At 32.7% G+C, this 57,671-nt stretch carries 37 protein-coding genes and 5 pseudogenes; 10 read left to right on the top strand and 32 right to left on the bottom strand.

Going from position 1 to position 57,671, the window contains the following annotated elements; genetic code table 11:
- Positions 1-181: 181 nt before the first annotated feature.
- The 5 genes from ACZ76X_RS26670 to ACZ76X_RS26690 all read right to left on the bottom strand — a co-directional run bounded on the left by ACZ76X_RS26670 (position 182) and on the right by ACZ76X_RS26690 (position 7,233).
- On the bottom strand, positions 182-1,879 hold the full coding sequence (locus tag ACZ76X_RS26670; RefSeq protein ID WP_479852222.1) for a M4 family metallopeptidase: 1,698 nt from the start codon (positions 1,877-1,879) through the stop codon (positions 182-184).
- A 169-nt stretch (positions 1,880-2,048) separates the two neighbouring features.
- On the bottom strand, positions 2,049-4,277 hold the full coding sequence (locus ACZ76X_RS26675; protein WP_479852223.1) for a putative mucin/carbohydrate-binding domain-containing protein: 2,229 nt from the start codon (positions 4,275-4,277) through the stop codon (positions 2,049-2,051).
- Positions 4,278-4,757: 480 nt separating this feature from the next.
- Entirely contained in the window at positions 4,758-5,339 is a 582-nt protein-coding gene (locus tag ACZ76X_RS26680) for a 5' nucleotidase, NT5C type (protein WP_479852224.1), read from the bottom strand.
- Between the two features lie 51 nt (positions 5,340-5,390).
- Positions 5,391-6,503, bottom strand: coding sequence for a bifunctional diaminohydroxyphosphoribosylaminopyrimidine deaminase/5-amino-6-(5-phosphoribosylamino)uracil reductase RibD (gene ribD, locus ACZ76X_RS26685; RefSeq protein WP_479852225.1), 1,113 nt, complete (start codon positions 6,501-6,503; stop codon positions 5,391-5,393).
- Positions 6,496-7,233, bottom strand: coding sequence for a GTP cyclohydrolase II (locus ACZ76X_RS26690; protein WP_479852226.1), 738 nt, complete (start codon positions 7,231-7,233; stop codon positions 6,496-6,498). Before ACZ76X_RS26690 ends, ribD begins: the two co-directional genes overlap by 8 nt.
- Positions 7,234-7,536: 303 nt before the next feature.
- Here ACZ76X_RS26690 and ACZ76X_RS26695 point away from each other — a divergent pair, with 303 nt between their 5' ends.
- Positions 7,537-7,854: a winged helix-turn-helix transcriptional regulator gene (locus tag ACZ76X_RS26695; RefSeq protein WP_132136361.1), complete on the top strand. Its 318-nt coding sequence runs from the start codon at positions 7,537-7,539 to the stop codon at positions 7,852-7,854.
- Positions 7,855-8,074: 220 nt separating this feature from the next.
- Here ACZ76X_RS26695 and colA read toward each other — a convergent pair whose 3' ends face one another.
- From colA to ACZ76X_RS26755, 12 genes are all read right to left on the bottom strand, one after another.
- Positions 8,075-10,957, bottom strand: a complete 2,883-nt coding sequence (gene colA / locus ACZ76X_RS26700; protein WP_479852227.1) for a collagenase ColA — start codon at positions 10,955-10,957, stop codon at positions 8,075-8,077.
- Between the two features lie 291 nt (positions 10,958-11,248).
- Positions 11,249-12,568, bottom strand: a complete 1,320-nt coding sequence (locus tag ACZ76X_RS26705) for an aromatic amino acid transport family protein (RefSeq protein ID WP_479852228.1) — start codon at positions 12,566-12,568, stop codon at positions 11,249-11,251.
- Positions 12,569-12,873: 305 nt separating this feature from the next.
- Complete coding sequence (gene sdaAA, locus ACZ76X_RS26710) at positions 12,874-13,764, bottom strand: L-serine ammonia-lyase, iron-sulfur-dependent, subunit alpha (RefSeq protein ID WP_479852229.1); 891 nt, start codon at positions 13,762-13,764, stop codon at positions 12,874-12,876.
- Between the two features lie 21 nt (positions 13,765-13,785).
- Positions 13,786-14,484 (bottom strand): L-serine ammonia-lyase, iron-sulfur-dependent subunit beta, encoded by a 699-nt coding sequence (sdaAB, locus tag ACZ76X_RS26715; protein WP_479852230.1) that lies wholly within the window; start codon positions 14,482-14,484, stop codon positions 13,786-13,788.
- Between the two features lie 808 nt (positions 14,485-15,292).
- A complete protein-coding gene (gene fic, locus ACZ76X_RS26720; RefSeq protein WP_479852231.1) occupies positions 15,293-15,901 on the bottom strand; it encodes a protein adenylyltransferase Fic in 609 nt (202 codons plus the stop codon).
- Complete coding sequence (locus tag ACZ76X_RS26725; RefSeq protein ID WP_479852232.1) at positions 15,882-16,070, bottom strand: hypothetical protein; 189 nt, start codon at positions 16,068-16,070, stop codon at positions 15,882-15,884. The genes fic and ACZ76X_RS26725 overlap by 20 nt, the downstream gene beginning before the upstream one ends.
- Positions 16,071-16,174: 104 nt before the next feature.
- On the bottom strand, positions 16,175-17,902 hold the full coding sequence (locus tag ACZ76X_RS26730; RefSeq protein ID WP_479852233.1) for a methyl-accepting chemotaxis protein: 1,728 nt from the start codon (positions 17,900-17,902) through the stop codon (positions 16,175-16,177).
- A 689-nt stretch (positions 17,903-18,591) separates the two neighbouring features.
- The gene (gene ectB, locus ACZ76X_RS26735; protein WP_479852234.1) at positions 18,592-19,866 is read right to left on the bottom strand and encodes a diaminobutyrate--2-oxoglutarate transaminase; all 1,275 of its coding nucleotides are present in this window, start codon (positions 19,864-19,866) and stop codon (positions 18,592-18,594) included.
- A 78-nt stretch (positions 19,867-19,944) separates the two neighbouring features.
- Positions 19,945-22,275: a carbamoyltransferase HypF gene (gene hypF / locus ACZ76X_RS26740; protein ID WP_479852235.1), complete on the bottom strand. Its 2,331-nt coding sequence runs from the start codon at positions 22,273-22,275 to the stop codon at positions 19,945-19,947.
- A gap of 10 nt (positions 22,276-22,285) precedes the next feature.
- On the bottom strand, positions 22,286-23,314 hold the full coding sequence (gene hypE / locus ACZ76X_RS26745; protein ID WP_479852236.1) for a hydrogenase expression/formation protein HypE: 1,029 nt from the start codon (positions 23,312-23,314) through the stop codon (positions 22,286-22,288).
- Positions 23,315-23,396: 82 nt separating this feature from the next.
- Complete coding sequence (locus ACZ76X_RS26750; protein WP_479852237.1) at positions 23,397-23,978, bottom strand: cysteine hydrolase family protein; 582 nt, start codon at positions 23,976-23,978, stop codon at positions 23,397-23,399.
- Positions 23,979-24,181: 203 nt separating this feature from the next.
- On the bottom strand, positions 24,182-24,622 hold the full coding sequence (locus tag ACZ76X_RS26755; RefSeq protein WP_479852238.1) for an Lrp/AsnC family transcriptional regulator: 441 nt from the start codon (positions 24,620-24,622) through the stop codon (positions 24,182-24,184).
- A gap of 150 nt (positions 24,623-24,772) precedes the next feature.
- On the opposite strand from ACZ76X_RS26755, the gene ACZ76X_RS26760 reads away from it, so the two are divergent.
- Positions 24,773-26,068 carry an APC family permease gene (locus ACZ76X_RS26760; RefSeq protein ID WP_479852239.1) on the top strand — a complete coding sequence of 432 codons (1,296 nt, stop codon included), beginning with the start codon at positions 24,773-24,775 and terminating at the stop codon, positions 26,066-26,068.
- A 407-nt stretch (positions 26,069-26,475) separates the two neighbouring features.
- On the opposite strand, the gene ACZ76X_RS26765 is transcribed toward ACZ76X_RS26760, so the two are convergent.
- Positions 26,476-27,648: a tyrosine-type recombinase/integrase gene (locus ACZ76X_RS26765; RefSeq protein ID WP_479852240.1), complete on the bottom strand. Its 1,173-nt coding sequence runs from the start codon at positions 27,646-27,648 to the stop codon at positions 26,476-26,478.
- Between the two features lie 401 nt (positions 27,649-28,049).
- Here ACZ76X_RS26765 and ACZ76X_RS26770 point away from each other — a divergent pair, with 401 nt between their 5' ends.
- Positions 28,050-29,042 carry a helix-turn-helix domain-containing protein gene (locus ACZ76X_RS26770; RefSeq protein ID WP_479852241.1) on the top strand — a complete coding sequence of 331 codons (993 nt, stop codon included), beginning with the start codon at positions 28,050-28,052 and terminating at the stop codon, positions 29,040-29,042.
- Positions 29,043-29,241: 199 nt separating this feature from the next.
- On the opposite strand, the pseudogene ACZ76X_RS26775 reads toward ACZ76X_RS26770, so the two are convergent.
- The 3 genes and pseudogenes from ACZ76X_RS26775 to ACZ76X_RS26785 all read right to left on the bottom strand — a co-directional run bounded on the left by ACZ76X_RS26775 (position 29,242) and on the right by ACZ76X_RS26785 (position 33,477).
- Positions 29,242-30,605: pseudogene (locus ACZ76X_RS26775) on the bottom strand (family 8 glycosyl hydrolase).
- A 516-nt stretch (positions 30,606-31,121) separates the two neighbouring features.
- Positions 31,122-31,346 (bottom strand): annotated as a pseudogene (locus ACZ76X_RS26780) (glucosaminidase domain-containing protein); the annotation flags it as partial.
- A gap of 1,249 nt (positions 31,347-32,595) precedes the next feature.
- Positions 32,596-33,477 (bottom strand): DMT family transporter, encoded by an 882-nt coding sequence (locus ACZ76X_RS26785; protein WP_479852242.1) that lies wholly within the window; start codon positions 33,475-33,477, stop codon positions 32,596-32,598.
- A gap of 109 nt (positions 33,478-33,586) precedes the next feature.
- Here ACZ76X_RS26785 and pdxR point away from each other — a divergent pair, with 109 nt between their 5' ends.
- Complete coding sequence (pdxR, locus tag ACZ76X_RS26790; protein WP_479852243.1) at positions 33,587-34,978, top strand: MocR-like pyridoxine biosynthesis transcription factor PdxR; 1,392 nt, start codon at positions 33,587-33,589, stop codon at positions 34,976-34,978.
- 202 nt (positions 34,979-35,180) lie between these two features.
- Here the strand turns inward: pdxR and ACZ76X_RS26795 are convergent, their stop codons facing one another.
- On the bottom strand, positions 35,181-36,167 hold the full coding sequence (locus ACZ76X_RS26795; RefSeq protein ID WP_479852244.1) for a DUF4046 domain-containing protein: 987 nt from the start codon (positions 36,165-36,167) through the stop codon (positions 35,181-35,183).
- Positions 36,168-36,393: 226 nt separating this feature from the next.
- Here ACZ76X_RS26795 and ACZ76X_RS26800 point away from each other — a divergent pair, with 226 nt between their 5' ends.
- Positions 36,394-37,887, top strand: coding sequence for a peptide MFS transporter (locus ACZ76X_RS26800; RefSeq protein ID WP_479852245.1), 1,494 nt, complete (start codon positions 36,394-36,396; stop codon positions 37,885-37,887).
- Positions 37,888-38,112: 225 nt separating this feature from the next.
- Here the strand turns inward: ACZ76X_RS26800 and tnpB are convergent.
- The 6 genes and pseudogenes from tnpB to ACZ76X_RS26830 form a co-directional block, all read right to left on the bottom strand.
- Positions 38,113-39,234, bottom strand: a pseudogene (gene tnpB, locus ACZ76X_RS26805) (IS200/IS605 family element RNA-guided endonuclease TnpB).
- 588 nt (positions 39,235-39,822) lie between these two features.
- On the bottom strand, positions 39,823-41,355 hold the full coding sequence (locus tag ACZ76X_RS26810; protein ID WP_479852246.1) for an alpha/beta hydrolase: 1,533 nt from the start codon (positions 41,353-41,355) through the stop codon (positions 39,823-39,825).
- 285 nt (positions 41,356-41,640) lie between these two features.
- Positions 41,641-42,060 carry a hypothetical protein gene (locus tag ACZ76X_RS26815; protein WP_479852247.1) on the bottom strand — a complete coding sequence of 140 codons (420 nt, stop codon included), beginning with the start codon at positions 42,058-42,060 and terminating at the stop codon, positions 41,641-41,643.
- A 340-nt stretch (positions 42,061-42,400) separates the two neighbouring features.
- Positions 42,401-44,476, bottom strand: a complete 2,076-nt coding sequence (locus ACZ76X_RS26820; protein WP_479852248.1) for a serine hydrolase domain-containing protein — start codon at positions 44,474-44,476, stop codon at positions 42,401-42,403.
- Between the two features lie 90 nt (positions 44,477-44,566).
- On the bottom strand, positions 44,567-45,736 hold the full coding sequence (locus ACZ76X_RS26825; protein ID WP_479852249.1) for a serine hydrolase domain-containing protein: 1,170 nt from the start codon (positions 45,734-45,736) through the stop codon (positions 44,567-44,569).
- Between the two features lie 1,464 nt (positions 45,737-47,200).
- Positions 47,201-47,337, bottom strand: a pseudogene (locus tag ACZ76X_RS26830) (DUF3954 domain-containing protein).
- A gap of 318 nt (positions 47,338-47,655) precedes the next feature.
- On the opposite strand from ACZ76X_RS26830, the gene ACZ76X_RS26835 reads away from it, so the two are divergent.
- The 3 genes and pseudogenes from ACZ76X_RS26835 to ACZ76X_RS26845 all read left to right on the top strand — a co-directional run bounded on the left by ACZ76X_RS26835 (position 47,656) and on the right by ACZ76X_RS26845 (position 49,829).
- The gene (locus tag ACZ76X_RS26835) at positions 47,656-48,483 is read left to right on the top strand and encodes a CPBP family glutamic-type intramembrane protease (protein WP_479852250.1); all 828 of its coding nucleotides are present in this window, start codon (positions 47,656-47,658) and stop codon (positions 48,481-48,483) included.
- A 600-nt stretch (positions 48,484-49,083) separates the two neighbouring features.
- Positions 49,084-49,209: pseudogene (locus ACZ76X_RS26840) on the top strand (HU family DNA-binding protein); the annotation flags it as partial.
- Between the two features lie 140 nt (positions 49,210-49,349).
- A complete protein-coding gene (locus ACZ76X_RS26845; protein ID WP_479852251.1) occupies positions 49,350-49,829 on the top strand; it encodes a CPBP family glutamic-type intramembrane protease in 480 nt (159 codons plus the stop codon).
- Between the two features lie 54 nt (positions 49,830-49,883).
- On the opposite strand, the gene ACZ76X_RS26850 is transcribed toward ACZ76X_RS26845, so the two are convergent.
- The 4 genes from ACZ76X_RS26850 to ACZ76X_RS26865 form a co-directional block, all read right to left on the bottom strand.
- Positions 49,884-50,507, bottom strand: a complete 624-nt coding sequence (locus tag ACZ76X_RS26850; RefSeq protein WP_479852252.1) for a GNAT family N-acetyltransferase — start codon at positions 50,505-50,507, stop codon at positions 49,884-49,886.
- A 62-nt stretch (positions 50,508-50,569) separates the two neighbouring features.
- Positions 50,570-51,154, bottom strand: a complete 585-nt coding sequence (locus ACZ76X_RS26855) for a TetR/AcrR family transcriptional regulator (RefSeq protein WP_479852253.1) — start codon at positions 51,152-51,154, stop codon at positions 50,570-50,572.
- A 439-nt stretch (positions 51,155-51,593) separates the two neighbouring features.
- Positions 51,594-52,967, bottom strand: a complete 1,374-nt coding sequence (locus ACZ76X_RS26860; protein ID WP_479852254.1) for an alpha/beta hydrolase family protein — start codon at positions 52,965-52,967, stop codon at positions 51,594-51,596.
- A gap of 141 nt (positions 52,968-53,108) precedes the next feature.
- A complete protein-coding gene (locus ACZ76X_RS26865; protein ID WP_479852255.1) occupies positions 53,109-54,338 on the bottom strand; it encodes an aminopeptidase in 1,230 nt (409 codons plus the stop codon).
- 969 nt (positions 54,339-55,307) lie between these two features.
- On the opposite strand from ACZ76X_RS26865, the gene ACZ76X_RS26870 reads away from it, so the two are divergent.
- Positions 55,308-55,901 (top strand): ArsR/SmtB family transcription factor, encoded by a 594-nt coding sequence (locus ACZ76X_RS26870; protein ID WP_479852256.1) that lies wholly within the window; start codon positions 55,308-55,310, stop codon positions 55,899-55,901.
- Positions 55,902-55,928: 27 nt separating this feature from the next.
- Complete coding sequence (locus tag ACZ76X_RS26875) at positions 55,929-57,179, top strand: MFS transporter (RefSeq protein ID WP_479852257.1); 1,251 nt, start codon at positions 55,929-55,931, stop codon at positions 57,177-57,179.
- Positions 57,180-57,671 lie beyond the last annotated feature (492 nt).

The raw sequence follows: 57,671 nt of genomic DNA on the forward strand, positions 1-57,671 counted from the left end.
GACCATTATACACCAAACATACATTCGATAAATAGTGAAGTAACACTTTATGTATGTCGAACAATTAGGATGGCTTCCTGCCATCCCTTGTTCGAAGCCAATTCATCTCCCACCTACTCACTTTGCGTTCCTTGAGGAAGGAGTCTTCTTGGCTAAAATGATAAAGTTCATTGTAATACTATTAAATATACGCCGCTTTAAAAGCTTGTTGAACAGCTTGTACTTCTGATGAGTTTTTACCATATAAGTTAGTCGCTACACGGATACAAGCTTCCTTTAATTCTTTAAAATCAGAAGTCATATTTAATTCATCCGTATTTGCATAATAAAAAATATCAAACATTTTATCTTCCCCAATGCCTTGTACATTTACTCCATTATGATTTCCACCACTAGCAATTAAATAAGCTACTTTATTAATAATGCTAGAGTTCGTGTGTACACCACCATGATCGTGGTCAGCATCAATAGGTAAGTTATTATAATGTCTATAATCCTCTGGATATCTAGAAGAGATTGATGATGGGTTTTTCATATCTCTAAATATACGACCAGATTGTTCGCCCATTGTCCAATTGAACTTTCCGTTATTGGCATACTTCTCAACTGCTACCCCTAAAATATCAGATAAAGCCTCATTAATCGCACCAGCTTCTCCTGCGTACTCAAGTCCAGACTCATTTCTTGTAACAGCATGTGTAAACTCATGTCCTGCCACATCAAATGCTCTAACAATTGGGTCTCCATATACCAGCATAGCCCCATTACTAAATGCATTAAACCATTGCTTTGGATTTCCTTTATTCGTACCATTTGTGTTCCAACCATGAACTACAGAAATTACTTTTTGTCCATTATTATCAAAGCTGTTACGGCCATATTTTTCTTGATAAAAATCATATACTTTAGTTGCTAAATAATGTGCACTAACTGCTTTAGGGTCTGTAAAATTTGTAGAATTACTTGTTACTAAATCATCCAGATATCCCCATACATTTCTTCTATAATTGTTATAATCTTTATAATTAGCAGTATACGTTTCAATTCCCTTACCACGAGAATAATCTGCAAGAATGTACGTTCCATCACTTCGTTGTGTAATTCCAAACGTACGATTAATACCTAAGTCATCTTTTCCTGTGCCTGTTAATTTTGAAGGATCTTGTAATTTATTTGATGTCGCGGATTGGACAATACTACTATCTACTTGTATACCCAATTTTTGAACAAGTTCTTTTAATAGATTCCCACCAAAAGCATCAATTAATACTGTACCAGATACATATTCAGGTGTAGATGCACTAAAAGTAATTTGATATGCGTTTGTAGCTTTACTTGTATTTTCATCTACATATACTACTTGTTTAATTTCTGGTTCTTCAACAAATGTGAGATTATTCCCATAGATGTTAAAGAGCTGTTTCTTCGCATCTTCTTCTGATAGAGTAATAGGTTGTTTCAAATCTTCCTGTTGTTGTAGATCTTGGGCGCTATCCCCTGAAACACTCGTAAGTACACCATCATCATTAATATGTGCTGTTAATTGATATCCGTATACATCCCGTCCTTCATATGTTTGTTGAAGACGTACCAAAGTAGTACCATCATAAGATTTACGACTTTGCGTAACATTATAATTAACTTTGGATTCAGTATTAACTTGCTTTGATGATAATGCTTGTTCTGTTTTTCCTTTTAGCGCATCCTTTGCTACATTTTCTGCCGAATTTTGAGAAGGTGCTGTTAAATTGCCTGTTCGGAACGTATCTTCCTTTGTTTCCACTTTTAACTCTTCTGTTGCCGCATGTACTCCTGCATAAGGCATAATCATCGATAACGCCACTCCTGTAGTTAAGCCTGCCTTTACGAAATGCTTCATATTCTTACTCCTTTATAATCTTATTATTAAGTTAAATAAATATTTTTTTTGGAATTGTAGTCATAGATATTTCAAACTATCTTTGCTTATCTACTGTGTATGAATTGTGATTCCTCATAATATAGATAGATTGCGTCGTTACTTTTATCTTCAATTCTTTTTTCAAAAATTACTGATTATATAAACTATCTTTATATTTATTCATATACTTTATTTTTTGTGGTTCTGATAACATATTTATTGCCATCCACACATTCTTTTTCATTTCTAATTTTTGCATTGGTATCTCTTTTAAAACAGAATTACTTATAATTGCTTCCATTTCTTCATCAATTCTTTGCATAAGATTTTCTTCCGGATTATTTTGCAAATGAGTATTTTTCAATCCCCATTTTGTCATTATAAATTCATTCGTTTTATTCATAGGATTAATAATAGTAGCTCTACTAGTTAATCGTTTTTTTATTTCATCATGATAGATTTTAATTCTATATCCTTCTTTTAGTGGAATAGTATCTTTTACAATCGTTACATTTGTTCCTTCTATTTCCTTCATATAAATATTTTCATCTTTATCATTAAACACCTCTATTGAGGCGTATTTTTCACCTGCATAATAGCTATGAGGTGTTTTAGTAGTAACCGTAAACACAGCTAGATTTCGCTCTAAATCCGTATTTAATTCAGCGAATTGGTCATCTCCTAACCCTAGGAATTGGATCGTTTGATTTACCAACTTGCTCACTTTCATTTCGTTAACATCAATAGTTAGACTATTATCTTTTTCTTTTACATAGGCATAATACGAACTGAAATGATACATACTATCCGTTCTTCCACCTGAAATCTCAACTGTATAAACCCCATTTGGTACGTCTTGTAAATTGATATCTGTTGTTTCGATTGTTTTCTCTTGAATAACTGTGTTCCCTTCTTTTAATTTAATTTTCCCTCCTTTCAATGTATCTATTTCATTTGTATTTAAATGGATATGCAAATTCCCTTTTAGCCCAAGTGAAGCAATTTGCTGATTTGTAACTATTTCAAAGTTAGAGTTTATAAGAATCTCAGGATCAACTAGTGCTCTTGCTTTGGCTAATTGTGATTCAGGCACTATATAAGCTAAAGAAGTAACAGCTGGATAACCTTTCGCCCTATTCATCTCTATTTGTTTATTCTTAAGTTTAAAGCCCCATCTTTCAAAGACAGGTGTAAAATCAACTTGTCCATTCTCACTATAATACTGATTCATTAAATCTGGTAAAGAATGGTCACCTTTTTTGAAAGTAGCATCGCTAGCTAGTTTTCGATAACCTTGATACATTTTCGCAAAAGCTTCATCGCCAGCTTTTTGTTTCGCCATCGTTAAAACAATAAGCTTTTGTCGTAAATCTAAGTCAGCATAATTTTTATTTTCTTTCATTAAAGCATTGTATAAATTCCGTTCTACCTGTTCCTTTTTCCCAAAATTAAACAACCAACCAATTCGATCTGCTTTTTTGCCATATTTACTATATTGATATTGAACACCAAATAGATTATTAGAAACTTCTCCTGTAAATATTCCCTGATTATCAAAACCAGCTTGATATCCATGGGCAATTTCATGTAAAGTTCCCCAACTTAGTTTATCTAACCACATCTTTGTACTATCTGTACTATTCGCTGTCCAATTTGCGCCATAATAAGCACCGCCAGCACCAGATATATCTGCTTTTAAGAAATAACGATTTTGACTTTTTTTATTTTTAACTGTCGAGTCATCTAAACCAATAATTGAATCATACATTGCAAAAATATCTTCATAATACGCAATTAACTCATCCACAGATTGAAAATCTTTTAAAAATCTTATTAACTCTTTATCTTTTTTAGGTACAAATAATTGAAAACTTTCCCCTTGAATTAATGCATACTCTCCATCAAATTGATCCCATGTACTAAAAAAATGAGATACACTTCCTTGTTGATTATAAATTGGAAGAGGTTTAGTAGCATTTTCATTCCCTACTTGGTACTCAAGTATAGCGCGCTCTTCACCATACGGAGTATCTATGAAAGGAACTAAAGAAGTATCACCCTGAATAGTAACCCATTCATTTCCTACTTGTATGGATTTTTCATTTTTTGAGTCATTAGACAATAATCGCAATGTTAATTTTGCTTTAAAATTAGGATTTGTTTGTCTTACCTTTAATGGCGTATTTCTCTGCAAAATAAACCCTAAATCTTGTCTATCATGATATTTCCCTTTACTTATGCCCGCCTGAAATATCCAAGTAGGCTCTTCTATACTAGTAATTTCTTTTATATTTGTTCGTTCATCAGCATGTAAGTTTATATTTCCTATTAAGAAAAACATTGTATACATTATGCCTATAACAAGTAACCTTTTCATTTGTATTTCTCCTTTTCTATTTTTTATATACAAAATACAATGAAATTTTCCTCCTTCTTCATTTATAACTATATTGACACTCCCACGGCTAAAGCCACAAGTCCTACAACTTACGGTGTAATGGATGCGATTCTTGAATGACTAAGCATTCGCAGTCCATTTCTGTTGTAAGTTACTTATCAGTGTAATTATTATAGTTACATTATTTGATGATTATCAATCATTAAATATATGTAATTTTGTATATATGAATATTTTATATAAATTACTTAAATATGACACAATTTCCTTCACACTTGTATTTCTTCTTTTCCAGACATTAATCAAAAAACCACGAAGGCTTAAAAGCCTCCGTGGTTTTTTAATTAAATTAATAACTAGAATCTTTTTACTCATGAAAAGGTCAATTTCCTTCTGGATAATGTACATACCTAAACTGTTATAATTTATGAGTTCTATGTCTTAGCTCTATTCAATTTTCTAGTTAAACCCTAACATATCTTTCTTTATAATTTCCCCTAATTCTGTCCAACTTGTAATACGTGGGATATTAAGATGTTGATTATAAGAAGTAGTTTTTGCATATACTTTTATCGATTTACCTATTAAAGTTTCTAATACAGCTGGCTTATCATCAAAGAAATAATCTAGCTGTATTTCCTGTATAAAGTGAATTTTCTCTTCATCTTTCATCCCATAGAAAAAGCGATCCTCATGTACTGGAAAATTCTTTTCCAGTAACCATCTTTTTGTTTGCTCTCCATGTTCTTTAGGTCGCGCAGTTATATAATATACTTCATGTCCCTGTCTTTCTAATTCTTGCAATGTCTCTACTGCATACGGAAATGGTAAACAAGAAGTATAATAAATTTCATCAAGCAAACTGTTCCACATCTGACCACCTTCTTCCGAAGTCATACCAAATGCTTCATGAATTTCAATTGTTTTTAATGAATGAAATACATCCAATCCTACTTCTTTGTTTAATTTTTTGTTATATAAATGAAAAGCATGCTGTCTTAAATCAATTAAAGTATCATCAATATCAAACCCAAACTTCACCCGTCATCGCCCCTTTCTGCACTTCATTTATTGTAAATTATAAGTGGTATTTTATTTTCCTTCTTCCTCATATTCACCACATTCAGGATAACCAACAAATTTATAATCCTTTCCAACTTGGATAAATGATATATCCTTAAATTCAATTGCATCTTGCATTTTAGTAATGCCTGTACCCTCTACAAAGCTAGGTGCCATTCTTCCCCCAATAATCTTAGGTGCGATATACAATACAAGTTTATCCATTAACTTATTTTCAATAAACGATGCATTCACCTCTCCTCCACCTTCAATAAGAAGAGAAGAAACCCCTTTTTGTCCTAGAATATCAAGCATTTCATGTAAATTTATATGTTTTTCTCCATTAGTAACAAACACTTTAACACCTGCATGTTCTAATGCTTGCTTTTTCACCACATCATGATTATTGGTTGTAAAGATCCAGGTAGCAGCTTCTCCATCTGTAACAACTTTTGATTTCATTGAGATCCGTAAGGTAGAATCTACTATCACCCGAATTGGATTTCTTCCATTTGGAATACGCGTTGTTAATGAAGGGTTATCTTTTTGTACTGTATTAGCCCCTACTAAAATAGCTGCATTTTCATTTCTTATCTGATGTACATCCTGTCTTGCTTCTTCAGATGTAATCCACTTACTATCCGATTCAGAAGTAGCAATTTTCCCATCTAATGTAACCCCAGATTTAACCGTTACAAATGGTCGTTTTGTCATAATATATTTGTTAAAGACTTCATTCATCTTTCTCGCTTCTTTTTCACAGATTCCTACAATTACTTCAATACCAGCATCTTGTAGAATTCTAATTCCACGTCCAGAAACAAGAGGATTAGGATCAAGTGTAGCAACTACTACTCTTTTAATTCCTGCTTGTACGATGGCTTCTGCACAAGGACCTGTTCTTCCATGATGAGAACAAGGCTCTAGGGTAACATAAATCGTACCACCACGGGCCTGTTCTCCCGCCATACGTATCGCGTGTATTTCGGCATGTGGTTCCCCTGCCTTCATATGTACTCCGATTCCTACAATTCGATTGTTATTTACAATTACAGATCCAACCAGTGGATTTGGAGTAGTTTGTCCCTTCATAGCCTTAGCATTTTCAAGGGCTAACCTCATATATTTCTCATGCTCACCCATGTAAATGACCTCCCTCAAAATGCCCAGAGCGATGAATTTTTGTTTGTAAATATTTCTCATTGAATTCTGAGACGTCCCCCCATAATGGTTCACGACTCGTAACATTTAATCCTGCTTTTTGCAACGCTGCTAGTTTTCTTGGATTATTTGTAATCAACTTTACAGGTTTTGAGCGTAATGCCTTTAATACCTCAATTGTATCATCGTAATTTCGAACATCATCAGCAAAACCTAAATTTAGATTAGCTTCAACTGTATCTAAGCCGTTTTCTTGCAGGATATACGTCATCGCTTTACTAAACAAACCGATTCCTCTCCCCTCATGATTTGCCAGGTAGAATAGAGCGCCTGCACCATGCTCTGTAATCATTTGTAAGGATTGCTTTAATTGAAATCCACAATCACAACGTTTACTACCAAAAATATCACCCGTATGACAAATACTATGCATACGAATCAGTGCATCTTCAGCATTCTCGAAATCACCGTACACAAGTACACTAGATTGTTGCATATCTGCTAAATTAAGAAATGATAGTTTTTCAATAATACCTTCTATACCATTCGTAACTTCATTAGTTTGTAACCAAGAATACCATTGGAAAATTTTCGTTTCCCCATATAAATTAATTGGTAATTTGATAGGGCCAACAAGATAAATCTCTTTTCCATCTTGATGTATGAATTGAATTTTATCTTCTAACATATGAATTGTATCTGCTGTAACCATTAGGTACCTCCTAGTATAGAGAATCTCTAAAAAGTTCTCTTCCATTTTATATTTTTTATTATTTAACTTACACACCGTAAGTATTTTTACAAATGATATTCTTGTTCTCTTACCTTAGATTCAATTTGTATTATCATATCTTTAGCAAATTAGAGAAAAGAATTGTCAGTTATATAAAATAACTTAGTTACTTTATATAAGTGAGTATACATTTACAATCAATTTACGTCAAGTAATTAATTATAAAAAAATTTGTTACTAATTGTAAGATGTTATATAATTTCTTTTAGGAGGTGAAGTAAAATGAATGATTCTACATTATGCCCTCGCTTTGAAAAAGGAATGAGATTTTTTAGTCAAAGATGGACAGCACTAATTATTTACCAACTTTTCTCTGGATCTCAGCGTTTTTGTACGCTTGAATCTTCTCTTCCTGTCAGCGGAAGATTACTTTCAGAAAGATTAAAGGAATTAGAACAAGAAGGAATTGTAGAGCGTAAGGTCTTTCCTGAGACACCAGTTCGTATAGAATATTCTTTGACTCAAAAAGGATTTGCTTTAGAATCCATTATTCGCGGAATAGAAGAATGGTCACAAGAATGGATAGAACTTGAAGAATAGTATAAGAGTTTTTTCTTATCTAGCTTTAATTAATCAAATTATGTATATTCATATTTAAAACGCTAGCTTTTTCAAGTATTTATGAAAGCTAGCGTTATTTCATGATTCAATAATTAAAAATACTCACTTGAATTTTATGCTTTTAAATAAAAAATAGGAGCAGCCTATCGTAACAGACTCCTCCTAAAAACCAACCCATATATACATATTAAAAATAAAATTATTTTATTAATAATGAATATTCACCAGTGTTATCATCAAATTTATACACATTCAAATAATATTTTCCTGGTTTCGCTACGAATTTTCCCTTTATAGCATTTCCTTCATCTTCACCACAAGCTACGTAATTTTGCATGTCTGATTCATGATAAAGTACCCATGTCATCCCAATGTTTTGTTCATTTACCACAGAAATATCTACTTCTTTTGGAACTGTAACATCAAACGTATAAACATCTGTTTGATCAGGAGCAATCAGATTTCCCTTTACAAGCTTATTAAATGGGAGTACCTTTTCCTCTTCAAGGGATCCACCTGTTTGCGGATCTTGTTTTACAGTAACTTTTGTTTGTTCTTTACTTTCTTTTCCTCTACTATCTTTCACAGTTAGTTCCACAGTATATGTTCCTTTTTCCCCATATACATGGGTAGGGCTGGCTTCAGTACTTGTTGTACCATCTCCAAAGTTCCATAGATAAGAAATAATTTTTCCATCTTCACTTTCTGTGCCATCACTATGGAATTGAATTCCTTCATTTACTATCCCGCTATATGGTCCATTCATATTTACTATAGTGGTTGTTTTTTCTTTTTCCTCTGTTGCAACACCATGGAAAACAATATCATATTCAAACTGATTTGCTGCATTCACACGGTAGTTAACAAAATAGGCTGTAACTGTTTTATAGCCGCTCCATCCTTTTTGAGACAACTGCTCCAAGGTTTGATTGATTTGTTTACTCATCGTTTTCCAGTCTTCAGACTCACCTTTTGATGTACTACCTATGTACTTGCCTTCTACAGTAAATGTGTTAAAGAATTGAGACTCATGTTTTGTGATTTTTGCATCTTTTATATTAGTTACATCTACAATTTCTTTCTTCACTTCAGCTAACGGCTTAGGTGCATGTTGTATTAAATAATCATTTGTTACTTGTGGTACATTGTATTTATCTTGATTATCAATCAACTGCTGCATATACGTTTGATATTCTGTATTCAGCTGTGAATCTTTACTTAATGCTTCACGATAAGCGTCATAATTTTTCACATCGTTCGCACGGATTAAATCCTGAATCTTATCAAAGGTTTCAAAGTGATGATTATATAGATAAGACTGTAGTGCAAATGAATAATTATAAAAATCCCATGATCCATATTTTGCGAACAAAGTTTGCTTTGCAGTATAACGGCTTGCCGGATTAGATGATAAGCCACTTATAATACTTTTACGTGGAACAACATTATTTGTACGTGTAGATCCTGCAAAGAATTCTGCATTCCCCTCTTGGAACCAAGTTAAGCGTTCATTTTGATATAGTTCTCCGCTCCCAAATAGACCAGGAACCTCGTATCTTCCTTGTAAATAATGAGTGAATTCGTGACGGAATAACTCTTCTAGACTATAAATACTCTGTTTTGGTGTACGCTCATATGTAAAGAAAGTACCCTTCTCTTCAATATAAATACCGCCGTTGTTCGTTTCATATCCATATAATTGTCTATTTAATTGATAATCATCTGGATTATTATAAATTACAATTGTCAGCACATCATCTGCGTTACCTGGTTCTAGTGCTTTATCATTTCCAATTACACGGTGATATTGTGCCTTTACTTCTTTGGCTGCCCAATATAACCTTTTAATTTTCTCTTCGGTTACTTTATCGCCTGTCTTAAAAACAATAGATCCATCATCAAATGTATATGTTTTAGGTAAGTATTGTAACTTCCCTTCTTCACGTATTTTCTGTAAATCTACTGTATTTCCATCATAATCTTTTCCACCGTAGTTTGTTTTGATTTGCTCTACCGCTATAAAATAAGGTCCACTTAGGCGAGGATACATATTCATCGCTTGTGTAATAACTTCCAATCCTTTGTTTGGATTGCTATGAAATTTCCCTAAACGTCCTGCATAATAAATACCGTTATTAATTAGCCAACTATTCTCAGTTGTTAAATTCCGTATGAGAGCAATTCTACTAACCTCATTTATAAAGTTATCTATCTTTCCATACCACATTGTTGCATTAGGCTTTTTATTCGTTTCCTGCAAATAAGATTGTATATCATAATCAATACCTTTTACGATTTCATATACAGCTTGTTCTTTCGTATAATCATTAGCATACATAGAACGGTTATCATTAAACTGTTTTAAAATATTTGCCGCATATTGTACTGTTTCAGCATCACTAGAAGCATTACTAATTAATTTCCCATACGCAACTACTACTCTATCTTGCTCAGCTGTACCTAATGTAAAGTTTGGGTTTTTTGCAATAGCTTTTAATGCTGGTAAACATTTGTCATGGAAGCTTCTCTCATTTAAGTAACCTACTTCATTATTAAAATATCCCACATAAAAAGCAGAACGTAATATCTCAACGAAAGTTTCAATCCCCATTGAGTCCTCTTTCGTAAAAGATTTCCCTCGTTGTCCCAATTCATCAATAATAACGTTCATGCGATCTCTATTTTGATAAAAAGCTTTCGTATCTTGATTGAATTGAAATAAGTCTGTAATTTGATTCCATGAAACTCTTGATAGCGTATCAATGAATTCACTATCAGACATTTTATTCAGTTCTGCCAGAGTATAGCTTTGCTTTAATTGCCTTACTTCAGGTTTCATCACCGGAGTAGGTCGTTGTGAAAAATCGCCTACTTTTAAACGCTCTTCAAAAGTTACAGTTCCATCCGCTTTTGTAGCATGTGCAATTTCATCTTTTAAAGTTTCTGTCCCGATCGGTTTCATCTGTAACGTATTATAGGGTGCTTTTTCTTCTGCTGAAACCTGTGTTTGAATACTTCCAAATGATAATGCCACCGTACTAATACCGATCATCATTTGAGTAAATTTTAAATTCTTGTTCATAACATTTCCTCCATTTATATATTCCACCTAAAAATATAACATTTTATCTTAATAAATTATTATAAAATGTATTATTTCATATTGTATTACATGAGTTTTCATATAAGTTAATATTAAAAATTATAAATAAAAATTTTACATTTAATCAAAAAAGGACAAACTACCCAAGGTGAATAGCTTGTCCAAAATTATAAACTCTATGATTTAACAATATATAATTCAGTTCCGCTAAAAGCCTTTTATTCTCTTTTCATCTCCTACTATTTTTGCATCCGAACGAACAATAGTGAATTAGAATAATGACTTAATACTTGCTAGAACAGTAAGTATTCCTATAACAATTACAAATACATTGCTCATTTTCCCTCTATATTTTGCTAGTACTGGTACTTTACGAATCGCATACATCGGTAATAGACATAAGATAGCAGCGACTAACGGACCGCTAAGAGCATCAATGATTCCAAGAATACTTGGATTTGTATAAGCAACATACCAGCATGTTAATACGACAAAAGTAAGAATCATTGTCTTAACTGTTTTCTCTCCTACATCTTTCCCACGTTTTTTACCGGACTTGATAATCATGTCACGCATTACCTCATAAGCTCCTATATAATGGCCAAGGAAAGACTTTGTAATAGCCACAAATGCAATGATAGGAGCCGCAATAGTGATTACTGGTGAATTAAGCTCATTAGCAAGATATGAAAGGATTGACAAGTTCTGTTCTTTTGCCACCTTAAGATCATCTGGAGTCAAACTTAAAGTACTGCTCCAAACAAAGAACATAACAACAGCGAATGTCATGATATAACAAACTTTTTGTATTTGAGCACACTTAGCATCAGTAGCGTCTATTCCATACGTAGCTCTCTGTTTCATAACGAATGACGAAATCATAGGAGAATGATTAAAAGAGAATACGATGATTGGTAGTATCATCCAAATCATTCCGAAATATCCTGTTCCAGTTGAAGCAGTAGAAACACTTGAAAAACTTAGCATTGAAGTATTCCATTGTGGAATTAAAGATATTGCAATAAAAAGTAGAGAAGCAATGAAAGGATATACTAACATGCTCATTATCTTTACAGTAATATCTTGACCAAAATTCAGTATAGTGATAAGACCGAGTACTAATACAAGTGATAAAATGGCCCTTGGAGGCTCCGGCATGTGCAATTGATGCACAATAAAACTACTTGCAGTATTTGTAAGTGCGACCGAATACATTAGTACGATTGTATAAATTGAGACAAAATATACGATGTTAAAAATGATACTTGCTTTGTTTCCGAAATATTCTCTTATTGTACCAGTAATCCCCTCGTCAGCAGAATTCGAAGCGTATATCATTTTAGCAAGCGCCCTATGTGAGTAATACATAACAGGATATGCAAGTATGGTAATTATCAGTAATGATAATAAACCACCTGAACCTGCATTAATAGGTAAGAAGAGTACTCCTGCTCCAATTGCTGTTCCAAATAGACTCAATGCCCAGGTAGTATCCTGTTTATTCCACTTTTTAGGGTCTAGATATTTCTCATTTTTTACTGCAGTATTATCAACTTGAAATTCTATGTTTTTTGCAGTATTTCCATTCATATAATAATTCCTCCTAGTGTCCTATTCTTACTTCTCTATTTAAGGCATCGGAATATAGACCGTTCTTTAAAAATGAATTGTTTATAAAGTGCGCCACATCGTATATCCTTCTTTTAAGTTGATCAAAATTAAAAAATGTACGAATCATCAACCTGACGAGTTTGTTACCACTTACAAAATGTTTCAATTATATATTGGACTCTGTAGTAGGATATATTATTGATAATTCCCCCAATATCCAGAAATCCTTAAGCGAAAAATAGAGAATATATTGTTAAACATTTCACAATATAGACGTTAACTGTTCATTGATTTGATTGTTTTTCCCCAAATATTTTATTTTTAATGGCAATCCCTGTAGGTGTGGCCGCAATTCCACCTAAACCGGTCTCTCTTAATTCGCGAGGCATCTGTTTTCCAACTCTATACATCGCTTCAATAACTTCGTCAGCATTGATGATATTGTTTACACCGGCTAATGCGATGTCCGCTGCTGCTAAAGCATTTGCCGTCCCAATGGCGTTTCTCTTTACACAAGGAATTTCTACCAAACCAGCGACCGGATCACAAACTAAACCGAGTAAATTTTGTAATGCAATTGAAAAAGCTTCAGAAGATTGCTGTGGCGTCCCACCCGCAGCTTCTACTGCAGCTGCAGCCGCCATCGCTGAGGCACTTCCTATTTCAGCTTGACATCCTCCGTACGCTCCTGATATACAAGCATTGTTTGCGACTATCGTTCCAAATAACGCTGAAGTGAATAGAAAATGAATCATATCTTCATGACTTAAATCTAACGTATCTTTAATACTAAATAGAACTCCCGGAATCGTTCCACTCGCACCTGCTGTTGGAGTTGCACAAATAGCTCCTAATGCAGCATTTACTTCATTAACACCGATAGCACTTTGGATCCCTAACACCATCAAATCTCCAGAAAGAGTTTTCCTATTTTCTCGATATTTTTTAATTTTAACAGCATCCCCTCCAGTTAAACCAGTTGGAGAAAATACCCCGTCGCCCTCAATACTTTTATTTATAGCATTTTGCATAGTCGCTAAATTTCGTTCCATTTTACTCCAAACTTCTTCATAGGTAGATTTAGTTTGTTCAATTTCCTGTTCAATTGCTAATTCATAAATTGTTTTTTGACTTTTATTAGTTGCATCCACAATTTCTTTTATGGCCATATACATATTTTTCACTCCTTAATGTAACTAAAGAATAATGAGTTTAGCTATATTGCTTAAATTTCCTAATTCCTCCTGGACATTACCAGGCAATAGCGAATCCAATGCAAATGCATACAAATATTTACCGTTTCCTTCCAAATTATGAAAGTTATTAATTTCTACATCATATTGTTTAAAAATCCTGCGTAAAACAAATTCAAAGTCAGCTCTTTCGGAAATTGCAATAATAACCGGCAATGGTCCCTGCAGATTTAAACTAAATCCGTCAACTTCAACATGTTTGATTTCAATTAATCCACCGCCGACAGAAATACCCATCGTTCTAATACTTTGGCTTTCATCCTCTAAATATACATCTGCCGTATTTGGATGATCAGCAGGACTATCACCCGCTTTTTCAATAAAGGTAATGTCGATTCCTTTAGATTCTGCTATTTTAATAGCATCTGGCACTTTGCTATCATCGGCTGCAAATCCTAATATCCCAGCAATAATCGCAAAATCAGTTCCATGTCCTTTATGGGTTTCAGCAAATGATTCATAATACCTAACCACGACTTTTTTGGGAAGACCTTGAAATAATTTATTTGCAACTGTTCCAATAGCCAAAGCTCCTGCAGTATGTGAACTCGAAGGTCCTATCATTACCGGCCCAATCACATCAAAACAACTTTTGTATTTAACAACCTTTTTTTCTTTAATAGATGCTACATTTATGTTCATATAAGCACCCCCATAATTTATGATTTTAATTACAGTTGAAACTAAGTTATTAGAATAATTAATTCAAAACAAAACCTAATTGTTAGCGCTTTCTTTTGATGTTAAATAAATTTCCTTTCTGATTACACATCCTTTGTAGAGTAATCATATCAGTATGTCCAATTTAAGAAAGTCACTTGTAAGATTTTTAGAATTTTCGCACCAAAACTAGGTTTGATATTTTATCTAGAGGTAATCAACTATCTCTCGACGCCCTCATTATAACTTGTATATTTATGAGTTTAATATTTTTTTATTTTTAGAAAGATTGAATAAACAGAATCTTGAATGGATAATAAATTACACTAAGTATGTAGCAATTATGTCCTTTGTTTGAAGCTGTATTAGTTAATAAAAAAGTAAAAATAACACAGAGTTCCTCACATTAACACGTTGTTTATATTAGAAAATCATTATAAAGATACTTGTATTGTCCTTTGTTAGAACATCATATTTTGGACGTGAAAGCTGTTACAATAAATGATTCATGTAGATGGAAAGGAATACATGAATCAAACATAAAACATCCGATGTATATTAATACTAAATTAAGCATTAATATTTATTATCAGAAAAGAGGAACTTCTTTTTTAAAAAATTAAATATATTCTTTTTATAAAGATACAACATTATGTCGGTTTTAGCGCAAATGAAAGATAAGTTCCATATAACAATAGGGATCCCTAGTGGAATCCGTTTTATACTGTTTTCATTTAAAAAATCCTCTTCAAAACGCAAATAAAAAAGGGCAATTTCAGCCCTTTTTTATTTATAAATCCTCTATAACATATTCCGTATATCCCTCATAATAGTAACTAATATCAATGCCTTTCATGAATACTTCACGGCTATTAATTTTATCTACTAGTGCATTTTGGAGTAAATGCTTAATTTCAATATCTTTAATCGGGCTGCGTTCCATTGCCAGTAAATAATTCTCTTTATCTATCCTATTCCAGTCAACCACCTGTTGGATTTCATTCTTAAAGATTAAATCTAACCATATTCTAGCCGCTCTACCGTTTCCATCTCTAAATGGGTGAGCAATATTCATTTCAACATACTTTTCAACGATTTCATCAAAAGTTGTTTGTGGCATAGTGTTTATATGTTCTAGTGAATGACTTAGATACATAACAGGAGCAAATCGAAAGTTCCCTTTCGCTATGTTAACCTTTCGAACCTTTCCAGCAAAGGAATAAATATCCTCAAATAGATATTTATGAATGTTAGTAAGACCCTTAAATGTGCCAACTTCTATGTGGTTTATTTCTCCTGAATCATATAAATCTTTGGCTTTCATTTTTGATAGTCGTTCTTCCGCTCGGTTCAATTCCAACTGATTTTTAATACCTAATTTATTTTCTAGCACGGTCATTCTCCTCTTTTTCTGCCATTAATTCTTTTAGCATATCCAAATCTTCTTGTGCGGCTAAATTCTTGATGAAACTTCTAGCCATAGCTTTATAATTGAGGTATTTCGCTTGTTCTGGATTGCGTTTTTTATAGTTTTTTGTGGCTTCGTTTTGCGCCTTGCTGTATGCCATTCTATCCACTCGTTTTTAAGCCTATAAGCACATTATATATTACTTAGTAATATATAAAACAAAAAACAAGCTAGAGCCGAAGCCCTAGCCTATATCCTTATCTACTATTTCATTTTTTGTTCTGTAACAATAAATCTTGAAAGTATTCCAATTAATGCTTCCACCTTTTCTTTCATCTTGTTGGATTGATTTGAAATCTCTTTAATTGAAACTGCCTGTGATTGTATTGATTGTACTGTTTGAATTGTTTCTTTTTGTACTTGTGTTGCATTATCAGATACTAGTGAAAGAGATGCATTTACTTCTTCTGTGCCGGCAGATATCTCTTCTGTCGCTGCGGAAACTTCTTGAATTTGACTTGTTATTTTATCAATATCTCTCATAATAGAAGAAAATGTTTGATCCGCTTTGTGAGCCGCTTCTTTTCCTTCTGCTGCCTTTTGTTGACCTTTTTGCATGGCATGAACTGTATCTTGAGTATCTTGTTGAATAGATTTAACTAGATGGTTAATTTCATTCGCTGATTCTTTAGACTTCTCAGCTAAGTCTCTCACTTCTGCCGCAACCACTGCAAATCCTTTCCCATTCTCTCCAGCACGTGCCGCTTCGATAGCAGCATTTAAGGCAAGAAGATTAGTTTGTTCAGCAATATTAGTGATTGCATCCAGAGCTGTATCAATCTGTTGTGTACGTGAAACAAGCCTATCAATTACTTTTGATGTTTCCTCGACAACATCATGAACACTGTTCATTTGAAGAATAGAGTGCTTTATTACTTCACTTCCGATATGTATTTGTTCTGTGGTAGTTACTGCTACCTCAGCAACTACAGCTGAAGATTCAGCTACTGTTTGTACACCAATTGTTATTTCTTCCATTGAAGATGAACTCTCTTTAATACTAGTTACCTGTCCTTCTATCTTTGATTTTACATCAGCAATAGTCTGAACTACATCATTTGAAATATTAGATGCTTGATTTGTATCTTGTAAAACACTCTCGGTAGAAGAAATCACCTCTTGTGTTGTCATCTTAATATTTAATATTAACTGTTGAAGGTCATCTAACATACTATTAAAGGACTGTACAATGTTTCCTAATTCATTATTTGCATTATAAGAAGTACGTATTGTTAAATCACCTGCGGCTACTTTTTCCATATCGCTTTGTAATAACTTAAGTGGCTTTCTTATAGTAATTTTAATAAGATATCCAATGAATATAACTATGGCAATTGCTAAAATTGAAATGCTCACAAACATTACCATTGTATTTTCAGCGTTATTACTATTAACATCTTGTAATTTCTTTGCATCATTGGTAATCTTCATAATAAGTTCACGAATTGATTGAATTGTTCTTTGCATAGTAGGTTCAATTTCTTTTAGATAATAGGCGTACGCTGCCTCATTATTATATTTTCCTAATTCTTGTACCTGATTCATCTGAGTTCTTAATTTATTAAATGCTTCATGAAATGTGTTATATAATTCCTTTTCCTTATTAGAAATAACTTTAGTCTCAAATTTCTTTAATAACTGATCATTTTCCTTACGAATCTCATCAATTTCTTTTATCAACTCGTTCATTCTTTTTTCATCTTTGGATACCATTATTTCCATAACATTCATATTTACATGATAGAAATTTGACTCTATCATTCCTATCCACTCAATTGATAGTAGATCATCCTCATACATATTAGATGAAGCACTCTTCCCTTTTTCTAGTCCCCAACCCCCTATTAGGGATAATACTAAACAGGCAATACATGATATAGCTATTAATATGTTTAGTTTTGTACCAATCTTACTATTTCTTAATAATCCCAACTAAAAACTCTCCATTCATATATATAGTTTGATTAATATATAATATAGTAATAATCTTAAATAAGCGATATTTATTTTTAAAATAATTAAATATGTATAATTCTTAAAAATAATATATATCAAACTATTTGATATATATTATTTTTAAGTGAACTTATTCTCCGGTTTTTATATTTTGTATATTAAGAAAATTCATTTAATTACAATAGATTGGTAACGCATATTACAGAATTTATATCAGCTAATGAGCCAGCCTCTTATGAAACAGAGGGAAAATTATTCTATAATGAGGACAATTTTAGAATAATACATAAATAAAAGAAGAGATGCGTCAACATCTCTTCAAATAATTGCTACCACAAGTTTAAACGATTACTAAGATTTATTATCTCCGTTTCTTAAAAGTGAATATTTCAAATCTACAAATATAAGCTCTCGTACAATAGTTGTAGGTACTTTTAAAAGTATTTAAAAAGAAAGTCCATTCTGTTACCTCCTTTCCCACCAAATAATAGAAAGGATAGTAACGTTCCATCACTTCACGCTTACCGATTTTACAAAAATCAGGCTAAAGAGACAAAGTAAGAACTATAGACAAATTCTGTTAAGATACTTTGAGATTATATCAAGGTTTTTGAATTTCCCAATGCAAACAATCCGTAAGATCATTAAGTGCGATTCGTTTAAACTTAATGAGTTACCTCTTTTAAACTAGTAGAAATACTCTCTTCTAACAGTTCCAACCCTTTACATAAACCTTCTAAATCTATTGTTAAAGAAGGTAACAACTTAATTACTTCATCATTAGGTCCAGATGTTTCAATAATTAAACCATTTTCAAATGCTACTGAGCAGATCTTTTTAGCTATTCCAAGAGTATTACACGCTATTCCTTGCATAAACCCTCTTCCTCGTACTTCTCCTTGAAGTTGGGGATATTTCAAACAAATCCCATTAAGAAAACTAGTTATTTTTTCACTTTTCCATCTTAAAGCATTAATAAACTCTATATCTTGCCAATAACTCAATGCTTCTGTGGCCGCTAAAAATGCTAAATTATTCCCACGAAACGTTCCATTATGTTCTCCTGGTTCCCACTTGTCATATTCCGGTTTAATTAGTGTAATAGCCATTGGAAGGCCAATACCACTTATAGACTTTGACAAACAAATTATGTCTGGTTTAATGTTCGCAGGTTCAAAGCTAAAAAATGTACCCGTACGTCCACATCCTGCTTGAATATCATCAATAATCAGTAATATATTATACTTTTTACAAATTTCGTCAATCCCCTTTAACCATTGAGGGCTAGCGGTATTTAAACCACCCTCACCTTGAACTGTTTCTAGAATAATTGCAGCAGGTAAATCTACTCCACTTCCACTATCACCTAATACTTTTTCTAAATATGTTAAAGAATTAAGAGAATCTAAATAATTTTCATACGGCATGATAATACTATTATTTAGTGGTACTCCAGCACCCTTTCTTTTAAAATGATTACTCGTTATCGAAAGTGATCCTAAACTCATTCCATGAAAAGCATTAGAAAAACTTATGATATTAGTTCTTCCAGTCACTTTTCGAGCAATTTTCAGTGCACTTTCAACAGAATTTGTACCTGTTGGACCAGGAAACATAATTTTATAGTCTAAATCACGTGGTTCCAAAATAATTTTGTTAAAGTGCTTTAAAAAACTCACTTTAGCACTTGTTCCCATATCAAGACTATGAATAATACCATCTTCTAAAAGATAATCTATTAATACTTGTTTCATTTTTTCATCATTATGTCCATAATTAAGAGCCCCAGCACCTGAGAAAAAGTCAATATACTCTTTTCCATCTACATCCCATAATTTATATCCTTTAGACTTAGTAAAGATTGTTGGAAAGCTTCTACTATAACTTCGAACTTTGGATTCCAGTTCATTAAATATATCCATTTTTGAACTAACTACCATATAAGAGCTCCTCCTAATTTTTCATTTTTACTATCCTCACAAAGATTAACGAAAAGTTATATAATCACTATTGTAAATTTATACTGAATGCGTGTCTTTATAACGATGAGCTGCTACTGCTGCTTGACCAAGTGAGATTCCCCCATCATTGGTAGGTACTTGTTTATGCATATAAACCTCGAATTTACAAGCCTTAAGCGATTTATAGGTTTCTACAAGTAAAAACTTATTTAAAAATACACCCCCACTAAGAACTAGTTTATTAATCCCTGTGTCTTGACGAATTTGTTTACAGGTTTCTGTAATCATTTGAACCATTGTATAATGAAAACGATAGCTTAATTCACCCTTGGTATACTTATCTTTAAGTATCAAAGATACCAACTCTTTAAACATAGGTTTTATATCTATTCTTCTAATTCCATTTGAAGCAACTATTTCATAAGGTAATAAAGGATTGGAAGAATCATTGATATCAATCGCTTGCTCCAACTCAATAGCAGCCTGTCCTTCATATTGGATTGTTTCACAGACACCCAATAGTGCTGAAACCGCATCAAAAAGCCTTCCCATACTTGAAGTAAGAGGCGAATTAATTCCTTTTTGAATCATTTTTATAAGTACATCTAGTTCAAAACTATTTCGCTCTGAAATAAGCTTTATTGGTAATTCTTTGACTTGTTCACCGTATATTTGCGTCAATATTCCTAAAGCGATTCTATACGGTTCTTTAACGGCTTTATCACCACCTGGTAACTGAAAGTAATCGATATATGCCGCTCTTTGATAATTAAGAAAATCACCGATTAAAAACTCTCCACCCCAAATATTCCCATCATCACCATAACCCGTACCATCTAAAATAACTCCTAAAACAGGACCATCTAATTGATTATCAACCATACAAGAAGCCATGTGGGCATGATGATGCTGAACCTGTACAACTGGTAAAGCTTTTTGATCAAATGCATATTTTGTACTATAAAAATCAGGATGAAGATCACTTGCTATGACGGAAGGACTGATTTCAAAGATTTTTTGTAAATGAGCTATAGTATTTTTAAATGATTCATAAATTTTATAGTTTTTTAAATCGCCAATATGATGACTAATAAAAGCTTTTTCACCTTTAGTTAAGCAAATCGTATTCTTTAATTCTGCTCCTAAAGCAAGTACATTAGTTGATCCTTCTTTAAACTCAATTGGGTTTGGTACATACCCTCTGGCGCGACGAATTATTTGTAGTTTTGTTATTTCATCATCTAAATCAATAGCCCTAATAATAGAGTCATCTACTCTAGTGAATATCTCCCTATTGTGTACTAAATAATAATCCGCAATGCCTTTTAGCTGCTCAATTGCATCTCCATCTTTATATACAATAGGTTCATCAGAAACATTGGCACTCGTAGCTATTAATGCAATAAAATTCCCTCTTAATATGAGATGATGAAGTGGTGTATAAGCTAACATTACCCCATAGGTATTATTATTAGGTGCAACATCTAAAGAAATAAACTGATTATCCTTTTTGTTCAATAACACAATTGGCCGTTCTTTAGAAACTAATAAAGCTTCTTCATTTTTTGTTATTTTAGCAAAATTTTTCACATCATCTAATTGAGATGACATTAAAGCAAAAGGTTTTTCATCCCGCTTTTTTCTTTTTCTTAATTCTTTTACAGCTTCATGATTCATTGGATCTACAACTAAGTGATATCCACCTAACCCTTTAATAGCTAGGATTTTCCCCTTTTTCAACAAATCAATGGTTTTTTCTACTGGATTATCAGTGAGGACAGTTTTACCATCTGCTGTTTTCAATTGAACTTGTGGTCCACATTTCCAACAAGCATTTGGTTGTGCATGGAATCTCCGATCTAATATGTCTTTATATTCTTTATCACACTCTTTACACATAGGAAATTTAGCCATTGTAGTATACGGTCTATCATAAGGAATATCTTTTATTATTGAATATCTAGGTCCACAATTTGTACAATTAATAAATGGATACCGATACCTTCTATTCGTTGGATCAAATAATTCTTCTAAACATTCATTACATACATAAGTATCAGGAGATATTAAAGTTTGCCTACTACTATGTTTTTGGCTACTCAAAATATCAAAAGAGCTATAACGATTATCGGATTCTTGTTCCTCTACCAATTTAACCTCTTGCACATAAGCCAATTCTGGGGAATTAAATTCTATATCATGAATAAAAAGTGTAATATTATTTTGTTCCCCTTCTACTTCTATCAGCACTCCATTTGAATCATTTAACACCCATCCGTTTAGATCATATTTTTTTGCTATTCTATATACAAAAGGTCTAAAACCAACACCTTGCACAATGCCTTTAACTTGATACTTTTTTATAAACATATTTATTACTTTTTTCATAAATTGTCTCCTAACATAATCGAGGTAATTCTGCCCCATATAATAACTCAATGAGTTTCAATTCACCTGATTTTGCTTCCATAAGTACTTGTCTATCTTGTGTTTGAGTAACTTTACCAATTACTGCAGCTTCTTTACCATATTTAGTATTTTTCAATATTCTCACGACTTCCTCGCTTACCTCTGGAGACACAAACATACAAACATTACCCTCATTAGCTAGATACATTGGATTAACACCTAACATATCGGCAGCCATAATGGTTTCTGCTAACATAGGAATCTCTTTTTCTTGTATTTTTATTCCTGTATTAATTGTTTCTGAGACTTCATTTAAAACTGTACCTAAACCGCCTCTTGTAATATCTCGCATGCAATGTATAGAATCACCAAAGTGGTTTTTCAACTCTGATATCATATGATTTAATGGTGCACAATCACTATTTATTCTCTGTTCAAACCCTAATCCTTCTCTTATAGAAAGGATATGTATACTATGGTTTCCTAGTTGTCCTGTTATAATGATATCGTCACCTTCTTGAATAGAGTTTACCGAAAATGGTGATACATCTCCTTCAAAAACTCCTATTCCAGTTGTATTGATAAAGATTTTGTCTACTTCACCTTTTTTAACAACTTTTGTATCTCCAGCAACAATATACACTCCAGCTTCTTTCGCTGTTTCTCTTATAGAATCTAATATTTCTTCCAAATCTTTAATTGGAAAACCTTCTTCTAGTACTAACGCCAATGATAGATAAAGTGGTTTTGCACCACTAACCGCTAAATCATTAACCGTCCCACAAACTGCTACTTTACCTATATTCCCCTCACCAAAAAAGATAGGATCAATAACAAAAGAGTCCGTTGTCATTGCCAACCTTCTACTACTTACCTCAAGAATGGCACTATCCTCCATTTTTCCAAGATGAACATCTTCTAGTTTTGCAGTAATAATTGAGCTAATTAAATCATGACTCAATAGGCCTCCTGTTCCATGGTCTAAAATTATATTTTCTAAATCTTTAGTTAATTTCATGAATTAAAACTCCTTTTCATTTTTATTTTTGAAAAATAATATCACTTGCTACATAGAACAAGTGATATTACAACGTATTTACTTACGGAATTGCAACTCCATCAAAAGAAATATCTTCATTTTTAGAAATGGAATTACAGATTTCCTCGATACTCATAATCTTTGCACAATATGAACCTAACCACTTTAAAGCCCGTTCTTTATCTTCAGCCTTCGCTGAAACAACCGCGTCTTCTGGTACGATTACATTATAACCACGGAAAAATCCATCTGCTGCAGTTGTTTGTACACAAATTTGAGTTTGCATACCCGTAATAATAATTGTATCTACTCCTAAATTTTTTAAGGTTTCATCAAGATTTGTCTCAAAAAAACCACTATCCTTATTTTTCTCAATAATAATATCTTTTTCATGAAGAAACTCAGGTAAGATTTCTGCACCCTTAGACCCCTTTGTGACTGGTAAAAAATCACCATATCGTTCAGCTTTTGGATCATCTTCTAAGTTAATTAACTGTAGGTGAACAATAGAAACATCATTTTCTCTCATAGTATTTAAGAAAGACACCATTTTAGGTGTAAACTCCTCCACAGCTGCAATTCTATCCTCATTTTTATTAACCAAATCGTACTGTAAGTCATTTGTCAGTACTGCATATTTCATAATAATCCTACCTCCAATTAACTAAGAATTTAATTTTTCTAAAATACAATGTTCATTATTCCACCAGTAGTAAGAATATGTCAAATATTATTTTTTATCTAAATTTTCTAAATAATTTTCTGAAAATTAATACCTAATAGGACTCAATTTCCCATTAGGCATTAATTTTACGCTGTTTATTTAGAATAATCTCTCATATGTAATTAAATTTTTTCACTCTCTGTAAAAAATGATTTATGTTCTACTGGAGAAGAAAGCACTATTAAGGTTGTAGGCTTTCCATACTCTAAACACAAATTAATATAGTCTTCGAGTGTATGTACAGATTCCGTCACTACCTTTGTTAGATAACTATACATACCGGCAATACGGTGACATTCGACTACATCTGAATGTTCCATTGCGAATTTTTTATATTTATTGCAATCCTTTGGTTCCATCAAAACAAACGCAGTAATATGTTTTTTTAATTCTTTCGGATTAACAATCGTGCGATAACTTGTAATAACCTCCTGTTCTTCTAGTCTTCTAACTCGCTCTGTAACAGAAGGGGAACTCAAACCTACCAGTTTTCCTATTTCAACCATACTTAAACGTGCATTTTCTTGAAGATGAGAAAGAATCTTTAAATCTGTTTCATCCATTGCTGGACCTCCCCTTGATTAATTAAGAAAACATTTAATAATTCTTAAATTTTTTAAGAAAATTATAATTAATACATAAATTATAGCATGTTATCCTTTTTTAAAACTTTATATAATTAATATCAATTAATGAAAGAGAGGCTGAGTATCTTGACACAACAATCATTGAAACGCTCAATTACTTGGGTACAGGGGACCGCATTAACCATAGGAGCTGTGTTAGGATGTGGAATCCTTATTTTACCTTCAATTACTGCAAATAGCGCTGGACCAGCTTCAATTTTATCTTGGGTTATCATGTCTATATTAGCTTTTCCTATTGTAGCAACTCTAGCGCGTCTCGCTAAAATGATTCCTAGTGCTGGAGGAATTACAGCTTATGTTCAAATGGCATTTAATGCAAATACAAGTGCCATCCTAGGCTGGATTATGTTAGGATCTATTCCTATTGGAGTACCTATTATTGCTTTAACAGGTGCCCATTATATTGGATATGTTTTTCCAATAAGTAATCTTAGTGTTATAGGAATTGCAGCATTAATTTTAATTACCTCTTTACTCTTACATATAAAAGGGATCGAGCTATCATCAAAAGTTAGTGTGTTTGTAATTTGTATTATTTCACTGTTAATAGTTGTCGCTGTTATTGTTTCTATACCCTATGTAAAATTAAGTTCTTTTACACCATTTGTACCAAACGGATGGTCTTCCGTTGGTGCTTCATCTGTAATTATCTTTTTCTCCTTTGTAGGATGGGAAATGATTACCCCATTAGCTGAAGAATTTAAAAGACCAGCTAAAGATATTTCCATTAGTTTATTTTTAGGGGCAATTTGTATCTCCATTATGTACATTGCTATATCTTTTGTAACAATAGGGACTCACTCATATGGTGATAAGAACCAGATAGCTTCCCTTAGTATTCTAATATCAAAAGGATTAGGACCAATAGGTACATATATAACAACTATCTTAGCAATTTTCATTTCGTTTAGTGCTGTACATGCTAACATTGCAGGTTTTTCAAGAATGATTTACGCTCAAGCTAGAGAAGGACATTTCCCTTCCTTCTTTGCTAGGTTACATTCTAAATTTCAAACTCCAACTAGGGTATTACTAGTTTTAGGAGGAATTTTTAGTTGTATTTTAATTTTTTATGGTGTGGCACGACCAAATTTAGAAATGCTTCTTAAAGGTCCTAGTGTAATTTTTATTACCTCATATATTTTTACAATGCTAGCTGCACTTAAATTATTAAAAGTACGTGATATTGGTTGGTGGATGGCCTTCCTATCTCTCATTATATGTATTATTGTATACTCATTTAGTGGTTGGGCTATTTTCTATCCAGTAATCTTATCAATTATTGGTTGGATTTATATAGTTATGAATAAGAAGTATAGTACTATAGCCAATCATTCAATAAATACATCAAATGAAAACTAGTCTCATATACTCTACAAATTTACCACTCAAAATATAAACTAATATTAATACTATTAATGGTGGAATAAGGAAATCTTCCACTGACTTATAAGTAGCTCAAATTAACCTACTAATTATGCACATTCAAAAAACCAGGATAACCTTTTAAAACCATCCTGTTTTTTTATATTTAATAAAATCTATTGTTTCCTATTTATAGAGATCATATCTAATAGCTCTAATTGACTCTACATATTTCTATGAATTTTTTCAATGTAGATAACCCTGTATATAATAGAAGGAATTTTTCAATCTTCTATTAATTAAGTTTGATAAATGACTTATATCAATTGAAAATAAAAGAAAATTAACCACATTTAATTATGTAAAAAACACATAATTAAATGTGGTTATAATCATTATAAAATTTATATCAACATATCAGCGAAAGAAGATCCAACGTTATTTTTACGCTTCATATGTTTTTCTAAATATATTTTTGTGGTTTGAATATTTTCGTGACCGAGTGTTTGCATTAAATGATATAAATCTGCATTTCCTTGTTCTACTGCCATAATTGCAAAAGCATGTCGAAATGTATGTGCGGTTACTGGATTTTCACGATATTGTAAAAACTCTAAGTCTGTTTTCTTTATCATATCTGTTACCTGATTTGATAGTGTTTTAGAGTTATATACACTTCCTCTTTGATTTATAAATAACGGACTCTCATCCCCTTTTTCCAATACCGTTTGGAACCCTCTTCTTCTTCTCATCTCACAAATACATTGGTATAAATGTTCTGAAATAAAAAGTTCACGCACTTTGCCCCCTTTTCCCCTAACCTTTAACCAATACTTTCCGTCATAGTGTAAATCTTTTACTTTTGCAGTACACAACTCCTGAATACGTGCACCAGTACTTGCTAATGCAAGTATTATTGTATAGTTTATTAAATGTCCTCTTTCTTTATAAAAACCTAATATTTTCATGACTTCTTCATAGGATAAATCCCGATTTGGACGATCTTTTTCATTTACATTTGCACGCTGTAATTCTTCATGAAGTGGTTTTTCAATATATCCGAATACATAGAGATGTTTTAAAAAAGAACGAATCAAGACTGTTTTTTTCGCCAAAGTTGCAACAGCATACGTATTCCCACCTCTACCATTTTGTACATTTTTTAACCAGTCATTAAATTTACGAATATGCCAAGGCTGTAATGTTTTTAATAAGGAAGTATTTCGTTGAACTTCTTCCCCATTCACTTCAAACTCTTCTGCATGGTGTACCATACATTTGCAAAATGCTATTATTTCAGACACGTAACTCTTTCTTGTATCCTCCTTTCTATTTTTGTTTTCATCCATATCATTTTGTAAATGTACAAAATGATATATCACTTCAAGGTCACCTAGAAATTCATATTTTCTCTTTCCTTCTTTTTCTGCTACCTCTATCTTTTTTTCCATATCGTTCATATAACGAGTATTATACATAAATGAAGATATATCTTTTATATTGTCTAAATATGTATCTATAAATTCTTTTTGATTTTTCAAAATAGGTAAAAGTACTTTTTTATTTTTATCATCCATACCTATACATCACCTCTTCTTGTATAGATTTTAATTTTTATTATTTTTATTAAGTATACTATGATTTTCACATCACTTACATCAATTATAGAAATTAATAATCATTTTATTTCTGTAATAAGTCTATATTCTTCTCTATTTAGTTATGCATGTAATTTCCTATAATTATTTACTATATAGATAAACATTTATCGTAATTTTATACAATTTGATAAAATATCTATATATAAATAATCATCAAATTTTATCTAACATTAAAATAAAGTTATAAGTCACTTTAGTATATTGGTATAATGATAATTTATTTTATATTCAAATCATATTTTATATCTAACTAAGAATCTGATATGATATATACATACTTTATGAATTATAGGGAGTAAATAAGGAGGTATACTTTCATGACACAGGATTTACTGTTTATCACAAAACCTACAGTAACGACAAAAGAAGCTGCAGATTTAATGGGAGTTACCGTTCAGACCATTTTAAAAAAAGAAAAAGAGGGTCTAATAGAATGTGTATATAAAGATAATTGGAAGCAATTCGGAAGTAAAATATTCTATTTAGAAGATATTGAACGGTTAATGAATAAAGATGAAGTAAATGGATTAAGTACAAAAAAAGCAGCAGAAATTTTAAACGTAGCACCCTCCACAATCTTTACATATATTAAATCCGGAAAATTAACAGCCACGATGGTAGAAAAACGCGGTAAACAAGTATATGTCATTGATGAAGAAGAACTAAAAAAATTCCAACTTAATTACGAAAAATCCACAACAAAAGAACGTAAAACATTCATTACTAAGATTCAAGATATAGACATTTACTTATATCAATTATTGACACATCACCATACAGGAAAAAAAGCTAGGGTAATAGAAATTAATGGAGCCGATGGAAAGGTTCTTACAGAGGATGAAGAAATTTTCTCATTATCAACTTATAAAAAATATAATTATTCTCTTGAACCCTTCAAAAAACACACAGTGATTACGAAGCGAGGATATTTATCTTTTACATTTAAAAAGCCTCAGTTATTTAATTCTATTACTTATAATCTAATAAATTTATTTTATAAAGAGCTCGGTGTCACAAATATGCGATTGACTACTACACAAGATATCATCAGATTGGAAATTAAACCATTTGTTTTACAGGTAGAGCCATTACAATTCCAAGAAGAGATTAAGTACTTACATTCACATATGACGTCAGGCTCAATACTCCCTCATGTTGAAGGCATTTATTTTAAAAGTAAGGTAGAGCCATTAACTTTTCATGCAGATCATGACTTTAAACAAAAAGTAATTCAAATGGCTGCCGAATCTGGTATGGGGCAAGAAGAATTTTTATTACAAGCTGTAAAATCATATATTGAAAAGTTTTGAAGCTTATTTATATCAACTTCCAACCGGTACATTATTTTATTTCCATCCTATATGGTTTATCTAATCCATATAGTTTATCTTATAAGTAAAAAAACGTAGAAATTATAAATTCCTACGTTTTTTACTATATAAGTTGCTGCTAATTGCTTATCTATATTTTAAAAAAATATCAAATTTTAAATTTGGTATTCATACAATCTTAATCCTGTTCCTTCAATTCAGATTGTACTTCTAAATTTATTGGACTTTGTATCTTTTTTTCATCTGGAATCGGTTTCCACCAATTCCCTGTTAAAAATAACATGGTTAAAAGATTATAACTATCACTGAAATAACTCTCTTTCTTATTCTTCATCCAATCCCAACCACTATTTACCCATTCTTGATTTTTGCTGTTAGTAGTACCAGCGGCAATAAAGGGCGAAACGTATACCGCTGTTGGATAATCACCGATATTTGTTCCATCTAGTTTATAGCCGTCTACAATTTTAGATGGATTACCTTTTGTTTTACCCTTTATCCATGTAGCAACTTTATCAGAAATCACCTTACCTCTCTTTTCTCCATACATTGCATAGTCCATAACAATTCGGAGTGGTACACGACTCGCATTATAGTAATATGAATCAGTATATTTTGATTCATCTAAAAAATCTTTCGGTGCAGGCTGTGGTGGATTTTTTACAACAAAATCAGAAATCAATCCTGTCTTTGGTGAATATTTATTTGTGAAATTTGTATAAGTATTGTAGAGATTATCAATAACATTAAGCCAAGTTTTATCACCTGTAAATTCGTAGAATGCCCTTAAATGAGACATCATCCAGTCGGATGGTCTAGTATCAAATGTACTTTTGTCTCCCCAATCCCCTAAATTCAAACCATTATTTTTTGTCACATTACTAGCCTTAATACCTTTTGTAATCATATTTTGAGCTTCTTTTAAATAATTGATTTTACCACTTGATCCCCATTGCTTATGAGCAAGAAGAAGTGAATAAGCAATGTCTAAATCTCCATCTGTTGCAGAATCAAAATGCCCTTGTGCTTTCTTGTCATCTGCTACAACCCACCCCATTAAATTTGGGTTTATGGAACTTTTAAAAGCTCTTGCTGTTTTAAATAAGCCATCATAAATAGTCTGAGCATTTGAATCATGTCCTGCCATTAAAACTGTAATAATCATCCCATATCCTTGTCCTTCTGAAGTTCCTAATGGCCTAAACCCATCTGGATTTCCCGTAATCTCACCCTTAACATAATACCCACCAGGAAGTGAAGATAAATCATTCTTTAGATACTTCTTCTTCCAATCGTTATAATAATTTTTAACTGTATTATTCAGGCTTTCCTGTGAAACATGATTCGGTTTTAAAATTCCTGAGTAATTTACTTGCTGAGGAAAAGGTTTCATCTCTTTAGCGACAGCGGATACTTGAGAAGAATTTGTTATATGATTTTGTGTCCATTTTTTATTAATGTATCATTGTCTAAAGGTGCTGCTGAAATACAATTAGTATAGCTTGCAAACCCAATCCCACATGCACATATAACGGTGAATATTGTTCTTTTTTTTCCATTTTTTCGTCTCCCTTAAAATAAATTTTAAAATTCAGATGAAATTTCCTATTTCTATGAAAATTACTCTCATAACAAACGTACCCTTTTTTTGAATAATTTGGAATGAAGTTAGATATTTTTCAAACGAAGTCTGACTTGGTATATTTTTTATGTTTTTCTAATATAAGAGTACTCATCTAAAAAATTTCTATAACTTATGGTAGTTAATACTTGAAATAGTTAACATAAATATTATTATGTAGTGACGGTAACTCTAAATAATTTTTAATAATTAATAGAAAACCAAATTTCTTTATCAAGAACTATATTGTAATAAGATTATTTCCTTAAAAGTCTTAAATAAAGGAAATATAATGCAACAAAATAACAGATTTGAAAAATGTTGTTCAAGATTCGTCTAAATTTACATTTTCAACTATTTTTATAGAAGAATTCTAATCAAAAGATGTTATTTACATCCTCTTTGGGATACACCCATATCGCTATCAAGCTAAAAAGTGCACGTAATCCAAATAAGTTATGCTTTCGGTATGCAATTTCTGATTTTCCATATCCAGATTCTAAAATCGCATGCGCCGCTAAATAATGAGCATTTACACCATATTGATTTTGCACATTGATAAAATCTTGTCTAAGTCCAACTAAGGGACTATCTGAATGATATTTTGCAATAAAACTATCAATCTCTTGAGCTATAATTTTAGAAGCTACTGTTAAATTTAATAATAGAATATTTAGCCTTTTATATTTTGTAATAGAGTTTTTATAATTTATATATACTTATATTAGGATTTACAGTATAATAAGTCTGTCTGTTATTTGTTTTAATTCATTTGTTTAGGCAATCCATAATAAAAAGGATTGCCTATTTTTTTATAACAGTATTATAAATTAAAAAAGACAAGATGCTATTATCAAGGGGATTGTTACTATACTTTTACTTTTTTAGACCTATGCTCAATCTTACCACTGCGAAAAATGGATTTTACGCTATCCTTTTATACACTTGTTTTCTTAGCACATATGTTGAATACTCACGCTTAATCGCTCTTTCACTCTCTTTTAAAAGTTCAAACAAAAACTCGATATATTAATCCCCTCACACGGTATACATTTCTACTTCTATTTCATCATATTTCCATTCATTTAAATAGAAAATCAACATTGATACTATCATATTCAAACATACTAGTTTACAATAAAATTAATATGTATACTTTTAGTTTATAATATTTATCTATCAAGTTTTATCCACACAAAATATAAATGAAACATGTTACCATTTCATTAGCTGATTAAATATATATTATTCTAATACATTATTAAAAATAAAAGAGGATATTTTATGGCAAAGGCAAAAATTAAACAAGATGGCGAATGCGGCACTGCCATCTTGTTTAATTTTATCCACTATACTTTCTACTTTTCTTTTACTATAGTGAACTACAACAAACGCACCCTCCTTAAATGCTGTTGTTTTAGAAGCAGTAATTCACAGTTATGTAACATTATTATATAAGATTTTAACGGATTATATGTTAAACTTTATTCCAAGAAGTCCTTTACTTTTAGAATCAACAGTTCTCAATACCCTTAGACTTGCCCTACGTCCCCTGTAGGGCTTTTTTCGATAAACTAACATACTTCTTGTACACTTTCTGAATTTTATCTCTGCAATTTTGTATCCACTTCAATGTTAAATCTTTTATCAAAATAGAAGTTAAAAAAAAGAGCATGAAATAATACACATTAAATTGAACGAATATTAAGATACATATCCAATGGTGCTAATACATACTTTCTTTAAATTAGAAAAAACAAATTCTTATCTACACAGTTTTTGAGTGCCTTATGCCGTCTATTTTTGCAAAAGAACCTTCTCAATTCATATATAAATAACAAAAAATATATGGACTCTATTGTCAAAGTCATTACACCTATTCCTTTCTTAATTAACCCTTTTTAGAGTTAATTAAGAATCTTGCTTTTGAGTTCTAAACCCTAATGCAATAGCAGCTCCAATACAGCTAGAAAAACAACCAACAAACAAATACGGGGATGGATCTGACTCACCGATCAAAACGGAAGCTATTCCTCCAATTACAGGGAATAGCGCCACCATATACCCACTTCGAGCTCCTCCTATTTTTTCTACAAGCTTCAAATAGAATAACCATGCTATAAAAGAAGCAAACAGAGTTAAATATAGCAACATACCTACATATGAAAACGATGTGGGAAACGTAATTTTTTCCCCTTGAAATAATACAATTCCCCCCATCAATATACTACCTACTGTAAATCCAATTGCATTTGCATAGATAGGGTTCACCTTGTGGCTTGCATTTCGTGCCGAGCTCGCATCACCTATTGCCGTAAGAACCGTACCTAAGATTGCGACCATAATTCCTTTTATATCATTGAAACCTTGAAAATTATTTAAATTCGGATAGATGAGAGTGCATACTCCTACTACACCAAAAATTCCTCCCCAAAAAACGCGTGAATGTAACTTTTCTTTTAAAAAAATTCGAAGAGCGATTGGGGTCAAAATCACCTTTAATGAAAAAATTAACGTTACAATTGCCGCAGAACTTAAAATTGTAGCGTAATAAAGGCATAGATAGCTTAATGCAAAGTTACATATACCAAAAATCATTATAAATAAAATATCTTTTTTTGTTGGCATCTCTCTTGGTCGAAGGAACCAAATAAGAACCAAAAATAAAAAAGCTGTCATAACTAAACGATAAGTTAAGGATAGTTCTAAACTGACAGAAGTTCCTTGAATTTTTACTGCAATAAAGTTGAGTCCCCATACAATCAAACAAAATATGTACATAAATATTGTCATAAACTTTCTCCTAGATTAAATTTTTTATAAATTCATTATTTATTTATACTGTCATTTCTAAAAGGGACAGTTTACAATAAATACAAATGACAGATGAGGTATTCAAATAATGAAGGAACTAATATTTAACATAAATCGAAAAAGTAAAAATCCTATGTATCAACAAGTTTATCAATATATACGAACTCAGATTTTATCTGGTAAATTAGAAAAAGGTAAAAAGTTGCCATCCATTAGACAACTCGCTACCCAATTAAAGGTCAGCAGAAACACAACCCAGGTTGCCTATGAACAACTGCAATCGGAAGGATATATTCGAAGTGAAAACAAAAAAGGATTTTTTGTAGAGGCTATTATATCGGATGAAACACTAAATTTTGAACCTATCAGAGAACTGCATCATGAAACAAATCATACTGCCATGAAAACTATTGATTTTAAGATTGGGACAGTGGATCAAGAAAACTTCCCTTTGAAAAAATGGAGAATGATTACAAACAAAATTATTAAAGACTCTAGCATGTTTTCATACGGAGAAAAACAAGGCGACATTAAATTAAGGAAAGCACTAGCAGATTACTTATTTCAATCAAGAGGAGTTAATACTTCTGCAGAACAAATTATTATTGGTAGTAGCACACAACATTTGTTATTAATTTTGTCACTGATGCTAAAGACAGACTATCATTATATGGCAGTAGAAGATCCTGGGTATGACGTAGCAAGGGAACTTTTTGTTCTTCAATCATTTAGTATTGATCCAATTCCTGTAAAAAAACGGGGCATTCAAGTGGATTTTCTTTTAAAATCGCCTTCTAGACTTTTATACGTCACTCCTACTCACCACTTTCCTTATGGAGTGACCATCCCTGTCAATGAAAGACTAAAGTTAATTGAATGGGCAAAAAAGGTGGAAGGCTATATTATTGAGGATGATTATGATAGTGAATTTCGATATATCCATCAACCTATACCGTCTCTTCAAAGCTTAGATTCCAATGATAGAGTGGTTTATTTAGGAACTTTTTCAAAGGCACTCCTTCCCTCTATCCGTGTCAGTTATATGGTTTTGCCTAGGCGGCTAATACATGAATATAAAAAGATACTCCCTTTACTTGAACAAACATCCTCATCTATTCATCAGCGTACGTTGGCAACTTTTATGAATGAAGGATATTGGTATTCGCACTTAAGAAAGATGAAAGCTTTGTATAAACGTAAAATGAATCTATTAAATAGGGAATTATCAAAGCACTTTAAGGAGTTTATCGAGATTAAAGGTGGTAGCTCCGGTATTTTCATTATTATTGAAGTGAAAACAAAAATGAGTGAAAAAATGCTAATTGAAAGAGCACATGATCATGGCATTATAGTATATCCTTGTTCAAAATATTTCTCGGAATATTCACCAGAATATCCGCATATTCAACTTGGATTTGGGAATTTATGCGAAGAAGAGATAATAAAAGGAGTATCACAATTAGCAAAAATTTGGTTCTAATAGGAAAAGAGATAAAACAATTAATGAATAATTTTATTTAATTATGAATAGAAATCCCATTAGTATTTTGAAGTTTTTTACACAAATTAATATTTTTCTTTTTTAAGTATAAAAAAAGACACCTTTAAGGTGTCTTCTCCAAAATTAATAACCGAATGTTATATCATAAACTTTTCAATAATTATGAATTTAATCATTGCTTTTAAATATATCCTTTTAACATATTTTTTGAGAAACGATTTGGATATAGAGCATTAAGCATTTCATATGGACTTCCTTTCCAATAACGTTTCAGCGGTGTCCATAATTTTTGTTTTATTAGCCATTTTTGATTAAATACTTTTAATAGCTGTTTTTCATCCAATTTTTCTTTCTGTTCAATAGTCCACCTTAACGCCTCTAATGCTTTACGTTTAGACCAATATCCAACAGGAGTAACTCTAAATTCCCATTCTTTAAAACGGTTTCTATATAAATCATTAATCATTCTAAACGGACTATTCCCCCAAATTAATTGACATGCCGATGCTAATCCATGGGTCTTTAACCATTTTATATTGTATATATCAAGCAATTGTTTAGGCGTTAATCTCTCTTTTTCTTCAATGGTCCATTTCAATGCTTCTAATGCTTTTTCTTTAGTCCAGAAGTTATTAGGAGTCATACCAAATTCCCATTCTTTAAAACGTCTTGGATAAAGATCATTAATCATTGCATACGGGCTACTATTCCAATACATAGCCAGAGGTGCGCTAAGCTTATTTTTTTTCAACCATTTTTTCCCGTATACTCCTAAGAGCTTTTCTCGTGAAAGGCCCTCTTTTTCCTCAATAATCCATTTCAAAATTTTTAATGCTTTTTCTTTAGTCCAATAATTTAAAGGAGTCATACCAAATTCCCATTCTTTGAACTGATTTGGGTACAAATCATTTATTGCTTTAAAAGGGCTATTTTCATACCTATGTTTGAGTAATCCCCGTAGCCTATACTTTACAATTAATTTTGTGTTCCATTTTTTTCTTATGTCTTCCTTATTCCATTTTAAAATACTGTTAAGCAAATATGTTATTACCCTCCGCGCCATTTTATTATCTTTATCTTCTTTCCATGTATTTGAAGGGAATTTATTTCTTTTTCCATCTAATATTTCCTGATAAATATCTTCTATAGCAACTTCTTTCACTAACAATATATAAATCCTCCTACATTTTGTATTAATATTTATACACTATCATTATCATCAATCAATATATCTATATTAAATAATATAAGTAAAACCCCAATTAAAAGCAACACAAAGTTTATTTTTTATAAAAATTCTAATAATTAACTAAGTAAATTTTTATTTTAATTTTCTAATTATTGGTTTATACTAATCTAGTATTGTTATATTTAAATATAAGGAGTGTATTCTTATGGAGAAGCTTAGTAAAAGCGATATTATTCGTACTGTTCCGCAAAGCGGTTTTTTCGGACACCCTAAGGGGTTGTTTACCCTATTCTTTACAGAATTTTGGGAGCGATTTTCTTACTATGGGATGAGAGCAATATTACTTTACTATATGTATTATTCAATCTCACAAGGTGGTTTAGGGATGGATCATGCGACCGCAGCGTCAATTATGGCCATCTATGGATCTCTCGTTTACATGTCTGGCATTATTGGTGGCTGGATTGCAGATCGTCTATTAGGTTCAAGTAGAACGATTTTTTGGGGTGGAGTTTTAATTATGATAGGTCACCTAATTTTAGCACTACCAGGAACTATAAGTACTTTATTCATATCTATGGTATTTTTAGTACTAGGTACAGGTTTATTAAAGCCTAATGTATCTAGCATTGTTGGTGATTTATATAGTGAAGCAGATACTCGACGTGACTCAGGTTTCAGTATTTTCTATATGGGTATTAATTTAGGAGCTCTTTTATCTCCTTTTATTATAGGGACACTTGGTCAAAAGTATAACTTCCACCTAGGTTTTGGTGTTGCTGCAATTGGTATGCTATTGGGCTTAATTATTTTTGTTCTTACAAAAAAGAAAAACCTTGGTTTAGCAGGAACACAAGTACCAAATCCTTTAACAGACATCGAAAGAAAAAAAGTTATTACACAATTTAGTATTGGTACAATAGCTATAGTATTATTTTGTATTTTAACGATACCAACAGGTATTTTAACTATTAATCGCTTCACTTTATTAGTAAGTATTTTAGGTATTCTCATTCCAACTGGTTACTTTATTTTTATGTATCGCAGCCCGAAAACTACGAAAATTGAAAAGTCTCGTTTAATTGCTTACATACCATTATTTATTGCTGCAACAATGTTTTGGGCCATTCAAGAACAAGGAGCTATCATTTTAGCTTCATATGCTGATCAGCGTACTCAATTAAAATTGGCTGGGCTTGAACTGCAATCTTCATGGTTTCAATCATTAAACCCTATTTATATCGTTTTGTTAGCACCAGTTTTTGCTTGGTTATGGATAAAGCTTAATTCACGTCAACCAAGTACGGCTAATAAATTTGCTATTGGTTTATTATTTGCTGGTTTATCTTTCTTAGTTATGATTATCCCTGCATATATCCATGGTACAGAATCCCTTGTAAGTCCTATGTGGTTAGCGATTAGCTTCCTATTAGTAGTAATCGGGGAACTTTGTTTATCACCTGTAGGTCTATCAATTACAACCAAATTAGCACCAGCTGCCTTCTCTGCTCAAACAATGAGTCTATGGTTCTTAACTAGTGCAGCTGCACAAGCTATAAATGCTCAAATAGTTCGATTATATAATCCTGAAACAGAAATTATTTATTTCGGTGCGATTGGTGGCCTTTCAATCATTTTAAGTGTAATTTTATATTTTATGGCTCCAAAGATTCAAGTTTTAATGAAAGGCATAAAATAAAAAAACTGTGCTAAAAACTTGTTATAATTCAGGTTTTTATGCACAGTTTTTTTGAATAGCTATTTATTTTTTTCTATAAAAATAATTTAATATGGATTATTTATATGTTTCTAATTTACTAACTGATTATCGTTATTGCAAATCCGAATATTGAACTACCCCCACTTTCACTTCGTTTAGAAGTGAGGGATTCCTAAGTAAAGAGTTCTATCGAACTCTAATTGATTAGGCTAACCCCGCAGTCCCTGCGGTTAGAAGTCTTATTGCTTCATTCTTTATATTGATACTTGCGTTAATATCCCTATCATGGTGTGTACGACAAGAAGGGCAGTCCCATTTACGTAGGTTTAGATTTTTAACGTCTTTGTTTTGATATCCACAACAAGAACATAATTGGCTGGAAGCAAATGTTTTCGATACGACGAGGACTTGTTTGCCATACCATTTTGCTTTATATTCCAACATGGTTCGAAACTGTGACCAAGATACCTCACTAATTGCCTTTGCCAACTTATGATTCTTTAACATATTCGATACTTGCAAATCCTCTATACCGATAACATCGTGGCTTTTGATGATTTCAGTTGAGATTTTGTCTAAGTAATCTTTTCTAGCATTTGATATGTATTCATGAATTCTAGCTGCTTTTACTCGTTGTTTATTCCAACGAGAAGACCCTTTCATTCTTCTACAAAGAACACGCTGTACTTTCGCCAACTTATCTTCTAATGATCGGAAAAACTTCGGATTTTCATAGGAGATTCTATCTGACAAAATGGCGAAATCTTTTAGTCCTACATCTATCCCAATGTAAGAATCTGTTTTCGGAAGTTCTTGTACTTCTGTTTCAACTAACAGTGACACAAAATATCTACCAGAGGGGTTCCGTCTGACTGTAGCATTTACAATACGTCCCTTTACTTCGCGACTTTTGGCAAATCGAACAAGACCTAGTTTCGGCAACTTTATCTTGTTTCCTACAACAGAAATGTTTTCATTTGTTTGTCTTGTGGTGTAAGATTGTACGTTGTTTTTCTTAGATTTAAAGCGCGGTGCGCTGTTTTGTTTTTTTTAAAAGCGTGTATACGCATCGGAAAGGTTGCGAACAGACGACTGAATCGCAATACTATCCACTTCTTTGAGCCAAACAAACTCTTTCTTCATGGCAGGAAGTTTGGCAGAGCATGTACCATAGGTCAAGCCTTTTCCCGTCTCTTTGTATGTGTGATCCCATAAGGATAGAAAATGATTGAATACAAAGCGGGAACAACAAATCGTTTTGTTTATTAGAATTGCTTGTGCTTGATTTGGATAGATACGAAACTTATAGGCTTTATTGACCATCATTTCATTCACCTCCATTTCGGTATATAACTATCATACACCAAACATACATTCGTTAAATAGTAAAGTAACACCTTCTGTATGTCGAACAAGGGATGGCTTCCTGCCATCCCTTGTTCGAAGCCGATTCATCTCCCACCTACTCACTTGGCTGTGACCCTTCACGATCCTTGAGGAAGGAGTCTTCTTGGCTAAAATGATAAATTATGAAAACAAAAAGAAAATGACGAGTAATATGCATTAATATAAATTAATCTATATATATGTAAAATTGCATTTAAAATTTTCTATATCAATGTTATAATAAAATAAATCAAGAAGCATCCAACATATTTTGATTAATCACTACATTTTCTTTTATTGTATGTCAACGTATAAAAAGGCACTTTTTAAAGTGTCTTTTTATACGTTATAAAGTTAATACATTAATTTCATACTTCTTCTTTTGTTTCTCCAACATTAGTATCCTCTAAAACTTAAAGTATTGCTATTGGATTTTTGAAATAGTACCCCCATACCCATCAAGCTAGAAATTAAAAATGATTCTATCTTAAGAACCGAAAATAGCTTTTAAAAATATAGTTAACAGTTTTATTTCGTTTTTCCTTGCACCCAAGTAGCAATATCATTTATAACATACTCAGGAATATTAGCTGGGCTATTATATTCATCCGGTTTACTTAACTCCCCATCTCCTTCTGTAAAGAAGTGATTTAATTTTGGATATAGTCGATATTCAACGTTATCTCGCTCTTTTAATTGTTCTTTCCAAAGAGGAATTTCGATTTTAGATTGAATTTGAAAGTCTCTTTCTCCTTGCATAATCAATAACGGTGTCCGTTGTTTTTTTGACATTTCTGCTGCTTTAATTTTGCGAATAGAATCCCAAAATACTGGTGATCCTAAATAAAAATCTTTTGGAGGATTCTGACTAGAAAAATTAGGGTCGTTTAATAATTCAAATTGCGATTTGTAAAATTTATATTCTTCTAGGTTCATTGCTCCAATAGACAAACGATACTCCAATTGATCTAAAGCAGCATCTTGAATTGTACGGGCCGCTCCTCCCATCACAATTGCCCCCGCAATATTTTGATGTTGATCTTTTTCAATTATCCTTGGAATCACCATTCCACCTTGACTATGACCAAGAATATAAATTTGTTTCTTATCTATCATAGTTTCATTTTGAAGAAAATGAGTTACAAGAAGAGCATCATCTGTTGTCTCTTTATCAACTGTATAAAAAGGACTAAGTTCTGTTTTCAATCCATGTTCATAGGTTCGTTTATTATAGCGAAGGACAGCAATTCCTTTCGAGGCAAGGCCTTCAGCTAAATCACGAAATGGTTTTAAAGCATACGCTGTTGAATCCTGATCGGCTGCTCCACCTCCGTGAACAAGAATAACCGCTGGGAATGGACCTTTTCCCTTCGGAATAGATAATGTTCCTGGTAATGGAAATGCACCACTTCCAACTACTACTTCTTTATCAACAAATAATTCAGGCTTACTATACGATGGCCGATCTGCAACAGGACTAAACGGCATTCTGAGTTGAAAATCATCTATTTTACCAGATGGATCCAATTTTATTAGTAAAGGTACAGTAATTTGTTCAAAAACTAATTGAATCTCTACATTTGTATGGACGGAATTTGTCTCTTTTTGTGTAACCATCCCAATTTCTATAAAAGAACCCGCTTGTAATTGCGTAGGAATTCCTTTCCAATAATTCTCCAGCCATTTTTCGGATATTACTCTCTGTAATGATCGAGAAGTTAAATTAAATGCAGACTTATAATCTTCATTTTGCATAGAACGTATAAATGAAAGAGTAGTAGATATTCCAGGATTTTCATTGGCAATATTGTCTATTCTTTTTATATCCGTTTTTATTTCCTTTAATGTCGATTTAAATTGATGGTTAAACGGATCATTATATGTATTGGGATATAGACTTGATTTCAATACATCCTTATTTCTCTCCTCAAACATGCTTGGAGAACCTTGGGAATTTTCAGGTAAAATTAATTCCTCCGCATATGAAACCGAAGGAATTGTTATCGTAAAAATTGCACTAACAAGTAATAACTTCTTACCTATTTTTTTCTTCGTGCTCATATTTATTAATTCTCCTTTTAAAATTAATAATTGCTAATTACTCTAAAATAATTGCCACCCACAAATACAAGTATGCTTATTATGATGACGAATGGAATACTGGTGTATTTTTGAGAAACCCAATATGTTTATAAAAAATGATGGATTGGATAATAAATAGTATAGAAAGGTCCTACCATTCTTATAGGATAGTAGAGCTTTTATATACATAGAGACACCCAAATGTGTCTCTATGCTATTTAAACCAACATATTGTACTAATTATTGAATTGCATTAACACCTTACTATTTATGAACAAATTTAATGGTTTTTGGATTTACCTTCGCGTTTATAACCTTGACCTTTACGGAATAACTGCCTTCTTCTAAATATTTTATAGGAACTGAGAACTTTTGAAGATTCGATTGATGAAGAATATTAGCACTTGCTACATGTGATAAATCACCTCGTAAATTATAAAACTCAAATACTACATAGCTTCTTTTTCCTTCGTTAGATGAACTTAAATCAGCACTCCCAATAATAGTATTGTAATATGGAGAATATTTTATTGGATTTCCATTACTAAGCCAAAATTCACTTTCACTAACGGATAATTTTTCAGTGTTAATTTGCGCAGAAACTGTATTCTGATCAGGACTATAAAATGCACCAAAGACTAGAAAACCTATACTCATTACAGGAATAAGAATTCTTTTTTTCATTTTAACTACTCCTTTAATTATATTTTTAACAAATACATAATACAAATTATTAACTTAAATGTAAATATATAGAATGTAATTGGAATATTAATCTATAAAATTTTATTTTTCTTTCCCCAAGCCTTTTTGGTTAGAGCACTAAAGCGTCGTTTTGAAACACAATCTCTCATATTAAACATTTTAAATTTACGATAAAAAAAGAGAACCCATCAATATTAAGCTAAGAATTTAACTTTAATATCATTCGTGGAATTTCTCTTTGTAAAGGAAATGCTTAAAATACAAATAAAACATCTTTTCCATGTCGTATTGTTTCATTGAAGTCTATCCCGAATTGTATCTAGTTCAATGTGATAGTAAATTCTGAGTTCGGTGCGCCAGCAAATACAACCGTTCCGTTCTCCGGTAGTTTCACATTGTTATTGCCACTCACAACGGTAAAATTGACGCATACTTCATTCTCATCATACACCGAGAATGAACTCCCCGATGGCAAATCCACCGTCATTGTTTTCCCTGCTGCCTCTTGTGGAATCGTAAACCATTTCGCATGCCCATCTGCTTGCAGTGTAACCTTTGATAATTGACCTAAATCTAGCGGTTTCACATTTGATTCACTGACGTATAAAAAGCTGGCCATCTCCATGTATTCATTACCGTCCTCTATATAGAAATGTGCTTCCTTCGTATCACGCCCATCCATCACGGGAATCTGAATGTGATGCGTTGCCGTATTTGGATCTATAATTTTTTTACCGTCCCAATAGCCATCTTTGAGCGTAATTTGGGTGTTAAGAGGTATGAGTTGTCCTAGATAGTTCATAGAATTAAATTTTTCGTTAACGAGATAGAACTTGCCGCCCTCACGCTTCGCCCATGCAGCAGCTGTTTTCTTCGATAACACATTCTTTTCTAATTTCTGGGCTAAATAGTGAGTGAGCACATTTTGCCCCAATCCCGGCGATAATTCATATGTGCTTTCTCTCAAATAAACTTTTCCATTCTTCTCAGTAACGAAGTTAAGCTTGGAAGTGCCCTTCTCATTTATAAAGCTTCCATCCGCCGTATATACATATTTTTCTTCCGTTTTAATTGGTAAAAACAATTCTCCCTTCTTTGCAATTTCTATTTTGAAATGGCTATTGCTATTTCCATAAAAGCCTGCCTTTTTTATCACGTCTTGAGGTACTTTAGCTTTGACTGGCTTGCCGAAGGATTTATCTGGTTTTATATCCTTAATTGTCCCTTTTTCTTTAAGCGTGGCTAGCAGTAATTTTTTTGCCAACAATTGATTTGTAATACTGCTACCACCAGATGACAACACAGCTGCTGCCATCTTCTGTTCTGGAAGCACGACCAATGACGCATGTTGCAGGACCGTGTCGCCGCCCTTAGACAAAGCCTTTATTCCATATCTATCAAATGGGTATAGTTTCACACTATCCCAGCCAAGACCATAGTTGAAAACATTATCTCCATCCCCTGGCCACATTCCTTTTTTATATTCCTCTTGTTCCATCTCCTTGATTGCCTTATTAGAAAGAATTTCTTTTCCCTTCCCCATAAATAATTGTGAGAATCGTACCACATCTTCTGCAGTAGAAGAGATTCCTCCCGTACCAATCACATTCACCATTTCAATGGGAAGCTGTCCTTGGTACTTCGGGGAATAAAGTCCAGCCCGCTTTTCGTTCCTCCATTGGTCCTGTGGTGTTTGCGTATGCTCTAGTTTTAATGGCTTTGTAAACTTTTGATGTAGAAATTCAGTAAAACTCATCCCACTTACTTTCTCCACCAGTATCTCAGCCAGTGTAAAGCCGTCGTTACAATATACCGAGAATGCGCCAGGGTCCGCCTTCAAGCTTTGACTGGATAGTTGCTGCAACAACATATCATGGGCATAAGTATCATTGTCTTTAAATAAAAATGCATTATTGAACGTCATACCTTGCAAACCCGAAGAGTGATTCAACAGCATCCGTGGTGTAATGTGCTTATATCGATTATCTTTCATTTTGAACTCAGGAATATAGCGGACGACAGGAGCATCCAAATCGACTTTACCTTCGTCGACCAATTTCATAACAGCCGCAGCTGTATATACTTTACTAGTTGAGCCAATCCCGTATAGAGTATCTTTGGTTAATGGCTGTTTCCCTTCTATATCGTTCTTTCCTGTCTGGCCCGACAAAATCAGTTTACCATTATCAATTACCGCATACTGCACGCTAGTCGTCTCATAGGACTTCGTAAGCAGTGCAGCGTTCTCTGCAGCAATCTTCTCCAATTCTTTACTAGCAACTTCTTGGCTAGCTACAATCGGATCCTTATTGCTAGAAGATGCTATCGCTCCTGTTGGTAGGATCATCGTTAGAGCCAATGTAGCGGCTAATACCCCAAATTGTTTATTTTCCATAAGAGAAATGCCTCCTTAGATAAATGATTGATTTCATTCCTTATTTGTTCAACTACAAAAATCACATAAATTACCATTTTATCTTTCTATCTACTTGCTAAATTCAGCAAGTAAAATATTTTTAAAAAGACCAGGACTCTCAGCTCTACCCATACTGTTCAAATTGACGGTCAACATATGCCTACCTCCATGTGTCCCTCCAACAAAAGTATCAAACCCTGGAATGCCACCTGTATGTCCCCATATCTGGACACCGTTAGGAAGTTTAATTTCAAAGATTCCTAGACCATATCCATTGATTCCTCCCTTTCCTGTAGGAACTGTAGTAAGCATTTGTTTTAGTTGCTTTTCTTTCAGTAATTTGCCACCAAGCAAATAAGAAAAAAATTTGTTTAAGTCGTCTGCAGTAGAAATCATATCCCCAGCTGAGCTAGCTATACTTGGGTTAAAATACGTAACATCTTTTAGCTCACTTCCCTCCTCATGTTGGACATAGCCACGGGCGTGCTTGGTGCCTGGAATGATACTTGAATTTCCAGGTAAGAATGTATCCGACAATTCGAGTGGTTCAATAATTCGATGTTCAATCTCTTCTGCATAGCTATTTCCAGTTACTTTTTCAATAAGCATACCCAGTAAGACGTATCCTGTATTTGAATAGGACCAACCCTTTCCTGGAGCAAAATCTGGAGGTGCTGAGATTCCAATCTTCACTAGCTCCTCAGCGGTATACAATCTTTTGGTATTCGTAAAATCAGCTTCTTTTGATCTTGAGTACTCAGCGATACCACTTGTATGGTTCAATATTTGACGGATAGTAATCTGTTTAGCATCATATCCATTTCCTTGTATGACATCAGGTAACCATTTTTCAATTGAATCATCTAGATTTAATCGATTTTCTCCGGCTAATTGAAGGATAACCGTTGCTGTGAACGTCTTCGTCACACTACCAATGCGAAAGCGAAAATCTGCTTTCATCGGTTTCTTAGTTTTTAAATCCGCTACCCCAGCTGCATACCCCCACGTTTTTCTATCCTCAGAAGTTTTAGCGAGTATTCCTGGATAACCAAGTTGCAATACATCCCGCATTGCTTGTTTGACGGAAGTACGATCCCGTTGAGTATTTATTTGTAATGAACTAAGTTTATTTTGAGTGGAATCTGCTTTTATAATTGAGGTTGGTGTTAGATAGATTAAAGAACTTCCGGCAATGAAAAATGCCAACCCTACACATGTAAGTCGACTATATATTTTCATAAGACATTCTTCCCCTCTATTCATATAGTACGAGCGGTTGTAATGTATTTCTTACTAACTATACAGATATCATCTTCATATTGATTGTTTTTACAAGCCCCATTCTGTCATAACAAACGGTAAACCCTCTCTTTTTTACATGTATGTTAGTGCTATAAAAGACCTTTTCATTTAGAATGCTCTTATTACTAGTTTGTTTTTCGTATAAATGTATCCTATTTCCCCTCCCTCTTTTACACTTCTCTATATTTGTATCCTATATAATAAAAATTTCTTTTTTCTTATACATTTCTTACAATTTCCTTACTTTCAAATCGTTTCTCTACTTAGGCCATTTTCATTTTAAGACCTTTAGAATAATAAACGCATATATAATTCCACAATTTCATAGAACCTGAATTAATAACCCTGCGCCCAATTATCGATTTTCCTTCCTCGCCTTTGTATAATTCGACATGAACCTTTACATATTTCGACATTTTTCTACACAAATAGACAAACGTGGTGTATTATATAGTAGAAGAGTAATTAAAAGACTTACTCTTTGCTATTGAGGGAAGAGCCTGAGAGCCATATCAGGCTCTTCTTTGTTTATATACCATGTATTAAAATAACGATCTTGTCTAAAAATCACACAACCATTAAAAACATACATACAATATGATATGAACCTTTTTCTATATCAATCTTGCTCAATGAACACACTTCTATCACGACGCTCTTTAATTTTCAGATAAGGGTCTTGTTACATTTCGGAACGTTTTATGTTATATTAATTGAGTCTTTTTTATATCTTATTCATTCTGTAAAAAGTCTTAGCCTCCTAAGACTTTTTTGCATTCAAATAAGAATTTTATTTAAATTACCTCCACTACAACATCAGTATCAAATGCTTCTTTAACATGTAATGCCATTTTTAACTCTCTATTATATTCATTCAATTTTATTAATTTATTCACTATTATGCTTGTAATTTCCAAGCTCACCCATCGCCTTTTCATTGTTTTTAATCGCTTTTTGTAACCGTTTCTGTATATTCATACCCTCCTCCTGTCAAATAACTATTTTGAATAATTTTTATAATTTATATATACTTATAATCAGAAATTAGTTATACTATTAAAGTTCCTAACAGTACTTACTATGGAATCGACAATTGTAACAACTTTACTTCCAAAAGTCCTAGCATTTTAAGCTGGGACTTTTTCCTAAATTTTTGATTCTTCTATTCAGTAATACAAGCCGATTCAATTTTTATGTTTCTTCATCAAAATCAATGACAGAATATCTAGGTACTACTAAAATTTCCTTTCCGCAAACGTTACAAGTCGGATTATCAAATACATAAACCCCTTTAGATATATCAGAATTTTCAAAATTAAAAATCAGCATGTTCGAAAACTACAAGACTATTCCCCCTTTAATGTACTCAATAGCCATTTCCCTTTTCACATTTCTAAAAAATCAAATATGATTATAATAACTGTTTTTTCGTTCTTCCATACGAATTACTTTTCCACTTTGATATACAAATGTTTGTTCACCCATCCACCTTGAGGTGCTTCAATTAGTTAGACTTGACCATTCTTCTCGTGGAGCACATCATAATAGGGATATTAATGCAAGTATCAATCTAAAGGATGAAGCGATAAAGATTCTAACCGCAAACGCTACAGGAATTCCTAAATATAGGAGTACTATGCTAACTTTTCATGAATATGATGTATATCTTCACAATCTATTTGTAAATGAAGTCTCAGTAGCTAATGTAGATACATCTATATCAAGTATTATTTCTGATGTAATATTTTTCAAAAATACAGCTATAATAGAAAGAAAATTTGGTGTTAATATAATGATGTCCTGAATACGTACATCATTATATTATTTTTAAAATTTAACTTAAGGTGGGATTGTATGTGAATGGAGATGAAAAACTGAAAAAACCAGTGGTAAGTTTTATTTTATTAACCAACATTATTTTCTGGCCACTTTTTCTTCTTGTAGGAGTCATAAAGTTATTACATTTTCCAGTGTGGATTTTTGATGTAATGCTATGTATATCAGCTTGGTCTTCCACCTTTGCTTTTTTGTTGCTATTTAAGAAACTCTATCCTAATCAGAGTTTCATTCAATTCGTAAAAGATAGATTTAAAAATAAAATTAGGTTACCTATAGTTGTTACTGTAAGTGCGATACAAATAATTATATTTTTGACGATGTTGTTTCTCGTTTCAATTAACAGTGAAGCAGATTCATTTTTTAATAGAACTTCATGGAGTGTGTTAATTTATTACTTTGTTAAAACTATTGTATCCGGACCTCTAGGAGAAGAATTAGGTTGGAGAGGTTTTGCACTAATGGAACTTCAAAAAAAATATTCACCATTAAAATCTTCAATAATTATCGGTTTTTGGTGGGGATTGTGGCATTTGCCTATATGGTTTACTACAGGTTTTACAGGCATTAATTTAATCAAATATATTTTGTATTTTATGATTGCAATTATATCTACTACAATAATCATGACAACATTTTACAATTTAAATCGTAATCTAATTATTCCAATTATCATTCACTTTTTCTTTAATTTTTTTATAGGCATAATAAATGGTCAATTAATAGAATTAATTAAGTACAATGCAATTTTTTATTTAATAGTAGCAATTTTAATTATAGTTATAAATCCAAAGAAGGTGTTATACGGAAACAAAAAACATGCCAATCAAGATTGTGAATTGAGTTAGTAATAGTTTTACATTTTTTTATCTATATTCTAAACAAGATTTGTAGACATAACATCTTATTTTCAGTAGCAATGGAAAAGGAGGAACCCTAATCTCACAAAGGATCCTCTTTTTTGTTCTATAGATCTATGCATTTTTATACATTTCTATGATAGCGCGATTTTAAGCTTCTCATTTGTTACTGGATTAGTCAAAAAACTGTATAAAATTTTGCATACTCTTAGCGTGTTTTTTCCAAAATGAAGGCGGTCCCCATGCCCGGCAACTTAAGAATTCAGAATTACCCCAACACGAAAAACGGGCTCAATTCCTATGGGCACCTAAAAAAAGATGAAATTTTCAATTTTGGACTGTCAAAATGTTAGCTTGATGTCGATGTGGAAACGCCTCAACAAACAAAACATCTAGAATTGACACCTTGAATTATTTTATCAAGATGTTACAATGTTAATTGTACGATGAACACATTTTACTTTCTTACTACCACACAGAAATTGTCCCCTAGCTCTTGCTAGGGCTTTTTCTATGTACCGTATTAATTGCATCATGAGTATACACACGTTTTAAACTCACCTATTTACATAAAAAGAGTTATAAAAACTGAGTAAGTCAGAATTAACAAAAGTAGTAGCAGAAAAAGCAGAGCATACACAAAAGAATGTAGCTGCAAGAACACAAACTGTATTAGATACGTTAACAAACGTTCTAGCAAATAGAGAGAAAGTATAGATTCTTGGTTTTGATACAGTTGAGGTATGTAAAAAATCTGCACGTATAAATAGAAGTAATTATATACAATTTTGAATTCTATTATTCTAAAAATTAACAGACAGTATATTATAAATGTACAATAGGAGAATATAACAATGATTCAGAAGATACAACATTATTTATATCATTTAAAAGCACCATGGTTTATACTAGTCATGACTTTTGCATCTTTCTTGTTACCAATGCTAACTAGCTTTCTACCGGGAAGTATACAAAAAAACCCTATTGAAGATGAAGATTTATCAGTTCAAATAGTCGATGGTATAGTCCTTGCACCTTTATTAGAAACCGCTCTATATCAAATGTTTGTATTTTGGATTTTAAGATTAATTCCCGGTATGGAAAAACACAATAAATCAATTATCTTTATTTCAGCTTGTATATTTGGATTGAGCCACAGTTTTGGCTATACTTATATGTTATATGCTGGAATTATGGGATGGGTATTTGCATACTCTTATTGGAATTATACACAGAAAAAAGAAAATGGACATACTAAAATTTCAGCATTTTGGATTGTATGGAGTATACATATCTTACATAATATTGTTGTCTTTTTAGCTAAAAATTTTTAATCTTGGATTGATGTGACGGCACCATTAGTACTGCCCTAATACGTTACAACTTTTTTATAAAACGTTGTAACGTCCTATGTTTTTGACCATTCTGTACAACGATAACTTTGGTTTACTGATTTCACTTGTAAGCTGGTAGCCTAACCTCTGATACAATTTAATGGCAAGTTGGTTCTCTTTCTTTACCGTTAGAGAGCATTTGGCAAAGCCTTGTAGTGAAGCCTGTTCCTCGGCAAACTCAAGTAGTCTGGTACCTATCCCCAGTCCTCGACTTTCAGGCAATAAGGCGATTGTTCCGATGTGAAACTCGTCATCTTCTCCCTCCTTCAAGGTAATCATGGAATAAAGCATTTTGATATTCAGAATGTTATAAAAAACAAAATCCAACTTTCCGAATGAAAGCAGCTGTTTAAAAGTGGGCCAAGCAAGACGATTTAAAACGGGGATGGGATAGCAAGTAATCATCCCTAGAGCTTTCCCATCCATTTGAGCTTCATAAGCGTATTGATGACTAAAACGGTTGTTCCCCTGCCGCCATAGCTTACAAAAAGTCCCTTCGACTGCGTTCTTCTCCTCAGATCCTGCAAGTGCAAACGCCATGTATTCCAATGCCATTACATTTAGCTGGGCGCCCACCATGGATTGATGAACAGCCTTTACAATAGAGATTTGATTCATTTCCCAGCCCTCCTTTTCGCTTTCTATATTATTGATGTTAATTATCATGGATTTGTATCAGTTCACTCCCTTCTTAACCCATCCTTAGATTTGAAACCATAATAAAATGTATTTAAAACAAGCTCTGCAGCAGATTTTTTAGCCACATTTCCTTCATGTACCTGTTCCCAGGTATGGAAAACTAGGGCATAAAGCGTATTCAAAATCCATTCGCTGCTAACCGTTTGCTGAAAGTAACCTCTTTGTTGTAACAACTCAATAACGCGTCGTATAGGTTCCCTCAGCTTCTCTTCAGCTTCACCTAATTCTTTGTTGTTAAATACAGATGCATCATGACCTAGAAAATAGATTTTGTCACCTAAAGGGATTAATGCTTCAATGAGTTCTGGAATATAGTTTTCGCTTCTTTCCTCATCCAGTGGGATCTGGTTTACGGTATCACTTACCAGTTGTATAGCCCGATGGCCCAAGAACAACATCAATTTCTCTCTGCTTTCCACGTAGCGATGGAGTGTAGCAATGCCAATTCCCGCATATTCCGCAATTTCATTCATCGAAGCAGTAGGATTTTCAACAAGCAATATAGTAGTCGAATCAAGAATTGCATTAAATCTCGCTTCCTTTAACGTTGATAAGTCTTTCTTCATCGTCAATCTCTCCCTTTTTCTATATAAAGTCTTCATTTTTTGATAGATAAATATATCATTTGATATTATGATAAACAATCCCAAACAAAGTGTCCAGCTGCTGAATGTAGCTTTCCAAAAGAATTATATTACTGAAACTGATAGTACTTGAATGTTTCATTTTTAGCATTTTATTGTGTAGATGACGATGAAGAAATTAATTTTTTTATGTAATACATACAAAAGCTAAAGGAAATGGTACGAGTCGCTTTCTTAGTAGAGAAAATGATCACATTAGCTGGGTTTTATAAGCTATTTTTCACGATGTTCCCTAGTGATATTTTAATTTTTTCACTAATATGGTTATCCTTCTTGCTAATTTTTTTAGCATTTTTTCATGAAGGATTAACAGTTACAGTAATTTTTCTACTTTTATAATGAAGGTAATTTCTGCATAAAGTTATCGGTTCACTTTAAAATTCACTTCCGGGTATTTGGTCATCAGCCTTTTAAGGGTTGAGCCGTCATCCTTCTGTTTTACATAGTGGTCAAAAAATGCCAGGCTGAATTCATTTATAATGCGATGAACTTCCTTTGGATTTTCACCTGGGCTCTGTAACAGTGGGGAGAACAAATGTAAATCAGTGAAGCTTGTATGATCTGTATGAGGAATGACCATTGACATACCACCGCCAGCTAAACCACGCCCATATCGTTCCATCACTTTATCGGGATCTGCTTCATCAGGCTCTACTGCACTCATGAGCAGAAATGGTTTTCCAATCCCACTTTCAGGTAAAATTTCCCCATACAAAGCACCATCCATATTGATAGCTGCTTTAACACGAGAATCTTTTGCAAGTATTTGTGCTGCGGTAGCTCCACCGTAAGAGTGCCCAAACATTCCAATTCGTGAGGTATCAAGCCTTCCTGTAAAGAAGCCGGTCTCATCGTTTTGGTTAAGTTTCTCTATCTGATTAAGCACAAAGGTGACATCTTCCTCCCATAATTTTATGTGGCTATCCCCTGCGTCATCAGTTAAATTGAAGGGCTGTACATAAGCAACTCGACCATCTGGAAAGACGGTAGCTGCAGTATCAAAAGTATGATCGATACTTAGAACAATATAGCCTTGACTAGCCAACTCCTCAACTTCAAACGTGTTTTGATTACGAAAACCATTAAAACCATGAGAGAAAATTAATATGGGATAATGATTTTCTGAGTCTGAGAGTTGTAAATCCATAAACGAATGAGATTTTACCAATTCCAAGTGGCTGAATGCAAATGCAGGAATGGACAATGTTTTTTCCAATCCCTTGGAGAGCTCATTTATGTTACGAATATAAGGTTCTTGGTACCCCTTGCTTTTTTCAGCTGCAGGATACCAAATTTGCACCATCAGTTCGCGTCGATCAGTTGGATTTTGCGAATATGGTTCATTTCTTTGATGATCAACCCAATGATATAGCTTCGTACCGACCCTATGTGGGCCAGTTGGTTCTTCAAATGAAAATACTGGCATAAGTAAGGGTAGCGCAACTGCTACAGACAAATAAATGCACAACAACAAAGTTTTAACTATGAATGTACCCCGGCTTCTAAAGCCCTTTTTCCGCCCAGCTAATAAATAGCATAAAATCAAGATTACTGGGGATGCATATGCCGGAATCATCTGCCATCTAAAACCTTCTACCAATAGCTGAACTGTAACCATTACAATAGCAACCAAAGTAGCTAATTTAGACCACTTTTTCGTTTCTCTGCCTACTAACAGTATCCAACTCAATAGACTAAAATTCACAACTATCAAAACGACTTCCCAGAAATTCATTGGCCTATCTCCTTTGAATGCATTTTACTTCTAATTAAAGAGGTAATTTTCAATCTGAGCAAAAACATATGAAGCACCTATATAGTTGCACCAATTATGCATAATAATCGTTTCATATACGCCTTTCTTAAAATAAAAAACTTAAAACGCCCAGCTACCTTTACGGAAAATTGGCTCTACAGTTCCATCTGGTAAAATACCATCGATGTCCATCTCACTGCTACCAATCATAAAGTCCTCATGTATTACTGAAATATTTGCACCTAACGTTTTGAGTTGATCGTTTTCTAAATCCCTTCCATCCTCTAAGCAAGTTGGATAAGCTTTACCAATCGCTAAATGGTTCGATGCATTTTCATCAAACAATGTATTAAAATATAAAATCCCCGATGCTGAAATTGGCGATTCATGTGGTACAAGTGCTATCTCACCTAAATAGCAAGCGCCTTCATCTACATTAATAAGCTCCTGTAATAAATCATGTCCTCTCTGTGCTTCAGTTTTAATAATTTTTCCTTCTTCAAATGTCAGTTTAAAGCCGTCGATAATATTCCCTTGGTAAACTAATGGTTTTGTATTGCTTACATAGCCATTTACACCTTGTTTCATCGGTAACGTATAAACCTCTTCCGTCGGCATATTAGCCATAAAGATAGTATCATCTGGGGTTTTACCACCTCCAGTAATCCATTTATGCTCTGGTGCTAATGCAATTGTTAAATCAGTACCTAGTGCTGTATAGTGAAGCTTCGCATATTTTTTATTGTTCAGTAGGACCGCACGAGATTCTAAATTTGCTACATGTTCACGCCATTTTTCAACAGCATTGCCTTCACCGATACGAACAACTTTAAAAATAGCCTCCCATAATGCTGGTACTTGCTCCTCAGCTGCTAAATTCGGGAACACCTTGGATGCCCACTTTGATGAAGGAACTGCTACCATCGACCAAGCTATTAAATCCTTCATTACGGCGTTGCGATTGTTTTCTAGAGCAGCTCCTGATACCTTTTGATAGGTAGCTAGACGATCAGCTGAAATACCTGCAAATTTATCAGGGTCTGTAGCATCTATTATTAATAGTGCGCCTTTACGTTCGATTAGCTCATCATTCATTTTGACTATCCATTCTGGGAAACGATTAAATTCTTCATCTGAGGCATGATCAAAGTAAGCACGATCTATTTTCTCATCCGAAAAATTAACATGAACACGACCTGCCCCAGCCTTATAGGCCTCTTTTACAACCAAACGGACGAAATCCAATGCATCCACTGATGTATTGACTAATAAATATTGCCCTGGTTGAATATTGACACCAATTTTCACCGTAAGTTCTGCATATGCTTGTAATTTTTCTTCAAAAGTCATATTATTTACCTCGCTTTTATCCAATAATTTTGAATTCCCCTTACTAGCTTGCCTTCATACCATACTTTGTGAATAGGTTTTTCAGGATTTTCTCTTGTCTATTTTTACGTTTTTCATCAAGACACGATAACAACTAATGGATTTTTTCAATTCATTAGTTATCTCTTAAAATTAATTTAGTTACTAGACGAGAAAATATTTCAATGAGTTTCGATGTTTTTACCAAATAATCCAATTCAAGGGTTTCAAGCACTACTTAAATTTATAGCGTTCTTTATTGTATAAGCTCACTCATTTCTTCCCAATCTTTTCAATGCTGCTGCACCTAAAGGCTTTCCAGCAATTTGGAGTTTAACAATTTCAATCACACCTTTCTCTGTATAAAGTTATTTTTGATAGATTTTTCTATCATTTAATACAAATATAAATCATTTAAATTTAATTATCAAGCCGATAAACTTATTTTTTCAAATTATTGGTAGAAAACTAAGTGAAGTTGGATTCTATATGAGGGAGCGATAAGGCTATCTCCCACTTCTAAATGATGTGGGGGTAGTCCAAGCACACATGGATATGGAATTACTGCTAAATATTAACGAGCCGATGTACTCTTTCTTAATTGGATAAAAATCAGCTTTTTTGTTTCAGAATTTGCTTAGCATATAATTTGCTTAAAATGTGGGCGGTACCCCATGCCCATCAAGCTAACATCTTGAAGTGCCTAAAAAACAAAAAATGTACAATTTCGTATAAACTTGTACATTTTTTTGCTTTGGGTATTATAAAATTTTTAAGTTGATGAATATGTGGTGCTCCCCCTACAAGAAGAGCAGTCCCATTTATGTAGGTTTAAACTTTTAACATCATTATTAATTGATTAGAAATTTCTAAATTAACTTTCTTTTTATTCAGAATTGTAATACAATCGAGTTAAATAAATTTAACTGGTTAAAAAAAGGATGGTGCAAAATGAAACAAAAAGCGATTTCCATTATTGAAACATACGAACAACTAAAAGTAATAAGTGATCCATTGCGTACAAAAATGCTTATATACTTAGTCGAAAAGCCCTATACAGGCCATCAACTTGCCCAGCTTTTAAATCTTTCTCGTGCAAAAATACTCTATCATCTCCGCGAACTAGAAAAACACAACATCATTCAATTAGTAAAAAAAGAAGAACAGGGAGGAAATATTTTAAAGTACTATCAGGCTGTTTCTCGTGGCTTTATTCCTGCTAATCACTTACTTCACTATATTGAATCGCAACAGGCAACAAGACAATCCTTTTTAGAAGTATTACATCGTGCGCAAACAAGGGTATTAACTGCTCCAGATACCTCATTCGATTTAACATCTTCACATATTGAAGATTGGCCAAGTATCTCGATGCAAACAGAATTCTCATTAACTGAAGAACAATTTATGAAGTTTTTAAATCAGTACAGAAGCCTTGTAAAAGAAACTTTAGAAGCTTCCACATTAACTGATACTAATAAAAACTTTTATGTTGCAATCACAGGTTTTGAAATTGATCAACTACTCTTTAACGAAGACTTATAATTCATTATTTGTGGGGAGGAATATTCTTTGAGTGAGCCTTTTATATCACAACAAGTTCAACCTAAGTATACAAGTATATCATTATTTAAAAATCGAGCATTCCTATTTCTTTGGTTAGCTAGTACCTCTTCTTTTCTTGCTCTTTCAACCTATCTATTTGCAGAGCAATGGTATGTTATTCAATCTCTAGGTCAGGAATCAGCACTTGGGATTGTCATGATGGTAACTCTAATCCCGCGAGTGCTCCTTATGACTGTTGGAGGTGTATGGGCAGATCGCTTTAAACGTTCAAAAATTATGTTGTTCTCTAGCTTCACACGTTTTTTACTGGTTTTGCTAATGATTACTTTATTACATTTACATCTATTAAATTTATGGTCGTTACTGTTTTTCGCACTATTATTTGGAATTCTAGACGCTTTCTTTTCACCAGCGAATCAGTCTCTTCTTCCACTTTTAGTCCCAAAAGAGATGCTAACTCGATCTAATTCGTTTATTCAAACTTCCAATCAGGTTGCAATGTTTGCCGGTCCAATGATAGGTGGTTGGATTATCACAGTCAGTTCTTTCTCGGTTTTATTTCTCTTCGTTGCTTGCTTTTTATTAATTACATCCGTTTTCACGTTATGTATTAAAGAAAAAAATTCTTCACCGCCTTCTAAGCAAGTATCTACCAAACAAGAGCTATTAGAAGGTTTTCAGTATGTATGGAATATGCCTTTTTTAAAATCTATACTTTTTATTTTAATGACAATAAACATCCTCTTCTTTGGCCCTCTACTTATGGGAATTCCATTATTGGCGAGCGAAGTACTACATGGAAAGGCAATTGAGGTAAGTTTTTTACAAAGTTCCTATCAGGGAGGAATGCTAGGGGGCGCTTTATTGATTGGGCTTTTAAATATTAGAAAAAATAGAGGTCTTTCTATTCTAATACTTATTTCTTTTCTCGGTATTTTTCTTTCTCTCCTTGGTCAAATGTATGTTTTATGGCAAGGAATCCTTTTACTTGTGATGATGGGTTTCATGTCTTCTATGATTAATGTACCACTGGTGTCTATTATTCAAGAAAACTGTGAAACCGATAAGCTAGGGAGAGTTATGAGTTTCGTAAATGCCTCTTCGAACGGTTTAGTTCCGCTATCTTATGCTTTTGTATCTATATGCTTAACATTTGGCACTTCTATATCTAACATTCTACTATGTTGTGGCTTACTCATATCTATCTTATCCGTTCTTTTTATAACAAAAGATAAAATTGTACGTAATACAAATTAACCAAACCGTGCATTCTTTCTAGAAATTAAATGTTGGTTCAGCTTTAGCAGGTGGAATAAAGTGATTAATAAAATTTTCGTTTTGGGGATACTTCAAAATATTAGCTTGATGGACATATAGGGATGTGGCGGTACCCTATCGCTAACTACCTAAAGTTTTATAGTACCCCAGGACGAAATTTTTTGTTAATTTGAAACAAAAACGCTTTTTTTCGTTTTGGGGTAGTTCTGAATTCTTAAATTGATGGGTATGAGATACAGCCGAGATACGTTTAAAAATAGGTCATAGACTTACTCTAATTTCAATATGTGGTTTATTAAGGATTATAAATATCGTTTTGTCTATTATGGGTACACCCAAAGGTGTCTTTCTCCAACCTGAACCACTTTAATTTTAATAATATGTATTGAACTCCCATTCAAGTATTATTTTTCTCAATGAATAATTGGTATATTTTAGGGTATTTTTTACTGTTTTTATGTTAAGATATTT

It is taken from the genome of Bacillus sp. BC05(2025), assembly GCF_056725905.1.

Coding starts and splice junctions, on each gene's coding strand:
- ACZ76X_RS26750 (WP_479852237.1), bottom strand. CDS start 23,978: ATGAAATATGCAGTACTGACAAATGACTTACAGTACGATTTGGTTAAT.
- ACZ76X_RS26705 (WP_479852228.1), bottom strand. CDS start 12,568: ATGAATGGAAATACTGCAAAAAACATAGAATTTCAAGTTGATAATACT.
- ACZ76X_RS26695 (WP_132136361.1), top strand. CDS start 7,537: ATGAATGATTCTACATTATGCCCTCGCTTTGAAAAAGGAATGAGATTT.
- fic (WP_479852231.1), bottom strand. CDS start 15,901: ATGACCGTGCTAGAAAATAAATTAGGTATTAAAAATCAGTTGGAATTG.
- ACZ76X_RS26810 (WP_479852246.1), bottom strand. CDS start 41,355: ATGAGCACGAAGAAAAAAATAGGTAAGAAGTTATTACTTGTTAGTGCA.
- ACZ76X_RS26815 (WP_479852247.1), bottom strand. CDS start 42,060: ATGAAAAAAAGAATTCTTATTCCTGTAATGAGTATAGGTTTTCTAGTC.
- ACZ76X_RS26765 (WP_479852240.1), bottom strand. CDS start 27,648: ATGGATGATAAAAATAAAAAAGTACTTTTACCTATTTTGAAAAATCAA.
- ACZ76X_RS26865 (WP_479852255.1), bottom strand. CDS start 54,338: ATGACTTTTGAAGAAAAATTACAAGCATATGCAGAACTTACGGTGAAA.
- sdaAB (WP_479852230.1), bottom strand. CDS start 14,484: ATGAACATAAATGTAGCATCTATTAAAGAAAAAAAGGTTGTTAAATAC.
- sdaAA (WP_479852229.1), bottom strand. CDS start 13,764: ATGTATATGGCCATAAAAGAAATTGTGGATGCAACTAATAAAAGTCAA.
- ACZ76X_RS26690 (WP_479852226.1), bottom strand. CDS start 7,233: ATGGTTACAGCAGATACAATTCATATGTTAGAAGATAAAATTCAATTC.
- ACZ76X_RS26670 (WP_479852222.1), bottom strand. CDS start 1,879: ATGAAGCATTTCGTAAAGGCAGGCTTAACTACAGGAGTGGCGTTATCG.
- ACZ76X_RS26800 (WP_479852245.1), top strand. CDS start 36,394: ATGGAGAAGCTTAGTAAAAGCGATATTATTCGTACTGTTCCGCAAAGC.
- ectB (WP_479852234.1), bottom strand. CDS start 19,866: ATGGTAGTTAGTTCAAAAATGGATATATTTAATGAACTGGAATCCAAA.
- ACZ76X_RS26860 (WP_479852254.1), bottom strand. CDS start 52,967: ATGAATTTCTGGGAAGTCGTTTTGATAGTTGTGAATTTTAGTCTATTG.
- ACZ76X_RS26755 (WP_479852238.1), bottom strand. CDS start 24,622: ATGGATGAAACAGATTTAAAGATTCTTTCTCATCTTCAAGAAAATGCA.
- ACZ76X_RS26845 (WP_479852251.1), top strand. CDS start 49,350: ATGATTCAGAAGATACAACATTATTTATATCATTTAAAAGCACCATGG.
- ACZ76X_RS26855 (WP_479852253.1), bottom strand. CDS start 51,154: ATGAAGAAAGACTTATCAACGTTAAAGGAAGCGAGATTTAATGCAATT.
- ACZ76X_RS26675 (WP_479852223.1), bottom strand. CDS start 4,277: ATGAAAAGGTTACTTGTTATAGGCATAATGTATACAATGTTTTTCTTA.
- ACZ76X_RS26725 (WP_479852232.1), bottom strand. CDS start 16,070: ATGGCATACAGCAAGGCGCAAAACGAAGCCACAAAAAACTATAAAAAA.
- ACZ76X_RS26870 (WP_479852256.1), top strand. CDS start 55,308: ATGAAACAAAAAGCGATTTCCATTATTGAAACATACGAACAACTAAAA.
- pdxR (WP_479852243.1), top strand. CDS start 33,587: ATGAAGGAACTAATATTTAACATAAATCGAAAAAGTAAAAATCCTATG.
- hypE (WP_479852236.1), bottom strand. CDS start 23,314: ATGAAATTAACTAAAGATTTAGAAAATATAATTTTAGACCATGGAACA.
- ACZ76X_RS26770 (WP_479852241.1), top strand. CDS start 28,050: ATGACACAGGATTTACTGTTTATCACAAAACCTACAGTAACGACAAAA.
- ACZ76X_RS26850 (WP_479852252.1), bottom strand. CDS start 50,507: ATGAATCAAATCTCTATTGTAAAGGCTGTTCATCAATCCATGGTGGGC.
- hypF (WP_479852235.1), bottom strand. CDS start 22,275: ATGAAAAAAGTAATAAATATGTTTATAAAAAAGTATCAAGTTAAAGGC.
- ribD (WP_479852225.1), bottom strand. CDS start 6,503: ATGGGTGAGCATGAGAAATATATGAGGTTAGCCCTTGAAAATGCTAAG.
- ACZ76X_RS26825 (WP_479852249.1), bottom strand. CDS start 45,736: ATGAAAATATATAGTCGACTTACATGTGTAGGGTTGGCATTTTTCATT.
- ACZ76X_RS26820 (WP_479852248.1), bottom strand. CDS start 44,476: ATGGAAAATAAACAATTTGGGGTATTAGCCGCTACATTGGCTCTAACG.
- colA (WP_479852227.1), bottom strand. CDS start 10,957: ATGAACAAGAATTTAAAATTTACTCAAATGATGATCGGTATTAGTACG.
- ACZ76X_RS26785 (WP_479852242.1), bottom strand. CDS start 33,477: ATGACAATATTTATGTACATATTTTGTTTGATTGTATGGGGACTCAAC.